The sequence below is a fragment of the Bradyrhizobium sp. BR13661 genome (assembly GCF_029892425.1).
GTDB lineage: Bacteria > Pseudomonadota > Alphaproteobacteria > Rhizobiales > Xanthobacteraceae > Bradyrhizobium.
Window position 1 is genome coordinate 57,493 of sequence record NZ_JARXWB010000027.1, and the last position, 53,595, is coordinate 111,087.

General features: G+C 63.4%; 45 protein-coding genes and 1 tRNA gene (1 of these 46 only partly in view). 26 read left to right on the forward strand and 20 right to left on the reverse strand.

Features of this window, described 5'->3' with window-relative positions:
• The 5 genes from M2427_RS32280 to M2427_RS32300 all read right to left on the reverse strand — a co-directional run.
• Window positions 1–541, reverse strand: the 5' portion of a protein-coding gene (locus tag M2427_RS32280) for an outer membrane beta-barrel protein (protein ID WP_280710851.1). It extends 122 nt beyond the left edge of the window; the window shows 541 of its 663 coding nt (coding positions 1–541); the start codon lies at window positions 539–541; its stop codon lies off the left edge, out of view.
• 649 nt (window positions 542–1,190) lie between these two features.
• A complete protein-coding gene (locus M2427_RS32285) occupies window positions 1,191–1,415 on the reverse strand; it encodes a hypothetical protein (RefSeq protein ID WP_280710852.1) in 225 nt (74 codons plus the stop codon).
• Window positions 1,415–2,140: a response regulator transcription factor gene (locus M2427_RS32290; RefSeq protein WP_280710853.1), complete on the reverse strand. Its 726-nt coding sequence runs from the start codon at window positions 2,138–2,140 to the stop codon at window positions 1,415–1,417. The genes M2427_RS32285 and M2427_RS32290 overlap by 1 nt, the downstream gene beginning before the upstream one ends.
• A complete protein-coding gene (locus M2427_RS32295) occupies window positions 2,133–3,839 on the reverse strand; it encodes a DUF4118 domain-containing protein (RefSeq protein WP_280710854.1) in 1,707 nt (568 codons plus the stop codon). The genes M2427_RS32290 and M2427_RS32295 overlap by 8 nt, the downstream gene beginning before the upstream one ends.
• 289 nt (window positions 3,840–4,128) lie before the next feature.
• Window positions 4,129–4,743 carry a hypothetical protein gene (locus tag M2427_RS32300; RefSeq protein ID WP_280710855.1) on the reverse strand — a complete coding sequence of 205 codons (615 nt, stop codon included), beginning with the start codon at window positions 4,741–4,743 and terminating at the stop codon, window positions 4,129–4,131.
• A 432-nt stretch (window positions 4,744–5,175) separates the two neighbouring features.
• Here M2427_RS32300 and M2427_RS32305 point away from each other — a divergent pair, with 432 nt between their 5' ends.
• The 11 genes from M2427_RS32305 to M2427_RS32355 all read left to right on the forward strand — a co-directional run bounded on the left by M2427_RS32305 (window position 5,176) and on the right by M2427_RS32355 (window position 17,463).
• The gene (locus M2427_RS32305) at window positions 5,176–6,801 is read left to right on the forward strand and encodes an outer membrane beta-barrel protein (RefSeq protein ID WP_280710856.1); all 1,626 of its coding nucleotides are present in this window, start codon (window positions 5,176–5,178) and stop codon (window positions 6,799–6,801) included.
• A 79-nt stretch (window positions 6,802–6,880) separates the two neighbouring features.
• Window positions 6,881–7,609 (forward strand): outer membrane beta-barrel protein, encoded by a 729-nt coding sequence (locus M2427_RS32310; protein WP_280710857.1) that lies wholly within the window; start codon window positions 6,881–6,883, stop codon window positions 7,607–7,609.
• Between the two features lie 66 nt (window positions 7,610–7,675).
• Window positions 7,676–7,813 (forward strand): hypothetical protein, encoded by a 138-nt coding sequence (locus M2427_RS32315; protein ID WP_280710858.1) that lies wholly within the window; start codon window positions 7,676–7,678, stop codon window positions 7,811–7,813.
• The gene (locus tag M2427_RS32320) at window positions 7,810–8,058 is read left to right on the forward strand and encodes a hypothetical protein (protein WP_280710859.1); all 249 of its coding nucleotides are present in this window, start codon (window positions 7,810–7,812) and stop codon (window positions 8,056–8,058) included. Before M2427_RS32315 ends, M2427_RS32320 begins: the two co-directional genes overlap by 4 nt.
• A 67-nt stretch (window positions 8,059–8,125) precedes the next feature.
• The gene (locus M2427_RS32325) at window positions 8,126–9,358 is read left to right on the forward strand and encodes an efflux RND transporter periplasmic adaptor subunit (RefSeq protein ID WP_280710860.1); all 1,233 of its coding nucleotides are present in this window, start codon (window positions 8,126–8,128) and stop codon (window positions 9,356–9,358) included.
• Between the two features lie 21 nt (window positions 9,359–9,379).
• Complete coding sequence (locus M2427_RS32330; protein WP_280710861.1) at window positions 9,380–12,538, forward strand: CusA/CzcA family heavy metal efflux RND transporter; 3,159 nt, start codon at window positions 9,380–9,382, stop codon at window positions 12,536–12,538.
• A 62-nt stretch (window positions 12,539–12,600) separates the two neighbouring features.
• Window positions 12,601–13,950 carry a TolC family outer membrane protein gene (locus M2427_RS32335; RefSeq protein ID WP_280710894.1) on the forward strand — a complete coding sequence of 450 codons (1,350 nt, stop codon included), beginning with the start codon at window positions 12,601–12,603 and terminating at the stop codon, window positions 13,948–13,950.
• A gap of 21 nt (window positions 13,951–13,971) precedes the next feature.
• Window positions 13,972–14,226 (forward strand): hypothetical protein, encoded by a 255-nt coding sequence (locus tag M2427_RS32340; protein WP_280710862.1) that lies wholly within the window; start codon window positions 13,972–13,974, stop codon window positions 14,224–14,226.
• Between the two features lie 47 nt (window positions 14,227–14,273).
• Entirely contained in the window at window positions 14,274–15,035 is a 762-nt protein-coding gene (locus M2427_RS32345) for an enoyl-CoA hydratase-related protein (RefSeq protein ID WP_280710863.1), read from the forward strand.
• Between the two features lie 203 nt (window positions 15,036–15,238).
• Window positions 15,239–17,056 (forward strand): potassium transporter Kup, encoded by a 1,818-nt coding sequence (locus M2427_RS32350; RefSeq protein WP_280710864.1) that lies wholly within the window; start codon window positions 15,239–15,241, stop codon window positions 17,054–17,056.
• A gap of 182 nt (window positions 17,057–17,238) precedes the next feature.
• Window positions 17,239–17,463, forward strand: a complete 225-nt coding sequence (locus M2427_RS32355) for a hypothetical protein (RefSeq protein ID WP_280710865.1) — start codon at window positions 17,239–17,241, stop codon at window positions 17,461–17,463.
• Window positions 17,464–17,509: 46 nt separating this feature from the next.
• Here M2427_RS32355 and M2427_RS32360 read toward each other — a convergent pair whose 3' ends face one another.
• From M2427_RS32360 to M2427_RS32385, 6 genes are all read right to left on the reverse strand, one after another.
• Window positions 17,510–18,508, reverse strand: coding sequence for a DUF2927 domain-containing protein (locus tag M2427_RS32360; RefSeq protein WP_280710866.1), 999 nt, complete (start codon window positions 18,506–18,508; stop codon window positions 17,510–17,512).
• A gap of 301 nt (window positions 18,509–18,809) precedes the next feature.
• Window positions 18,810–19,238 (reverse strand): hypothetical protein, encoded by a 429-nt coding sequence (locus M2427_RS32365; RefSeq protein WP_280710867.1) that lies wholly within the window; start codon window positions 19,236–19,238, stop codon window positions 18,810–18,812.
• 155 nt (window positions 19,239–19,393) lie between these two features.
• Window positions 19,394–19,789: a hypothetical protein gene (locus M2427_RS32370; protein ID WP_280710868.1), complete on the reverse strand. Its 396-nt coding sequence runs from the start codon at window positions 19,787–19,789 to the stop codon at window positions 19,394–19,396.
• Window positions 19,790–20,088: 299 nt separating this feature from the next.
• Window positions 20,089–20,164, reverse strand: a tRNA-Lys gene (locus M2427_RS32375).
• Between the two features lie 314 nt (window positions 20,165–20,478).
• On the reverse strand, window positions 20,479–23,145 hold the full coding sequence (locus tag M2427_RS32380) for a glycosyltransferase (RefSeq protein WP_280710869.1): 2,667 nt from the start codon (window positions 23,143–23,145) through the stop codon (window positions 20,479–20,481).
• A 216-nt stretch (window positions 23,146–23,361) separates the two neighbouring features.
• On the reverse strand, window positions 23,362–23,958 hold the full coding sequence (locus M2427_RS32385) for a beta-1-3, beta-1-6-glucan biosynthesis protein (RefSeq protein WP_280710870.1): 597 nt from the start codon (window positions 23,956–23,958) through the stop codon (window positions 23,362–23,364).
• A 333-nt stretch (window positions 23,959–24,291) separates the two neighbouring features.
• Between M2427_RS32385 and M2427_RS32390 the strand changes: the two genes are divergently transcribed.
• Window positions 24,292–25,848 carry a beta-(1-6) glucans synthase gene (locus M2427_RS32390; protein WP_280710871.1) on the forward strand — a complete coding sequence of 519 codons (1,557 nt, stop codon included), beginning with the start codon at window positions 24,292–24,294 and terminating at the stop codon, window positions 25,846–25,848.
• Here the strand turns inward: M2427_RS32390 and M2427_RS32395 are convergent.
• Both M2427_RS32395 and M2427_RS32400 read right to left on the reverse strand, forming a co-directional pair.
• Window positions 25,808–26,188, reverse strand: a complete 381-nt coding sequence (locus M2427_RS32395; RefSeq protein ID WP_128951719.1) for a hypothetical protein — start codon at window positions 26,186–26,188, stop codon at window positions 25,808–25,810. The two genes, M2427_RS32390 and M2427_RS32395, sit on opposite strands and share 41 nt — an antisense overlap.
• A gap of 406 nt (window positions 26,189–26,594) precedes the next feature.
• Complete coding sequence (locus M2427_RS32400) at window positions 26,595–27,980, reverse strand: hypothetical protein (protein ID WP_280710872.1); 1,386 nt, start codon at window positions 27,978–27,980, stop codon at window positions 26,595–26,597.
• Window positions 27,981–28,144: 164 nt separating this feature from the next.
• Between M2427_RS32400 and glmU the strand changes: the two genes are divergently transcribed.
• Together glmU and M2427_RS32410 are read left to right on the forward strand one after the other, a co-directional pair.
• Entirely contained in the window at window positions 28,145–29,500 is a 1,356-nt protein-coding gene (gene glmU / locus M2427_RS32405; RefSeq protein ID WP_280710873.1) for a bifunctional UDP-N-acetylglucosamine diphosphorylase/glucosamine-1-phosphate N-acetyltransferase GlmU, read from the forward strand.
• A gap of 47 nt (window positions 29,501–29,547) precedes the next feature.
• On the forward strand, window positions 29,548–29,742 hold the full coding sequence (locus tag M2427_RS32410; RefSeq protein ID WP_280710874.1) for a hypothetical protein: 195 nt from the start codon (window positions 29,548–29,550) through the stop codon (window positions 29,740–29,742).
• Window positions 29,743–29,752: 10 nt separating this feature from the next.
• Here M2427_RS32410 and M2427_RS32415 read toward each other — a convergent pair whose 3' ends face one another.
• A complete protein-coding gene (locus M2427_RS32415) occupies window positions 29,753–29,971 on the reverse strand; it encodes a hypothetical protein (RefSeq protein ID WP_280710875.1) in 219 nt (72 codons plus the stop codon).
• Window positions 29,972–30,192: 221 nt separating this feature from the next.
• Between M2427_RS32415 and glmS the strand changes: the two genes are divergently transcribed.
• The 4 genes from glmS (at window position 30,193) to panE (ending at window position 34,819) form a co-directional block, all read left to right on the forward strand.
• Window positions 30,193–32,019 (forward strand): glutamine--fructose-6-phosphate transaminase (isomerizing), encoded by a 1,827-nt coding sequence (gene glmS, locus M2427_RS32420; RefSeq protein WP_280710876.1) that lies wholly within the window; start codon window positions 30,193–30,195, stop codon window positions 32,017–32,019.
• A 79-nt stretch (window positions 32,020–32,098) separates the two neighbouring features.
• A complete protein-coding gene (locus M2427_RS32425; RefSeq protein ID WP_280710877.1) occupies window positions 32,099–32,869 on the forward strand; it encodes a DUF502 domain-containing protein in 771 nt (256 codons plus the stop codon).
• 105 nt (window positions 32,870–32,974) lie between these two features.
• Entirely contained in the window at window positions 32,975–33,829 is an 855-nt protein-coding gene (locus M2427_RS32430; RefSeq protein ID WP_280710878.1) for an NAD(P)-dependent oxidoreductase, read from the forward strand.
• A gap of 60 nt (window positions 33,830–33,889) precedes the next feature.
• Window positions 33,890–34,819: a 2-dehydropantoate 2-reductase gene (panE, locus tag M2427_RS32435; protein WP_280710879.1), complete on the forward strand. Its 930-nt coding sequence runs from the start codon at window positions 33,890–33,892 to the stop codon at window positions 34,817–34,819.
• On the opposite strand, the gene recG is transcribed toward panE, so the two are convergent.
• Window positions 34,816–36,924 (reverse strand): ATP-dependent DNA helicase RecG, encoded by a 2,109-nt coding sequence (gene recG / locus M2427_RS32440; protein WP_280710880.1) that lies wholly within the window; start codon window positions 36,922–36,924, stop codon window positions 34,816–34,818. The two genes, panE and recG, sit on opposite strands and share 4 nt — an antisense overlap.
• 185 nt (window positions 36,925–37,109) lie before the next feature.
• Between recG and M2427_RS32445 the strand changes: the two genes are divergently transcribed.
• The 3 genes from M2427_RS32445 (at window position 37,110) to M2427_RS32455 (ending at window position 42,319) form a co-directional block, all read left to right on the forward strand.
• Window positions 37,110–37,400: a succinate dehydrogenase assembly factor 2 gene (locus tag M2427_RS32445; RefSeq protein WP_280710881.1), complete on the forward strand. Its 291-nt coding sequence runs from the start codon at window positions 37,110–37,112 to the stop codon at window positions 37,398–37,400.
• Window positions 37,397–40,915, forward strand: a complete 3,519-nt coding sequence (gene mfd / locus M2427_RS32450) for a transcription-repair coupling factor (RefSeq protein ID WP_280710882.1) — start codon at window positions 37,397–37,399, stop codon at window positions 40,913–40,915. Before M2427_RS32445 ends, mfd begins: the two co-directional genes overlap by 4 nt.
• Window positions 40,916–41,194: 279 nt before the next feature.
• Window positions 41,195–42,319 carry an acyl-CoA desaturase gene (locus M2427_RS32455; RefSeq protein ID WP_280710895.1) on the forward strand — a complete coding sequence of 375 codons (1,125 nt, stop codon included), beginning with the start codon at window positions 41,195–41,197 and terminating at the stop codon, window positions 42,317–42,319.
• Between the two features lie 39 nt (window positions 42,320–42,358).
• Here the strand turns inward: M2427_RS32455 and M2427_RS32460 are convergent, their stop codons facing one another.
• The 3 genes from M2427_RS32460 to M2427_RS32470 all read right to left on the reverse strand — a co-directional run bounded on the left by M2427_RS32460 (window position 42,359) and on the right by M2427_RS32470 (window position 47,039).
• Window positions 42,359–43,582, reverse strand: coding sequence for a GGDEF domain-containing protein (locus tag M2427_RS32460; RefSeq protein WP_280710883.1), 1,224 nt, complete (start codon window positions 43,580–43,582; stop codon window positions 42,359–42,361).
• A gap of 84 nt (window positions 43,583–43,666) precedes the next feature.
• Window positions 43,667–45,169, reverse strand: a complete 1,503-nt coding sequence (locus M2427_RS32465; RefSeq protein WP_280710884.1) for a class I adenylate-forming enzyme family protein — start codon at window positions 45,167–45,169, stop codon at window positions 43,667–43,669.
• Window positions 45,170–45,173: 4 nt separating this feature from the next.
• Entirely contained in the window at window positions 45,174–47,039 is a 1,866-nt protein-coding gene (locus M2427_RS32470) for an extracellular solute-binding protein (protein WP_280710885.1), read from the reverse strand.
• A gap of 259 nt (window positions 47,040–47,298) precedes the next feature.
• On the opposite strand from M2427_RS32470, the gene M2427_RS32475 reads away from it, so the two are divergent.
• On the forward strand, window positions 47,299–48,117 hold the full coding sequence (locus tag M2427_RS32475; RefSeq protein WP_280710886.1) for an invasion associated locus B family protein: 819 nt from the start codon (window positions 47,299–47,301) through the stop codon (window positions 48,115–48,117).
• Window positions 48,118–48,218: 101 nt separating this feature from the next.
• On the opposite strand, the gene hspQ is transcribed toward M2427_RS32475, so the two are convergent.
• Entirely contained in the window at window positions 48,219–48,551 is a 333-nt protein-coding gene (gene hspQ, locus M2427_RS32480) for a heat shock protein HspQ (RefSeq protein WP_018317973.1), read from the reverse strand.
• A gap of 107 nt (window positions 48,552–48,658) precedes the next feature.
• Between hspQ and M2427_RS32485 the strand changes: the two genes are divergently transcribed.
• Window positions 48,659–49,612: an AEC family transporter gene (locus tag M2427_RS32485; RefSeq protein ID WP_280710887.1), complete on the forward strand. Its 954-nt coding sequence runs from the start codon at window positions 48,659–48,661 to the stop codon at window positions 49,610–49,612.
• Window positions 49,613–49,630: 18 nt separating this feature from the next.
• Here the strand turns inward: M2427_RS32485 and M2427_RS32490 are convergent, their stop codons facing one another.
• A complete protein-coding gene (locus tag M2427_RS32490) occupies window positions 49,631–50,815 on the reverse strand; it encodes a UbiH/UbiF family hydroxylase (protein ID WP_280710888.1) in 1,185 nt (394 codons plus the stop codon).
• 128 nt (window positions 50,816–50,943) lie between these two features.
• On the opposite strand from M2427_RS32490, the gene pcsA reads away from it, so the two are divergent.
• The 3 genes from pcsA (at window position 50,944) to M2427_RS32505 (ending at window position 53,444) form a co-directional block, all read left to right on the forward strand.
• Window positions 50,944–51,669: a phosphatidylcholine synthase gene (pcsA, locus tag M2427_RS32495; RefSeq protein ID WP_280710889.1), complete on the forward strand. Its 726-nt coding sequence runs from the start codon at window positions 50,944–50,946 to the stop codon at window positions 51,667–51,669.
• Window positions 51,666–52,394 carry a TerC family protein gene (locus tag M2427_RS32500; RefSeq protein ID WP_280710890.1) on the forward strand — a complete coding sequence of 243 codons (729 nt, stop codon included), beginning with the start codon at window positions 51,666–51,668 and terminating at the stop codon, window positions 52,392–52,394. The genes pcsA and M2427_RS32500 overlap by 4 nt, the downstream gene beginning before the upstream one ends.
• 75 nt (window positions 52,395–52,469) lie before the next feature.
• Window positions 52,470–53,444, forward strand: coding sequence for a quinone oxidoreductase (locus M2427_RS32505; RefSeq protein WP_280710891.1), 975 nt, complete (start codon window positions 52,470–52,472; stop codon window positions 53,442–53,444).
• Window positions 53,445–53,595: the final 151 nt, after the last annotated feature.

Below are 53,595 nucleotides of genomic sequence, written 5' to 3' on the forward strand. Positions count from 1 at the left end.
GCTGAGCGTTGTCATCGTGGAACCACATGTAATTGTACTCGGCGAACACCGACCAGTTCGGCGCGAACATCCATTCGGCGCCGATGCCGGCGGTCATGCCCGGCTGGTAGAAGCTCGCGGATTCAATCAGGGCGCCGGCCGGCGAATAGACGCTATTGCGATTTTTGATCCAGGCCGCACCGCCCTTGAGGTAGCCGAGGAATTGGGGCGTCCAGAGATAGCCGATGCGGCCGGTCGCCGTGTAGATCTCCTTCAGACTGTTGGTCTCGGAGAAGGTCGGGAAGTCCGTCAGTGCGTGGCGGCCGTTGATGCTGCCGAAATCGAAGCTGCCGCCGACGCCGAAGACGAGGCTGCCGGTCTGGAAATCGCATCCGACCTGGCCGCCGCCGATCACTCCGCTATCTTTCTCGCGGCCATAGTTGTTCGGCACAGCTGCGCCGGTGATGTCAAACACGCGGGCCGTGTCGATGCGCGTCCAGCCGCCGCCGACGTTGGCGCCAAGATAGCAGCCGGTCCAGTTGTAGAGCGAAACGGTGGGCATCGGCCGAGCCTTTACCGGCAAATCGGCGGCGCTCGCGATACTCGTCGCACCGATCCCAATCAGCGCCCCCGCAACAATAGCAGTCTTCAGTCGTCCGAACATTCAAGCCCCCTGCATGGCCACGCGGCCACTTCATCTTTCTGTCGTGATCTTAAGTTCGGCGAAAAGATTCCGCGACGCAGAAAGGGCTGCAAAACCGCACAGAGAGCGCTTTTCGAACGTTCGTTGCAGGCTCGCGACATCGTAAGCGAGCGAAAAGAGTTAAGAAAAAATATCTTTGGGATGGCCGATGCGACGTCTGCGAATCTTGCAGCTCAGAGCCGTCCGCGAGATGCGCTTACTGCAAAGATCGATGTTATCGCGGTCTTTGTTGCACGAAAGGCATTTAGCCCCTGTCGCGCGTCCGCCATGCGGCGATGATGAAAATTCCGACAACGGCTGCACCGGCCAGCATCCAATACTGACCATCGAAACCAAAAATGCTAAATTTCTGAATGAGGAAGTCCACCGCGCCCGCACCTTTCTTGTGCAAAGTACGCGGTTTTCAGGAAGAAATATATTATTTTTGTACTCTGTGGATTGTGGACGTGAAACGTCAGGCGACGCCGTCGCAACGGCCACCGTAGCCCAGCGAGAGTGTTGCCGATTATCAGTAGGAGCGAGAGGCGCGCTCGATCATCAATCCGTTGAGGAAATCCTCAAGTGCCAGCCGGCCGGCGTCATGCGCGGCGCGGTGCGAGGGGAAGCCGACTTCGCGAAGCTTTATTCCCATCGGGCGTCGTTTGCGGCGAATCTCCCAGGACCATCCGTCGGGCTCGTTTCCTGACCAGGACACGACGACGTAGAACGATCTGCGCGGAGACGGTCGCAACATCAGCTCACCCCGTCTGTCGCGGTCTCGGCGTCCAGGCGGTTCTGAAGCCTGTAACCGACGCCCGATTCGGTGACCAGCAGGCGAGGGTGGTTCGGATCGGTCTCGATCTTCTGCCGGAGCTTGCGGACGAGAATGCGCAGGTACTGGATGTTGTCGCGCTGGTTGCCGGTCCAGATTTCCTTCAGGAGCTGATCGTGGGTGACGACAAGGCCCACATGCATCGCCAAGACGTGCAGGAGCCGATACTCCTTGCGCGTTAACCGTACCTGTGACTTGTTTAGCGATACCGTACGGGTCACGAGGTCGACCGAGAGCGGACCGGCGACAACGACCGGATTTTCCGTCGCTGACTTGAAATAGCGCCGCAAGGCGGCCTCGCTGCGCGCGAGCAGCTCGGCCATACCGAACGGCTTGACCACATAGTCGTCGGCGCCGGCCTGAAGCAGGCGCACCTTGTCATCCTCGCCGGACGCCACCGAGAGGATGATGATCGGTACGTTCGACCAAGCCCGGATGCGCTCCAGCACGTCAGCGCCGTGAAGGTCTGGCAGGTTGAGGTCAAGAATAATCAAATCCGGCGGACTGAAGGTCGCGATCTTAAGAGCCTCAGTGGCGTTCTCTGCTTCGAGGACGACGAAACTGTTGAGCTCAAAGCCCGCGCGGAGGAATCGCCTGATCTTCGGCTCGTCGTCGATCAGGAGAACGATGTTGGCAGGCTTACTCATCGTTGAGAGCCGTCGGTTCGGAGGTGAATGATGCGGGGGCAGGCAAAGCAATGGAAACCGTCGTGCCTTGTCCGACCCCTCGGCTTTGAACCGAGACATTGCCGCCATTGGCGTGAATGAAGGTCGACGCAATCCAGAAGCCCAGGCCTGAGCCCGGGACAGATGCCTGGTGCCGTGCACTTCGGAATGATCGGTGGCCGAGCTTCTGTTGCTCGTCGGGTGTGATGCCGACGCCTTGGTCGGAGACCTGCACCACCACATGCCCCGGTTCGGATCGAACTTCGATTGAAATCGTCGTGCCCGAGGGCGAGTATTTTGCGGCGTTCTCGAGGATCTGGCCGCAGGCTTCCTCGACCAGGCCGGAGTCGACGTGGACCAGCGGTAGTTCGTCAGCAAAGCCCGTCTCGATCCGGTGCGCCCCGAGCCGGCGCCCCCGCCGATTGATAGCGCTGTTGATGATGTCCCTTGGATCGGCCCATTCCAGGCGCGGGCTGAGGCCCCCCGCGCTGACGCGCGTCGCGCTGAGCAGGTTCTGGATATAGCCGTCGAGCTGCGCCGTCTCCTCGGAGATGACATCGACGAGGGCACGCATCCGTGCGTCCTCGCGCACCGCCGGAACGGACTCGAGCACGCTGGCAGAGCCCTTGATTGCGGCAAGCGGCGAGCAGAGCTCGTGCGAAAGCGTGCCGTGGAATGCGTCCCGCAACAGCTGCGCCTGCAAGTGGAGCCTGGCGCTTTCCATGGCTTTGCCGATATCGAGCCGCTGCAGCGTCAATGAAGTTTCTTCGAGAATCGCCTCGATCCGCCGGGTCCTCGCCTCGATGGTTTGCTGCGAGCCAAGACCGATGTTGATGGCAATAACGCCGTGAACGGTGGTGGCGGCCGATATCGCCTGGAGCAGCCAGATCTCCCTGCGCCGCTCATCTAAGATCGTGCGCACCAGCGGACCGGTACCCGAGTTCATGGCAGCTGCGCTCGCCTGCACGTCCGGCGGCGCGAAACGCGCTTCCGACGGCTCAAAATGGCCATCGGCCGTTGCCACAAAGAAGGTCACGGGATGCCCGAACGCGCGCTCGAGGTGCCCTTGAATCGCCGAGATCAGATCGGCGATCGTGAAGCAGGTCGCAAGGCGCCGCGAGAAATCATAGAGCGCGTGCATCTCCTTCTCGCGCCGGCGCAGCGTCTCGGTTTCCTTGTGCAGTCGCGATGCGAGATTGCTGCTGACGAGGGACACGATGAGAAACAATAGCAGGTCGACGGCTTCCGACGGGTCTTCGACGCGAAAGCTGTAGATCGGTGCAAAGAAGAAGAAATCTGCCGCCGCCATTCCTGCGACCGAGGCCAGCATCGCGGGCCAGATTCCCCATCGGGTGGCGGCGAAGACAACCGGAACGAGATAGGCAAGCGGTACCAGCATCGTGGCCACGTCGATGGGGACCGCGAACAGTGCGGCCGTGATCAGCACGATGCTCAGAATCGACAGCAGCAGCGGGGCCAGAAACGGGGAGATCATGGCAAACGGAGTAAAGATCTCCGGGCTTGTGCTCTCGCTCGGAGCCGACTCAGTTGTGGTGGGCCATCGCCTCGGCATTGAGGACGGACGGCCTATCGGCAGATGAAAGATCAAAGTACGTACGTGCCCCTGCAGGAGGACATCGACGAGCCAAAACGCTACCTCGCGGCGAACGCGCCAGCTCACCCCAAGCAGGGATTTGATCGGACGTTGAGAGACGGAGCTCCTCGGATTGGCTGCCCCTGAGGAAATAGCGCTCCCAAACTCGTTAGACGTCGCGATGCAAACTTCCGCCTTTGATGTCGTCAACTACCCAGCAAGGCGACGATGTTCCAAATCGACGTAGAAAATCTATGTTGTTGGTGGATACGAGAAATAAAAAAGAAATAGTCAAAGCACTCCGTGAAATTACGGAGTTGTCTGCAATCCCGCGCGTGTCGGTAGCAGTAGGCAGCATTCCTATAAGGGAAGTTGATCAACCTCTCGCGGGTGTCGCCGGTCGCAACGACGAAGCGCCTTCGTTCGCCTCTCGTATCAAGCTCGCATATTGGAGGGCGCGCTTTTCGCTCGACAATTCCGGAGCCTCGCCGGGATGGAGTTTGCCGGATATGCGGCCATGCGGGGGCGCCAGAGCCGCAACCGCCGCTGCGCTGATCTGTTTCGGCGGATAGAGGTAGAAATCCATCAGCGGCATATGTGATCCATGAGCGTTGCGCCGCAGGATGTCTCGCGCAACTTCGGCCTCGAAGGGATAGATCGCGCTCCAGCCGGCGAAGCTGCTGGCGAGGATCTCCAGGGACACGATCGTCGCCGCGATCTCAACGAATCCATGGTTGGCTTTCTTGGCGCTTCGCGTTGTCGATGCCTTGCGCAAGAGGTGTCGAAGCTCACTGTGCCGTTCGATAAGCGGACCGAGACGAAACTTCCAGAGCATGTTCGGCAGCGAAGCGAAGCCGTGTACGTCGTGATAGGACTCGATCAGGCTGCGACACTGCCGGGTCAGGTTCTTCGGCAGGAAGGTGAGATCGTCTTCGACGCCTTCGTGAGCAGTCCGCTCCGTGACGCGCGAAGCGCGAGTCGCGGCTTTCATGGTCGAGCCTCGCAAAGCAGAATTGCTCATGCGGTGAGCTTAGCGAGTCGGCGCATATATCTTCGATCGACAAACGCGATCGTTTACGTAGCAAAAAAATAGTCGAAACGTGCGCGAGGCGCGATCGAAGGCGTGGATGTTACGGGAAGTATGACGAAAATGACACAGCGCGCGGTAAACGTTTGCATCGCGACATGGCTTGATCGCAAAATCGCAATTTTTCGCTGATGCTTTGAGCAAATGGACCATGCAAATGATGATTAAGAATGCAATCGACGCACGCGAGCGCGATTACGCTATTTTATTTTAATGAAGGCGCCCGCTAAACCGTATCGCTTTTTATCAGGCTGATCACGAAGGATTGCACCCGAAGCTTAACCAAACCGAAAGAGCGCCTCGAAGGCGTCGGTCACAGCAGCTTGGGGCAATATGATGAGAAAGTATCTTTTGGCGGGCGTGTCGTTGGTCGCGATGGGAATGGGTGGCGCCGCTCATGCCGGTGACACCTTGCCGCCGGTGGGCAAGACGTTCTGCGATCCCTACAAGAACTATGGGTGCCTTGATTCCTATCTCGGTTCTGATTTCCTGACCCGCTTCATCAACTACTATCGGCTCGAGTGGGGCAAGGATTCCGCTCCGGCCGACCCTAAGGCACCGCCGTCACGTCGTGCCGAGTGGCCGGCAACGCCACAGACGATTCCGCCGATGCCATTCAGCGAGTGGCCCTATGGCGGTGCGACCAGCATCGGCGTGACGCGGCCGAGCTCAGTCGATAGCCCGTTGATGAATGCGCTCAGCAATACCAAGCTCGGTGAAGCCATGAGCGACTCGCACATCCAGGTCTACGGTTGGATCAATGCGGGTGGTAACCTCAGCACGAACACCGTGCGCGGCGGTAACGCCCCGGCAGCGTACGACTATAATCCGAACACGGTGCAGCTCGACCAGGCCGTGCTCTATATCGAGCGCCTGCCTGACACGGTACAGAAGGACCACATCGACTGGGGATTCCGTGTCGCACCGATCTACGGCGAGAATTACCGCTATACGACCGCCTTTGGCCTGTGGAGCAATCAACTCCTGAACCAAAACAAAAACTACGGCTACGACGTACCGATGGCCTATGGCGAGGTCTTCATTCCCTGGCTCGCCGACGGTCTGCTCGTCCGCTTCGGCCGCTTCATCTCGATTCCGGACATCGAAGCGCAGCTCGCGCCGAACAACTACATGTATACGCACTCGATGACGTATACGTTCGACAACTACACCAACACCGGCATCCAGACCACGCTCGCGGTCAACAAGAACTGGATGGTGCAGTTGGGTCTCTCGGTCGGCAGCGATACGATGCCTTGGCATCTGGGCGCAAAGATCGCCAATCCGTCGCCGAATCCGCTCTTCCCGAACAGTACCATGCTGAAGGACCCGGGCGCGATTCCGAGCGTCACGGCCGGCGTGCGTTGGACCAGCGATTCCGGCAACGACAGCATCTATGTGGTGGCCGATGCCTGGAATAGCGGCACGTGGGGCTACAACAACCTGCAATGGGTCGGTCTCACCGCGTACCACAAGTTCAACGACCAGTGGCACATCTCGTTCGAGACCTACAATCTGCACCAGAACAACGTGCTCAACGCGAACAACCCGGCGGCGATGGCCGCCTATCTCGCCGGAGGCACGCCGTTCTCGCCACAGTACATGTTGACCAACGCTCCAGGGCTCGCGCAGTGCTCAAACGCGGCGGTGTGGTCGTGCACGGCTTCGGTGCAGACCTATCTCGCGTACCTCAACTACAAGCCGACGTCGCTGGACAACATCTCGTATCGTATCGAGTACTACGACGACAAGGAAGGTCAGCGCACCGGCACCAAGACCGCATACTTCGAGACGGGTATCGGCTGGCAGCACTGGTTCTCGCCGCAGATCGAGATCAGGCCTGAATTTACGTACTACAAGTCGCTCAATGCCAACGCGTTCAACGGAAATGCGAACTTCGGCATTGCCCCCAACAAGAACTTCGCCCTCGTCGGCTCGGCGGACATCATCATTCACTTCTAACGGGGGACAAACCCGGCGGCTCAAGCGCAAGCAGAGCCGCCGGGAGCTTCGGAACAAATTCGACAGGGGGTTTTCTACAATGAAGCGGATTCTTCTCACCACGGCGTCGCTCTGCGCGCTCGGTCTCGCATCGCCGGCGCTGGCAGCGGATCTTCCGATCTATGGCAAGGCGCCCGCAGTCGTGGCACCAGCCTATGACTGGTCCGGTTTCTATGTTGGCGTGTTCGGTGGCGGCGGCTACGGCAATCACAATTTGAACAATGCGACCGGTCCCGGTCCGGCGCCGTTGGCCAACTTCACCGCAAACTACTCATCCCAGGGCGGCCTCGGCGGCGGCGAGATCGGTTACAACTGGCAGAGCGGCAACATCGTCGTCGGCGTCGAAGCCACCGCCTTCGGGGCGGACATCAAGGGCAGCGACAATTTCGCGCTTGGCTGGGATGATGCCACCAAGCTTGGTTGGGGCGGCACGCTCCGTGCGCGCGGCGGTATCGCGGTCGATCGCCTGTTGCTGTTCTTCACTGGCGGCTGGGGCTATGGCGAGCTCACCCACACCAACACAAATCCGGGCGTCGGCGTCGATACATTCAAGGCGACGCGCAGTGGCCTCGTCGCCGGCGGCGGCATCGCCTATGCCATCACCGAGAACCTGATCGGCAAGCTCGAATACACCTACCTCGATCTCGGCACATTCCGCCGCGACGCGCCGACGAATGGTGCACTGGCCTACAACGTGGCCAACACATATTCGGTCGTCACGCTCGGCCTCGACTTCAAGTTCGGCGGCCCCGTGGTGGCGAAGTACTGACGCTGGGTGTTTGGGGGCAGGGGGACGGCAATGACCGACAAGCGACTTGGTCGGAAGATTGCAACGATGATCGCTCTCGCAGGGCTTGGCGTAAGCCTGGCGGCCTGCGTGAGCGATCTCGGTGCAGCGACTGGAGACAACTCGACCACGCATCAGATGCGCTACTACGGTGGTCCGAAATCGCCGATGTGGCCGAGCCAATGATCCTCGTCGACGAAGAGCTTTCGGTCAGCGGTCGTGCGATGCGCATTGTGATGGTTCTGTCCGTAGGCGTGATGCTGATGGCGAGCTCTGTCAGTTCTGTGCAAGCAAGGCATGCTACGTGCTGGCACGCTCATCGCTCCATAACATTATCGCGTCAGCTCGTTGATGATACGTCGGGAAAGTTCGGACCGATGCGCTACTACGGCGGCCCGAAATCGCCGATGTGGCGGGCTCCGGCGAATTGACCTCGAGAGGCATCGGCAACTCCTCTCGAATGACGGGGGTGCGTAAGCCAATGTGCAAGATCGCGCGATGAAGATCAGTCAGGTGCTTACACGACGACGCATCGTCGTCGCGGCCAGCGTTGCCATTGTCGCCGTCCTTGGCGCCATCGGCGGCATCCGGATGCTGGCGCCGCACGCCAAGTCCACGGAGGCGTCGAGCCAGGCAAAGGCAAAATTGCCGCGCTACGTTCCGAGCGCCACAGAGCTCGCGACGCTGTCGATCGAGCCGGTATCTGAGCGGGTATTCCGCTCCGAGCATCTCACCGAAGGCAAGATCGCAGTCGACGAGGACTCGTCCACCCCAATCTTCTCGCCCTATGCTGGACGCGTCGTGAAACTCCTGGCCAAGCCGAGCGATGTGGTCGAGCGCGGACAGCCATTGTTCGTGGTCGAGGCCACCGACACGGTGCAGGCCCTGAACGATTTCGTCGTGGCATTGAGCGCGCTGAACACGACACGCTCCAAGCTGAAGCTGGCCGAAATCGTCGAGAAGCGTGCCAACGATCTCTACGCCGGCAAGGCCGTGCCGCTGAAGGACTGGCAACAGTCCCAGGCCGATCTAACCGCGGCCCAGAACGACATGCGTTCGGCGGAGACCGCGGTGGAGGCGACCCACAACCGACTGCGCATCCTCGGACGGACAGAGGAGCAGATCACGAAATTCCAGGAGACGCGGCAGATCAGCGCCGACACGCCGATCTATGCGCCGATCGGCGGCACGGTCGTGCAGCGCAAGGTCGGCCCCGGCCAATTCATCAACGCGGGGGCGAGCGATCCGGTGTTCGTGATCGGCAATCTCTCGACGGTGTGGCTGACCGCATTCGTACGGGAAAGCGAAACCGCCGACATCGCCGTGGGTCAAGACATCCAATTCTCGGTGCTGGCGCTGCCCGGACGCGAGTTCAAGGCCAAGCTCGATTACGTCGCAGCTGCGATCGACGCGTCTATGCGGCGGCTGCTGGTGCGCGCCACGATCGACAACAAGGAAGGGCTGCTCAAGCCCGAAATGTTCGCGAACGTCACGATCTATGCCGGCTCGAATCGGCCTTCCGTAGGCGTGCCGAAGCGGGCGCTGATCTACGAGGGCGAGCGGGTCCGGGTCTGGGTCGCTCATGACGACAACTCGATCGAGCTGCGCGAAATCGAGATCGGACGGACCAACGGCGATCTCGTCGAGGTCCGCAGCAATTTGAGGCCAGGCGAGAAGATCGTCACGCGCGGGAGCCTGTTCATCGATCGGGCGGCCACATCCGGCAGCTAATGAGTAAGGAGTCCGGATCGCATGGACCGTCTCGTCGCCTTTGCAGTCAACCGTCGCTTCATGATGGTGGGGCTTTTCGTGGCCATGATGGTCGGTGGGCTGGTCGCATTCCAGCAATTGAACATTGAGGCCTATCCCGATCCGACCCCGCCGATGGTCGACATCGTGACGCAGTCGCCCGGCCTGTCGGCCGAAGAGATCGAGCGCTACATCACGATCCCCCTGGAGACCCAGGTCGCCGGCATCAAGAACATGAAGGTGATCCGGACGATCTCGCTCTATGGTCTTTCCGACGTCAAGCTGCAGTTCTCCTTCGACTACACCTATGAGCAGGCGCTGCAGCAGGTCCTGAACCGCCTGTCGCAGCTCCCACCGCTGCTCAACAATGCGCAGCCGCAGATCTCGCCGCTCAGTCCAATTGGTGAAATCTATCGCTACCGGCTGGTTGGACCGCCCAATTACTCCGTCCTTGATCTGAAGACGCTGCAGGACTGGGTCCTGCAGCGCCGTTTCCGCACCGTTCCCGGCGTCATCGACGTCACCGGCTGGGGCGGTAAGACCAAGACCTTCGAGGTGCAGGTCGACTTCAACAAGTTGGTTGCCAATGGGCTGACCTTGCCGCAGCTCCAGCAGGCCATCAACAACGCCAACGTCAACGTCGGCGGTAACACCGTGAACATCGGTCCACAATCCGCGGTGGTCCGCGGCGTCGGCCTGATTCGCTCGATCGACGGTCTTGCCAACACGATGGTGTCATCCAACAACGGCACGCCAGTGCTGGTGCGGGACGTCGCGACCGTTACTGTCGGCGAGCAGCCGCGGTTGGGAATCGCCGGCGAGGACCAGGACGACGACATCGTGCAGGGCATCGTCCTGATGCGCCGGGGCGAGCAGAGCTCGCCGACCATTACCCGCGTCGAGCAACTCGTTAATTCCATCAACAACTCGACGATCCTGCCGCCAGGCGTGCGGATCGAACGCATTTACGACCGCAAGGACCTGATCGAGACCACGACACATACCGTGCTGGAAAACATGGTGGTCGGCATCGGCTTGATCGTGCTGCTGCAATGGATCTTCCTCGGCGACCTGCGCAGCGCCTTCATCGTCGGCGCGACGATTCCGTTCGCGTTGTTCTTTGCGGTCAGCATCCTCGTGCTGCGCGGCGAATCCGCCAATCTGCTGTCGGTAGGCGCAATCGATTTCGGACTGATCGTGGATGCGACGGTCATCATGGTGGAGGCGATTTTCCGCCGCTTGTCGCACACCGAACGGCTGACGGACAGCGAACAGGCGGCGATCTCGGCCCACACCATCATGGGCATGAAACATCATGCCATCCTGACGGCGGCCGCTGACGTCTCGCGCTCCATCTTCTTTGCGGCCGCCATCATCATCGCGGCCTTCCTGCCGCTGTTCACCCTCTCGGGCGTGGAAGGCAACATCTTTGGCCCGATGGCGCGGACGTATGCCTATGCGCTGGCAGGCGGACTGCTGGCCACGTTCACCGTGACGCCGGCGCTCAGCGCGATCATCCTGCCGGCCCATGTCGAGGAGACCGAAACCTTTCTGATGCGCTGGATGCATCGGCTGTATATGCCGGTGCTGGCGCGTTCGCTGGCCCATCGTCGCGTCGTGCTCGCGGGAGGCGCTGGACTGATCCTCGTCACGGCGATTTGCGTGCGGCTGCTCGGGCTCGAGTTCCTGCCCAAGTTAGAGGAAGGCAATCTCTGGATCCGCGCCACACTGCCGCCGACCATCTCGCTGCAGGAGGGCAACTCCTACGTCAATGAGATGCGCAAGCTGATCGCGGAGCGGCCGGAGGTGGAGTCGGTCGTCTCGCAACACGGCCGGCCTGATGACGGCACGGACGCGGCCGGTTTCTTCAATGCCGAGTTCTTCGCGCCGCTCAAACCGGCCAAGGAATGGCCCGATCACGAAGACAAGGACGAACTGACTGCGAAGCTGCTGGCGCAGTTGCAGGAGAAATTCCCCGGCGTCGAATTCAACTTCTCGCAATACCTGCAGGACAACGTCTCCGAAGCCGTTTCGGGCGTGAAGGGTGAGAACTCGATCAAGCTCTACGGCAACGACCTGCAGGCGCTCACCGACACGGCTAACAAGATCAAGGCACAGCTGGCGACGGTACAGGGGATCACGGATCTCGCGGTCTTCACCTCGCTGGGCCAGCCGACCATCCAGATCGACGTGGATCGCGAGCGCGCCGCGCGCTATGGCCTGTCGCCGGGTGATATCAACACCACGATCAAGACCGCAATCGGCGGCGACAGCGCGGGCGACCTCTATGAACCGAGCAGTGACCGGCATTTCCCGATCATTGTCCGGCTTGCGCCGCAATACCGGCGCAGCGCGGAAGCGATCCAGAACCTGAGGATTGGCGCTCAGGGCCCCAATGGCATCACCCAGGTGCCGCTCAGCGAAGTCGCGACGGTGAAGGTCGTCTCCGGCGCAGCCTACATCTACCGCGAACAGCAGGAGCGCTACCTGCCAATCAAGTTCTCGGTGCGCGAGCGCGATCTCGGCAGCGCGATCCAGGAAGCGCAGGAGAAGGTCGCGGCCAATGTACCGTTGCCGGGCGGTTCGCACCTGGAATGGGTCGGCGAGTTCGGCAACCTGCAGGACGCGATCAAGCGGCTGTCGATCGTGGTCCCGATCAGTCTTGCGCTGATCGCGATGCTGATCTGGTTCAATTTCGGTTCGGTCATCGACACTGTGCTGACCATGAGCGTGATCCCGATGGCGGTGCTCGGCGGCATCCTCGGCCTTCTTCTGACTGGAATTCCCTTCAGCGTATCCGCCGCGATTGGCTTCATTGCGCTGTTCGGTATCTCAGTGATGGACGGCATCATCATCCTGTCGCAGTACAACGCGCTGATCGATGAGGGTATGGAGCGGGGCGCCGCCATCCTGCGCACCGGCGAGTTGCAGTTGCGTCCGGTGCTGATGACCTGCGTCGTGGCCGGCATCGGCCTGTTGCCTGCGGCGCTGTCCAGCGGCATCGGCTCACAGGTGCAGAAGCCGCTCGCGATCGTCGTCGTGGCCGGCATGACGCTCGCGCCGGTCGTCATCCTCGTCACACTGCCGGCACTGATTTCGATGTTTTCGCGGCGAACGCGGCCCGGATTGGCGGCGCAGCACCAGTTGGCTCCCGCGGAATGAGGTCGGTTGTGCGTCAACGTGTTTCGAATGCCACCTTCCGCCTGGCGCTCATTGCCGTCCTGATGGTCGGGGAAGCGGTTGCCGCAGTCGGGCCGGCGCAGGCCGAAACCCTCGCCGATGCGCTGGTCAGGGCCTATCAGGCAAGTCCACAGCTCAATGCCGACCGGGCGCGGCAGCGCGGCACCGACGAGAACGTGCCGCAGGCGCTCGCCGGCTACCGGCCGCAGGTCCTGGCCAGCCTCAGCGCCGGCTTGCAAGCCGTGCGGAATACGCTGCCGGACAACACCATCCAGGGCACGACCCTGCGCCCCTGGACCATCGGCGTGACAGTCAACCAGGTCTTGTTCAATGGCTTCAAGACCGCCAACAGCGTGAGGGTCGCCGAGTTTCAGGTGCTCTCGGGCCGCGAAGCGCTGCGCAATACCGGGCAGGGCGTGCTGCTTGACGCGGTTACGGCCTATATGAACGTGATGGCCAACCAGGCGTTGGTCGAGGCCCAGCGCACCAATGTGAGCGTGCTGCGGGAAATCCAGGCGACTACCAAGAGGCGGCTCGACGCCGGCGACGTCACGCCGACCGATACGGCCCAGGCCGAGGCTCGGTTAAGCCGTGGCCTGGCCGACCTCAACGCCGCTGAGGTCACGCTTGCCATCAGCAAGGCGACCTATGTCCAGGTGATCGGTGGGCCACCAGGCCAGCTTGCGCCGGCAACGCCGGTCGATCGCTTCTCGCCGCCGACCATGCCGTCCTCGATCGAGACCGCCAATCACGAGCATCCGGCGGTGCTGGGTGCGGGCTATGACGTCGACGTCGCCCAGACCACGATCAAGGTGGCGGAAGGCAGTTTGCTGCCGCAGGTGGCGGTGCAGGCCAGCGCAAGTCGCTCGCAGCAGTCCGATACCACGCTCGGCACGACAGGGACTGACCAGGCCTCGATCGTCGGTCAGATCAATGTGCCGATCTACGACGGCGGTACGGCCGCCTCGCAGACACGCCAGGCAAAGGAGATTGCCTCGCAAAGCCGCTTGGTGCTCGAGCAGGTCAGGAACCAGTCGCGCACTGCGGTGGTCAGTGCCTGGGTGTCCAATGAAGGCAGCAAGGTCGCGCTGACTGCGGCGGAGTCGGAGGTGAAGGCGGCGGATGTCGCGCTGCAAGGTGTTCGCCGTGAGGCAGCCGGCGGCCAGCGCACCACGATCGATGTCCTCAATGCCCAGCAGGATCTGACCAATGCCCGCTCACGGCAGATCGCCGCGCAGCGTGACCGCGTGATCGCCTCCTACACGCTGTTGAGCGCCGTCGGTCGGCTGGACGTGCGCACGCTGAGCCTGAGTACACCGGACTATTTGCCCGAGGTTCACTACCACCAGGTGCGCGACGCTTGGCACGGTATTCGTACCCCGTCGGGACAATAGGCTTCGCAAGGGAGGGTGGGGATGATCAGACTCGAACGCACATTCCGCGCAGTGCTCGCCGCCCTGGTGGCGGTATCGGTGTCAACCGTGGCCGAGGCTCAAGGATTCAGTCGCAGCCACGGCAATGCCGGTCCGCCGGTCGAAAACCGGCCCAAAGTCGACGAGAAGGCGTACAAAGCCGCTCTGGACAGGATTCCGGTGTCGACCGAAAAGTACGATCCCTGGGGTGGAGCCCGCACCAACGATGCGACAAAGCCACCCAAGAAGTCGAACTAGGCCGCAGCAAACCGCAGAGTCATGGGCAGAATTGCGAGGAGATCGTCATGACCGAGCACATCATCGTCACCGACGAAGGCGCCACCCGCACCATCACCATGCGCCGGCCGCAGAAGAAGAACACGCTTACGCAGGAGATGTACCTGGCGATGAGCGAAGCCATCGATTCCGCGCAGTCCGACCCTGCCATCCGCTGCCTGATTCTGACGGGTCGCTCGGGCGTCTTCACTGCCGGCAACGACATCGGTGATTTCCTGAAAGCGGCGACCGAGGCGGACGACGGCGCCCGTCCCCGCAATTCGGTGATCTTCCTGCAGTCGCTCATCAACAACAAGAAGCCGATCATCGCGGCCGTTGACGGCATAGCGATCGGCATCGGCACGACGATGGTGGTGCATTGCGACTACGTGATCGCGAGCACGACCACGACGTTCTCGTCTCCCTTCATCCAGTATGGTCTGGTCCCGGATGGTGCTACCAGTCTCCTGGTGCCGCGCATGGTCGGGCATCAGCGTGCCTTTGCCATGCTGGTGATGGGGCGCGAGATGAGCGCGGAAGACGCGCGGGAGGCGGGCTTCGTCAACCAAGTCGTGGCGCCCGGCCATGCCGTGGTGGAGGCCCAGAAGGTGGCGCGCGAGATCTGCGCGCTGCCCGCCGAGGCCGTTGCCATCGCGCGCGAGCTTCTGAAATTGCCGACCGAGGACCTTGTCCGCCGGGTCGGCCAGGAAGACCACTTCTTCAAGGAGCGGATGCAATCGCCGGAGGCGCTCGCAGCCTTCCAGGCGTTCTTCGCGCGCAAGCGGACGTAGTCGATGCCTCCTTGGCGGCGATGCCAGCCCCGCATAGGAGTATGGAATAGGCCGAGACTGCGTGTCATGGAAATCCTATAAGTACGCTAGACCGCGGTGTTCGACGCTCGCCACGCGGAACTCGGATAGATTGCTTGCAAGATACCACGGCGACATTGGAGTCCTCGGAGGCGGGAGCTCATTCGGGCCACTTGGGACCCCTGATGCTGGGCGCGCTCGGCGTCGTCTATGGCGACATCGGCACCAGCCCGCTCTACACCATGAAGACCGCGCTTGAATGGTCTGGCGGTGCGACGCCCGAGGCCGCCCTCGGCATGCTGTCGCTGATTGTCTGGACGCTCCTGATCACGACATCGCTCAAATATGTGGCCGTGGTGATGCGCACCGACAATGACGGGGAGGGTGGCATCCTCGCGCTGATGTCGCTGCTCGGAATCAAGCATGGCGAGCGGGTCGGCGTCATCGCCATCGGCTTGCTGGGGGCGGCGCTGCTCTATGGCGACGGCGCCATCACGCCGGCCATCTCGGTCTTGAGCGCGCTCGAGGGTCTCAAGGTCGCCGCGCCCGAGATTGCTCCCTATGTCGTCGTCCTGTCGACAATCATCCTGATCGGCCTGTTCGCTCTGCAGCCGCAAGGCACCGACAAGATCGGAAAGCTGTTCGGTCCCGTCATGATCATCTGGTTCGTGACGATCGGCGTTCTCGGGCTGGCGGGAATATGGAGCGATCCCGGCGTGCTCGTGGCGCTCGATCCCCGCTATGGGCTCAGCTATCTCCTTCACCACGGTTTGGCCGGCTTCCTGGTGCTCGGCGCGATCTTCCTGTGCGCGACCGGTGCCGAGGCGCTTTATGCGGACATGGGGCATTTCGGGCCGCTGCCGATCCGCCTGGCCTGGTACGGGCTGGTCTTGCCCTGCCTGCTGCTCAACTATGCCGGCCAGACCGCGATGGTGATCGATGGCAGCGTCGCCCTGGGCGACAGCCCGTTCTATGCGCTCAGCCCGGCGTCGCTGCAATTGCCGCTGGTCGGGCTTGCCGCGCTCGCGACCATCATCGCCAGCCAGTCGATCATCAGCGGTGCGTTCTCGATGACCCGGCAGGCGATCCAGCTCGGTCTCTGTCCGCGCCTGCACATCGTCCAGACCTCGGCGGCCGGCTACGGGCAGATCTATATCGGCTTCGTCAACTGGATGCTGATGCTGCTCACCCTCGGCCTGACCCTGGGCTTCCGCTCGTCGGACAACCTCGCCGCTGCTTTCGGCATTGCCGTCTCGCTCACGATGCTGTTGACCTCCATGCTGATGTTTCTTGCGATGCGAGAGATCTGGGGCTGGAGCCTCGCGCTGAGCCTGGCCGCGGCCGGCCTGTTCATCGTGGTCGATCTCAGCTTCGTCAGTGCCAACCTGATGAAGGTATTGGAGGGCGGTTGGTTTCCGCTGGTCGTTGCGGCGCTGATCTTCTTCCTGCTGTTCACCTGGCTGAAGGGGCGCGACGCGCTGCTGCACAAGCTCGAGCGCGATACGCTTCCTTTGGCCGACTTCATCAGGAGCGTCGGGAGCAAGTCACGCGTCTCCGGGACCGCGGTCTACATGACCAGCCGGCTCGACGTCGTCCCGGTGCCGCTGCTGCACAATCTCAAGCACAACAAGGTGCTGCACCAGCGCATCGTGCTCCTGCACGTCGTGACCGCAAATGTTCCGCGCGTGCCGGCGGACCGGCGGCTCGAGGTCTCCGATCTCGGCAGCCAATTCTACGCCATTGTCGTGCGCTACGGCTTTATGGAGCAGCCGGATATTCCGCGGGCGTTGGAGGCCTGCAAGGACAACGGGCTGCACTTCGACATGATGGACACGTCGTTCTTCGTCGGACGGGTCAAGATCATGACCGAGAAGAGTTCGCGGATGAGCGCGCTGCAGGGCCACGTCTTCGAGATCATGCACCGCAACGCGCTGGCTGCGACCGAGTTCTTCCGCATCCCGCCCAACCGCGTCGTCGAGCTCGGTGGGCAGGTGGAGATCTAGTCTGCCCTCGTTTTGATCGTTGGATCGCCATGCACATTGTTTCGGCATTTGCTAATTATTCTTGCGAATGCTGAAGATTGGGATCAGCATTGGAACCCGAGGGACAACACGACGCCGGAGAGAGTCGTCGAAATGCCCGAACCTCATCGGTTGCAGTTGTCTCGCTTCAGATGGAGGGTGCCATGTCCAGGACTTTCGTTCTCGTTGGTACAACGCTCGCGATCGCTATTTCGCCGCTCTTGCTGGCTCAGCCAGCGTCGGCCGGAGCATCGGCCAGCGCACCGTCGAAATATGGCCAGAGCCACCAGGTCGTGGCGGCGCATCAGGTGCGACACTCGGTGAAGACCGATTACCCGATCACGGAGTATTCATCCTCCTCCGCGAAGACGACGTCGCCACGGAAGTAGTCTCGGCCGAGCGTCCGATTGATCGATTTGAGGTGATCGCTGGCCGTCAGTCGGCGTGCGTGCGCGCGGGTAGGTTGGCCTGATCGAGCGGGTTGTTCCGGCGGACGAGGTCACGTGCCGTCGGCAGCACGATGGGAAGGAGGTCTTCGATCTCCTTTCTGGTCATGCCGGGCCGGATGTGCGGATCGTAGAGGACGTTGAGCAGCAGCTGGTCGTAGATATCGAAGAAGCCCATCTGGACGTCGTCATTGAACATGGTCCAGGGCACGGATGCGTCGTCGTTGATCGCTCCCAATCCCTGCAGCAATTCCTCATATGCGCAATCGTAGAAGGCGAAATCGCCGGCGTCGACAGGCAGGATCACCTCGGCCCGCCGAATGCGATAGGTGCCGTCCTTGGCGATGCCCGACAGGCATTGCGGATTGAGGGAATGCTCGATCTGTCGGGCCCTCTCATTGCCAAAGCGGGCGCGAATGGTGGGCAGCAGGTCTCGTGCGCTCACCAGCGTCACGACGAAGTTGGCCCCCTTGCGATCACCGGTTACTGCGATATCGAGATTATCAATGCGGTGGCGGATATCGGCGACGATGCCGCCGAGGGCAGCGGCGCGCTCGGGTGCGACTTTGCCGTCGATGAAAATCCGCACCGGCTCTTCGAACTTGCGAATGCGGTTGGCGCGCACGCCAATCTGTAGCTCGGCGTTGAGCGCGATCTTGAAAAACCCATCGCGGATTTCAGCGTCGCTGAATGTCCGCCGCTGTTCGGTGCGGCGGCTCGAAATGTCCGGATTTTCCGCGAATACCGGAATTGCGAAGGCAGTGAGTGACACCGCAGCACCAAGGCCTATCGCCAAAAGCCGGATCATCGTTCGTAGACGCCTCATGAAATCGCGCCCGTTCCTCAAGCAAGACTCGTACCGATCGTCTCGGCCGTGTCCGCGCGCGACGGCGCGAGCTTTGGTCCAAGTATCTCCGAGAGGCGGGTAGGAATTCGAGGGGAGGCGGTCAACGATTGCATAGGCGCAGCATAAATCCGGCGCGGCCAAGGTCGGATCAAACGTGATGGATATGATTTTGATATGGATGCTTCAATGAAACGATATGGATTTGCTATGTCCGGCCGGGCAAATGATCCGCGACGCCCGTCGAACGATTTAGCAGGAACGGAACTTTGTCGCGCGAAAGACCCATCCTCATGGTGTGCCTGACCGTCGGTTTGTTCGTGACGGTCGAACCTCCCGCGCTCGCGCAATCCGCCTCGCCGCCGGCGCAGGATGGCCTGCTGAGAAGCGGGCCGCCGACATGGGACGCCAATCGCGACGGCATTGGCTCCAGTCGAACCTGTCGTTAGTATTCGTCGGCAAGATCGACTGGCGGTTTGCGTCGAGCGCGCTTCCGGCTTGGCTGCCCTTTCGCGGTCCTCACCACGAGAGCAATCCCTTCCTCGATTGCACGTGTCGAGTACTTACCTCCGAAAGGTTCGCGTTCCTTCAACACTTGATGGGCCGCTGTGCGCAGCGCCCCTCGTACAATTGTTTCTATGCCTGCCGCATACTGAAATTCGAGATAGTCGATATTGGATTTGGTAGACGGTAGTTGGGCTTCAATGAGGCTGAGCGCTTGCCTTTCATCCTCGTGAGTAAGCAAGCAGTCGCTCAAAGCCACCAGCGCTTTCTGCGCGTCGACGAACTCGAGAGTGGCCTGCATAATTGGTGCAGCCGACGGACTACCGGCAACCGTCCTCAAAATTGCTGCTGCAAGATTGGCGAGTTTCATCGCGACTCGCTGTTTGGCCTGATTGATTTCGATGTCGCGGTCAGCGTTCGTGCTCGCCAGCCAACCTTAGGGCGGGTGGTTTCTCTCCTAGTTCACGGTTGGACACGCCAAGCTTCCAGATGTGCTCATTTGATTGCGGACTAAACGCTTGGCTCTTATCGATCTGCGCTTGCGTTGAGCTCTTCGGGCGTAGGCAATTCGAACCGGGCACTTTCGAAGCCGACAATTTCGGCAACCCACGCAATCCGGACGTCGTGGATCGGATCCCTGCCGCGATTGTGAAAAACGTGGCAGGCCAAGATGTAGAGAAGTTCGCGACCGAAGTCCTCATCGGGCAGAGGTCCCCGACAGATGTGGGCCAGGGCCAACTCGAGTTCGCGAAAGCGGACATTGCTGCGCACCCAACGTCGTTGCGATGGACTGCCGACTCGATAGAGAAGCCTGATAATCCGCTTCGCGTGTTTGACAGCGGCAGGATCGCTGTTGTCGATTTTTACGAAGCGGGACCTGTTGTGCTTATAGGCGCTGGATTGTATATCTTGCGAAGTCACTGCGGCACTCCTAATGCCCAGTTGATCGGCGAGTCGGAGTAGTGTCCGCTCGGATGAAATGGATCTGGACCCCGCTGGTTGCCGCCATCGGGGTCTTTTCCTTGTCAGGGTGGTCGTGGTGATCGCGCGGCTTTTCCACCTTGGGGGTGAGTGCCGTTCGCTGCGCTAAATCGAGCCGGCACCGCCAACAGGGAACGGACGCCGAACCGAGTTTGTAGACATCCGGAGAAATTTGTAGACGAACACGCTCGCACTCCGATGCGAGCGATGAGGAATTGCTTGTCTTGCAGAGGCTTAAGTGGTGAGCGCGCTGGGGCTCGAACCCAGGACCCCGTGATTAAAAGTCACGTGCTCTACCGGCTGAGCTACGCGCTCCCATGGCCGCTGATGGCTTCAGATATTGCCATCGTCTTCGGACATTCGAGAAGCATGTCTTGCCGCTGCGCACAGACTTGCGTCGCGGGGAAAACCGGCTGTTTCCGGATCATGCTTTCGGCCCGCGCTGTGTAGGGGGATGGGGCGCTGAGGTCAATAGCGGGCGTGGCTGCCAAAACACGCGGCAGGGGTAGGGATTATCTTGCTGTTTCCGGCGCTTACGCTGGGGTTTTGAACTGAATTGGCGGATCGTCATCCACGCCCAAGGGCCCCGTGTCTTTTAATCACGGGGTCTCAGGCGGCCGGCTCGGCCGTCAGTTCGCCTCCTGACGCACCTCGCTCGGCACCGGCTGCGCATTGCCTGGTGTCGGCAGGGCGACGGGGCGCAGGCCGATCAGCTCGGCGGTGCGGATCGCGCTGTCACGCCAGAACTGGAACGAGTTGATGCGGCTGAGCTCGAGGATCGCGATCGCAACTGCCGCCAGGAACGGCAGGCTCTGCAGCACCAGCACGCCTGCGAAGATGTAGATCTCGGTGATCTGGCGGAAAGAGTTGGACGCGATCAGCACGCCGGCGCCGACCAGGAGCAGGGTGCCGATCACGGCTTCCCAGAACGCCTGGAACTCGATCGACATCCTGGAGAGACCGCCCTTGGAAGTGCGCGCGAACGCGATGTGCTCGGTGATGAGGCCTTGGGCGACCGCGCGCGACACCGTCCATTGCACGCTCATCGCCGCGATCATGGCGCCCAGCATCTGGCCGGGCTTGATCGCGACGCGGGCGCGGTACATCGACAGGAAGTGCGCGAGCGAGACGATGAAGGCGCCGATGATCGGCAGCGTCAGGATCTTGTCGGGGATGGCGATGTCGGCGAAGGCGACGATCGGCACCCAGACGAGGTTGAGCAGCGCCACGACCACGCCGAGGCTTTCGGCACCCAACCAGTTGAGCCAGCCGAGGCCGTATTCGCGCTTCTGGTCGGGCGTCAGCCGGCTCTTGCCGGGCAGGAATTGGCGCCAATGCTTCTTCACGATCTGCAGGCCGCCATAGGCCCAGCGGTGGCGCTGCTTCTTGAACGCCTCGTAGGTGTCCGGCAGCAGCCCTTTGCCGTAGCGGGTGTTGGTGTAGTGGGTGGTCCAGCCGAGCTCCTGGATCGCAAGGCCGAGGTCACTGTCCTCGCAGATCGTGTCGGATGACCAGCCGCCGGCCATGTCCATCGCGGCGCGGCGGATCAGGCACATGGTGCCGTGCACGATCACGGCATTGAGCTCGTTGCGCTGGACCATGCCGATGTCGAAGAAGCCGGCATATTCGCCGTTCATGATGTAGTGCATGATCGACAAATCGCCGTCGCGATGCTCCTGCGGCGCCTGCACGAGGCCAACGCGCGGGTCGGCGAAAGCCGGCACGAGGTCCTTCAGCCAGTCGGGCTCGACGACGTAGTCTGCATCGAGGATGCCGATGATCTCGGCATCCACGGCCGTGCGGTCCATGGCGATGCGCAGTGCGCCGGCCTTGAAACCCTTTACCTTCTCGGCGTTGATGAACTTGAAGCGTTCACCGAGTGCGCGGCAATGATCCTGGATCGGCTGCCAGAACGCGGGATCCGGCGTGTTGTTGATGATGACCACGCATTCGTAGTTCGGATAGTCGAGCCGCGACAGTGCATCGAGCGTCTGCTTCAGCATGTCGACCGGCTCGAAATAGGCGGGAATGTGGATCGAGACCTTTGGGTAGTAATTCTCGGGCACATCCGCGATCGGCTTGCCCTTGGTGAGCAGCCGCTGCGGCGGCCGGCCGAAGGCGACGGCCGCGATCTCGTCGATGCGGGCCATCGCAATGAGGACCAGAGGAACAAGGAGAATCATGCCGAGCGTCAGCGCGAAGGCCGAGCCGAAGATGAAATAGTGCCCGTTCCAGAACGCGAACACGGTCGCAGCCCAGGCACCGACGCCGTTAGCGGTGGCCGACAGCAGGAACGCCTGTTTCGCGGTGGGTTGCTGCAGCCGCAGGATCGGCAGCGACAAGAGGATGCCGACCAGCAGCGCGATCGTCATCAGCTTCCAATAGTCGGGGTTTTCGACCGGGCCGGTCCAGGCGAATTTCGGCTCGCGGCTGGCGTTGAGGATGCCCCAGTACGGACCGACGCCGCCTTCAAAATACTTCCAGGGCTGATCGATCGCTTCGACGATGTTGTATTCCATGCCGAGCGCTTCGGCGCGGCTGACGAAGTTGCGCAAGGTCAGCGCCTGCTGGAACGGACCGGGGTCGGCGTTGCGAAGATTGTAGCCGGCGCTCGGCCAGCCGAATTCGGCGATGACGATGCGCTTGCCCGGGAACTGGTTGCGCAACAGGTTGTAGCGGTCCACGGCCTGGTCGACGGCCTGGTCCGAACGGAAGTTTTCCCAATAGGGAAGAACGTGGGCGGCGAGGAAATCGACATTGGAGCCGAGGTCGGGATTGTCGCGCCAGATGTTCCAGATTTCGCCGGTGGTGACGGGCACGCGGACCGCGCTCTTCACCTTCTTGATCATCTCGATGAGGTCTTCGACCTTTTGCTCACCGCGGTAGATCACCTCGTTGCCGACGACGACGCCGTTGACGTTGCTGTTCTTGCGGGCGAGCTCGATCGCGGCCTTGATCTCGCGCTCGTTACGGTCAGGGTCCTTGTCGATCCAGGCGCCGACCGTGACCTTCAGGCCGAACTCGGCGGCGATCGGTGGCACCAGTTCCACACCGCCCGTCGACGAATAGAGGCGGATCGCGCGCGTCATCGTCGACAGCGTCTTCAGGTCCGAGCGGATTTTCTCGATGCTCGGGATGTTGTCGATGTCGGGATGGGCCGAGCCTTCGAACGGCGCGTAGGAGACGCTCGGCAACAGGCCCTTGAAATCAGGCGCGGGTTCCTTGTCGCGCAGGACTCCCCAGATGCCGGCGTGGAGCACGGACACGAGCAACAGAACGGCGGCGACAACGCGCATCGCGGCTAAACCAAAAGGGGCTGAAATGGCAGGGCTGCGGATCCGACCCCGAGATCCGACCGAGTCCGCGGCAAGTGGAGCATACCTCTGCCGCGCGGTTTCTCAACTGTCATGGCCTCATGTCCTTACGAGGGCATGGCCTTTTTGTTGGGAGCGCGGCAGTGCCAACCCCAGCTATCGCCGATCGTTCCTGAACGGCAGGTGAAACGATCGCGGTTATTTCTGGGGCGCGGGCGACGGGCTTGCCGCAGGCGCGGGGCTCGCGGCCGGCTGGGGTGGCTGCGAATTGCCGGTCGTGGGGGCCGGAGGCTGAGAGGCCGCGGCCGCCGCCTGTTGCGGCTGGGCGGCCGGATTGATCCAGCAGGCATGGACGCGACTGTCCAGGGTCTCGGCGACCTTGGGATCGATCTGGGCGCCGAAGCGGGTCAGGCAGCGGAACGCGGCCTGGATGTGGCCGCCGGGGCAGCCGAAGCGGTCATAGAGGTCGAGATGGCGGAAAGCGGTATCGAGGTCATCCCGCCACATCAGCCGCACCACGCGCCGACCGAGCCAGACGCATTCGGGGTTACCTGCCGGGCCGTTGATGACCTGGGCGGCTTCGGCGAATTCGTCGGTGCGGCGCTGGTTCTGGGCGGCGTCTTTGGCGGCGGCGTCGGCGGGCTGGGCGGCGGCCTTGCCCTGGTCCGGGGTTGGCGTGCCGCTCTGGGCGGAGGCGCCACCCAGGCTGGTCAGGAGGACAAGGGAGGAAACGGCCAACGAGGCGGCGAACTGCCGCAGGACCGCATTTCGTAACTCGAACACCCGTCGCCGCATGAATTCCCCAATGTCTCAGCCATCCGACCGCGGAGGAGGATCTCGCGGACGCCGGTCGTGATGGCGTCCAAATGGGTCTCCAATGCGGCGGAAATATCCCGCGGAATCCCATGACCTGTATTTGGATTTTTGTCCAGCAAAGTCACGATCCTAAGGCCCGGTCGAACGGCCGCAGCCCAATTCGTCGGGGAGAGGGCGTAGCCTGCCAGCGTCACCCCCCTTGGCAGATGGCGTGCGAGCAGGTAATCGACGGACCCTTCGCGGAGGACGGAACCGATTTCACTTCGTACGCCACTGGCGCTCCTGCTCGTCTCCCTGGGTGCGATTGCTGCCGTGTGGTGGTGGCTTGCCACGCCGATCACGCTCGCGCGCGCCCCCATCGATCCCAATGACAAGGTCCAGTGCGTCTCCTACGCGCCGTTCCAGGGAGACCAGACGCCGCTGATCGAGAGTACCCAGATCGAGGCCGAGCAGATCGAGCGTGACCTGAGGCAGCTCAAGGAGATCACCGACTGCGTGCGCACCTATTCGGTCGAGAACGGTCTCGTCCTTGTGCCCGGGATCGCAGACAAGGTCGGATTGAAGGTGATCCAGGGCATCTGGCTCGGCAGCAACCGTGCCAAGAACTTTGCGCAGGTGGCGACCGCGATCCGCCTCACCAAGGAATTCCCCCGCACCATTTCCGCGCTCGTCGTCGGCAACGAGGTGTTGCTGCGCGGCGAGATGACGACGCAGGACCTCATCGCGATCATCCGCTCGGTGAAGGCACAGGTCACCGTGCCCGTGACCTATGCCGACGTCTGGGAGTACTGGCTGAAGAACCGCGAGGTCTATGAGGCCGTCGACTTCGTCACCATTCACATTCTGCCTTACTGGGAGGATGTCCCGGTCAAGGCGAAATTCGCCTCCGGCCATGTCGAGGCGATTCGCGAGCGGATGGCGGTGGCGTTCCCCGACAAGGAGATCCTGATCGGCGAGACCGGCTGGCCGAGCGAAGGCCGCATGCGCGAGGGCGCGCTGCCGTCACGCGCCAACCAGGCGCGCGTCGTCTCGGAAATCCTGGCACTCGCAACGGCGAAGAAGTTTCGGGTCAACCTGATCGAGGCCTATGACCAGCCGTGGAAGCGGCGGCTGGAAGGCACTGTCGGCGGCTATTGGGGCCTGCTCGATTCCGTGCGGCGCCAGCTGAAATATCCGCCGGGTCAGCCGATCAGCAATTTTCCCTACTGGAAATGGTACATGGGATCCGGCATGGGCCTCAGCGTGCTGGTGTTCGCGGTCGCCCTCGTCACGCTGCGGCGCCGGCCCTGGACGCCGCGCTTTTCAGCCTGGCTCGGCGTCGGCATCTCCGCGACATCGGCGGGCATTCTGCTCGGGATCGCCGCCGACAAGATGTATTACGAGAGCTACGGCTGGGGCGGCTGGCTGCAATGGGGCGCGCTGCTGCTTGCCGGCATTTTCTCGCCGATCTTCTGCGCGCAGGCGCTCGTCATCGGTCGAAACCTGCCGAGCTTCCTCGATCTGCTTGGTCCCCGCGAGGGACGCAAATGGTCGAAGCTCTCGGCGGTGCTCGGCCTGACCCTTGCGGTGACGGCGGTGATCGCGGCCGAGACCGCGCTCGGCTTCGTGTTCGATCCTCGCTACCGCGACTTCCCCTATGCCTCGCTGACGATGGCGGTGGTGCCGTTCGCACTGTTGATGCTGAACCGGCCGCAGATCGGCGTGCGCCCGATCGCCGAAGCGGTGTTCGCAGGCCTGCTGGCGCTGTCCGCAGTCTATGTAATCCTGAACGAAGGCCGCGAGAACTGGCAGGCGATGTGGACCTGCGTGATCTATCTCTTGTTCGCGCTCACGCTGTGGCGGGCGCGGGCCGAGCAAAGCCGAGGATGAGCAGGCCGATCGCAAGGCCCGCCAGCACGATGTTGTAGAGCACGATGCCAAGGCCGGCTGCGACCACGCCGAGCGTGAGCAGCACGATCGAGGGCCGCATCAGGTTCAGCGTCGCGATCACCAGCGCGACGATGCCGAACACCGAGTTCTTGAACAGCGACGTCGACACCGAGCGCGCCTTGCAGATCATGGTCTGCAGGCCGGCGTCGCATGCAAGTGCCACCGTCGAGAACTCGATCGCGAGATAGCGCACATAGAGCGCCCAGCCGACGGTGACGAAACCGACGACGATGAGAAACTGGACTTGATAGGGCGTGAGGCGAAACGGCTTCTTTGTCATGCGGCGCAATATGGTCGGGATGGCCGAGGGGAGCAACAGGGCTGCACGGATTTTTGCACTGCGGCGGCCGCTGCTCCGTCCGCTGCATTGTTTTTTGGCAGGACGAAGCGCCGAAGCCGTAGCGATACGGAATTGCGAAAATGTCGACCTTGCCTCAGATTCGACTTGAAGCGCGGGCGTGATTGCTGGTCCGATCAGCAGATCACGTCGTTCAAGAACGCGACTGCGAGGACACGAGCGGGGACGGCAATGACTGAGGCGTTGCAGATCAATTTTGCGCTTTGGGGCATGATCATTTGCGCGGCAATCAAGATCAGCCATATGGTGGCGGCGTTCTAGCGGCACGGCTTGGCATCCGACGAGGTGTCGCGACGCTTCGCCGATTCAATCGAAAGCTCTGACAGTCCTACCGTCTGAAGAACGACGATATCGTCGATCCCGCGGACGCCGTCTCCGGCTTGGCGGCGGGCGCGGCCGGCTGCGGCGCGGGGGCGGGCTCCTCGCGCTTTGACGAGCGCTTGGAAGAGCTGCGATGGCGCTTGTCCGGCTTGGCTGCGGGCGTCAGCGCCGGGGCGGTCTCGGCTTGCGGCACCGAGTCCTGGTTCTTCTCGGCGCTCTTGTCCTGACTCTTATCTTGGACCTTATCCGAACCGCGCATCGACAGGCGCTGGCCGTCGAACACGGTTGTCTCGCAATGGCGGTCATTCTCGGCAAGGCCTGCGCAGAGTTTGGCTGCGGCCGCCGCATTGATCAGAGGGCCGGCGCCGAGGCGCAGCTGCATGCCGAGGCCGTTATTGCCTTCCTTGATCATGATGATCGGCCGAAGCGCGGCGATCTCCGGATTGGATTTGGACAGGCCGCGCCAGAGTGCGCGCAGGCCGTCGACCGAATTCGCACTGCCGAGGTCGATGGCAAAGCGCGTCTGCTGGACCGTGATCGCAGCGGACTCAGGCTCTGTTGTCTCCTGCGGCTTGGCCGGTGCGGCGGCGATTTCGGTCGGGGCGGGGGCCGGCTCGGGCTTTTTCTCGGCGGTCTCAGGTTGAACCAGTTTTGGCGCCGCCGGATCAGGCGGCGCCATGATCGACTTGGAAGGGACGAGCGGAGCGGTCGGCAGCGCCGAAGGCGCGGGCGATGACTGCGGCATGAGCGAGGCGGCAGCCGCCGTCTGCGGTGGCGGGCTCGACTGATCCTTCGCCGCCTCCTTCGAACTGTCCTTGTTCAAGGTGTCTTTGTTCGAGGTGTCCTTGTTCGAGCTTTCTTTGGGCTCCCTGCCGGGGCTCGCGCGCGGCCTGTCGACCAGCGAGGCCGCAGTCGAGGAGACGGGTGCGACTTCAGGTGCCGGCTGCGCGGCGGCGACGGGCGCTTCCTGCGGCTTCGAGCTTGGTGCCTGCTGCGATGTCGCGTTCTGCTTGGCGATGGCGCCAGTGACGGAATCAAGCCCTTGCTCGATCACGCTCACGCGCGAATAAAGCCGGTCGCGATCGGTGTTCAGGGTCTCGATGGCGGAGGCGAGGCGGCGGGCTTCGAGCTGGCTCTCCTTGGTCAACACCTGCAGCCGGTCGGACTGGCGTACGAGGTCGGCGGAGGCGAGCTGGTCGCGCCGCCAGCCGAGCTGGGCCTGATTGGCCATGACGGCGACCACGACGGCGCCGACGGCAGCTGCGCCCCATGAGCCCAGCCGCCACAGCATGCGGCGATCGAAGGTGCTTTCCTCGGCCAAAAGTCCGGAGAACAGCCCGCCGGTCTCCTTGTCGCCGAAGGCATCCGCCAGTGGGTCCGAATCCTTTGCCATGAACGTTAAGTGCCCAGCCCTGTCTGGCGTCCCCGAATCAATCAAGGAACATTAACAGGAAAACCCACTCGCACTTGAATTCCGGGCGTTTGCGGGGGTAGCAAGGCGACGGCTTGTCGCCCGTCGATGTGACGATCGATTCGGCCATATTTGACAGGATTGCGATGACCGCCCGCTCAAGCCTCACGATCGTGCTCGCCGCCGGCGAAGGCACGCGCATGCGATCCAGCCTGCCGAAAGTGTTGCATCCCGTCGCACATCAGACGCTGCTTGCCCATGTGCTCGGCGCCGCGCCGAGTGGAACCGGAACCGCGCTTGCGGTCGTGATCGGTCCCGATCACCAGGCGGTCGCCGACGAGGCAAAACGGATCCGCCCCGACGCGCTCATCTTCGTGCAACGCGAACGGCTTGGCACGGCGCATGCCGTGCTTGCGGCGCGGGAGGCCATCGCTCGCGGTGCGGACGATGTTCTGATTGCGTTCGGGGACACGCCGCTGATCTCGGCCGAGACCTTTGCACGATTGCGCGCGCCCCTCGCGAACGGCGCAGCGATCGCCGCGCTCGGCTTCCGCGCGGCGGATCCCACCGGCTACGGCCGCTTCATCGTCGAGGGCGATCGCCTGGTCGCGATCCGTGAGCACGCCGATGCCAGCACTGACGAGCGCAAGATCGACCTGTGCAATGCCGGCGTGATGGCGATCGATGGGCGCCGCGCGCTCGCGATCCTCGACAGAATAGGCAATGCAAATTCCAAGGGCGAGTTTTATCTGACCGACGCGGTCGGCGTGACCAGCGACAATAGATGGGAGTCCGTGGTGATCGAGACCAGCGAGGACGAAGTGCGCGGCATCAATACCAAGGCCCAGCTCGCGGAAGCAGAAGCCGTCATGCAGGCGCGGCTTCGCAAGGCCGCAATGGAGGCCGGCGTCACGCTGATCGCTCCGGAAACCGTCTTTCTCGCCGCCGACACCGTGTTCGGCAGGGACGTCACCATCGAGCCGTTCGTGGTGATCGGCCCCGGCGTGTCGATCGCCGACGGCACCGTGATCCATTCCTTCTCGCACATCGTCGAGACCACGCTCGGCAAGAAGGTTTCGATCGGCCCCTATGCGCGACTGCGGCCAGGCACCTCGCTCGGCGACGGCGCGCGGATCGGCAATTTCGTGGAGACCAAGGCCGCGACGCTGGAGGCCGGCGTCAAGGTCAACCATCTCTCCTACATTGGCGATGCCACCGTCGGAGCCAATTCCAACATCGGCGCCGGCACCATCACCTGCAACTACGATGGCTTCAAGAAGCACAAGACTGTGATCGGGCAGGGCGCCTTCGTCGGTACCAACTCCTCATTGGTGGCGCCCGTGAAGATCGGCAACGGCGCCTATATCGGCTCGGGCTCGGTGATCACACGCGACGTGCCTGACGATGCGATGGCACTCGAGCGCAATCAGCAGACCATCCGGGAAGGCGGCGCGGCGCGCTATCGCGAGATGAAGACGGGCGGCAAGAAGACGGAGAAATGAGCGGCCGGGTGCCGACGCATGATCGGTGCTGGTAGGACTGCGCGCTCATGGATGAGGACGAAGAGGCCTGGTTTATATTCACGTTCTTCGTTGAGAACGTGATCAAGCCACCGGGACACTGGGTGCTGGACCAATGTGGCGTCCGCCAGCCGCATGAGCATGAGACCGCGTCACTCTTCACCGGACTGGCATTCTGGGCGTTTGTCGTTTTCCTCGCGTTTGCCCTTGTGCTGAGGTGGTAGAGCTCTCGCGCTATTCGTCGTCGGCGAATTCGGAAAAGATGGCGCGCGTCAGGCGCCAGCCGCGCGGCTTGGCGCGCTTGATCGGTTCGCCTTCCGGATGCTTCACGAAGACGGGCTTGCTCTCCTTGCCGCGCTGGGGCGGCGGCCAATGCGCGAGGTGCGTGCCGGAAGTTTCGCTGGCGCGCAGATGCAGCGACGACATAGCCTTGCGGTCGGACGTGGCTTTCATGGCCTTGATCTCCTGGACGCGAATCGTTGGCCAAACTTGTTGACAGCGAGTTAATACACACGGTTAAAGGCCGGTCATATCGACGCAGGCGAAGCTCAGGTCGCGGTCAACGCTGTCTCAATCCGCAATAATTATTGAGTATATGGTTCCCTGGGAATTTCGCTAAAAGCCGAGCGCGTCGTTTAGGCGATTTTTCGACGATTTGGGGGATATTGATCCGCATGTGCGGGATTGTCGGCATTCTCGGGCGCGAGCCGGTTGCAGAGCAATTGGTGGATTCGCTCAAACGTCTTGAATATCGCGGCTACGATTCCGCGGGCGTCGCCACGCTTGAAGGCAAGCATCTCGAGCGCCGCCGCGCCGAGGGCAAGCTGAAGAACCTGGAGAAGCGGCTGGAAGCCGAGCCGCTGAAGGGCACCACCGGCATCGGCCACACCCGCTGGGCCACGCACGGCAGGCCGACCGTCAACAACGCCCATCCGCATGCGACCGACCGCGTTGCGGTGGTCCATAACGGCATCATCGAGAACTTCCGCGAGCTGCGCGAAGAGCTCGAGAAGAAGGGCGCGGTGTTCCACACCGAGACCGACACCGAGATCGTGTTGCATCTGGTCGACGATCTCCTGACGCGCGGCAACAAGCCGGTGGAAGCGGTGAAGCTGGCGCTGGGACGACTGCGCGGCGCCTTCGCGCTCGGCTTCATCTTCGCCGGCGACAACAACCTCATGATCGGTGCCCGCAACGGCCCGCCGCTTGCGATCGGCTATGGCGACGGCGAGATGTATCTCGGCTCGGACGCAATCGCGCTCGGCCCTTTCACCGACACGATCAGCTATCTCGAGGACGGCGACTGGGTCGTGCTGACCCGCGAGAGCGCCACGATCTTCGACAAGGACGGCAAGGCCGTTGCGCGCGACAAGATCAAGCACGCCGCCTCGACCTCGCTGGTCGACAAGGCCAATTACCGCCACTTCATGGCGAAGGAGATCCACGAACAGCCGGAAGTGGTCGGCCACACGCTGGCGCGCTATGTCGACATGGCGACCGAGCGTGTGTCGCTGCCGGTCAAGCTGCCGTTCGACTTCAAGGACATCCAGCGCATCAACATCACGGCCTGCGGCACCGCGAGCTATGCCGGCATCGTTGCAAAGTACTGGTTCGAGCGCTTTGCGCGCCTGCCGGTCGAGGTCGATGTCGCCTCCGAGTTCCGCTACCGCGAAGCGCCGCTCCGCAAGGGCGATCTTGCGATCTTCATCTCGCAATCCGGCGAGACCGCCGACACGCTCGCGGCGCTGCGCTACGCCAAGGCGGAGGGCGCGCACACGATCGCGGTGGTCAACGTGCCGACGTCGACGATCGCGCGCGAAAGCGAGACGGTGTTGCAGACGCTGGCCGGTCCCGAGATCGGCGTTGCCTCGACCAAGGCTTTCACGTGTCAGCTCATGGTGCTGGCTAACCTGGCAATTGCGGCCGGCAAGGCCCGCGGCGAATTGTCCGCGGAGGACGAGACCAAGCTCGTTCATGGTCTCGTCGAGGTCCCGCGGTTGATGGCCGATGCGCTCACCACCGAGCTGCAGATCGAAAAGCTCGCGCACAGGATCGCAAAATCCCGCGACGTGCTCTATCTCGGCCGCGGCACCAGCTACCCGCTGGCGCTCGAAGGCGCGTTGAAGCTGAAGGAAATCTCCTACATCCACGCCGAGGGCTATGCTGCCGGCGAGCTGAAGCACGGGCCGATCGCGTTGATCGACGAGACGATGCCCGTCGTGGTGATCGCGCCCCACGACCGCGTGTTCGAGAAGACCGTCTCCAACATGCAGGAGGTCGCCGCCCGCGGCGGCAACATCATCCTGATGACCGACGCCAAGGGGGCGGCCGAGGCGACGGTGAATTCGCTCGTCACCATCGTGATGCCTGATATGGCCGCGGCGTTCACGCCGATGGTCTACGCCGTCCCTGTCCAGCTGCTCGCCTATCATACGGCTGTGGTGATGGGTACTGACGTCGATCAGCCGCGTAATCTCGCGAAATCCGTGACCGTGGAATAGGCACAACGGATCAGGTCGCGCTCTTCCAAAACCTGCTAGAAGCCCCTAGCTTGGACGAAGCGACTGACCTGGAACCCGAATGACCGCCCGCGACGACGCGCCTGCGCCTCTTGATCCCGCCCCGGAACCGCATACCGGCCTGATGGGCCGTTTTCGCAACTATTTCCTGACTGGACTGATCGTCACCGGCCCGATTGCGATCACGCTGTATCTGGTCTGGTGGTTCGTCACCTGGGTCGACGGCGTGGTGCGGCCATTCGTTCCGCTGGCCTATCGGCCGGAAACCTATCTGCCCTACGGCGTTCCCGGCTGGGGACTGATTGTCGCTTTCTTCACGCTGACGCTGGTCGGCTTCCTCGCCGCGAACCTGATCGGCCGCACGCTGGTTGATGTCGGCGAGACCTTCCTCGGCCGGATTCCGGCCGTGCGCGCGATTTATCGCGGCCTCAAGCAGGTGTTCGAGACGCTGTTCTCGGGCAAAGGCTCGAGCTTCCGGAAAGTGGGTCTCGTGGAGTTTCCCTCGCCGGGCATGTGGTCGATCGTGCTGATCTCGCAATCGCCGAACGAGGAGGTCTCGCGCAGCCTGCCGGGGCAGGAGGAACATGTCTCGGTGTTTCTCCCGTGCTCGCCGAACCCGACCACCGGCTTCTTTTTCTACGTGCCCAAGAGCAAGATCATCGAGGTCGACCTCAGCGCGGAGGATGCCGCGACGCTGATCATGTCCGCTGGCGTGGTGCAGCCGGGCTCAGCGCCGGATCCGAAGAAGGCCGCCGCGCTTGCCGGCATGGCCAATGCCGCGCGCATTGCCAACGCCTCGACGCTCCAGCCCGAGGCTGCGAAGGCAGAGTAGGGCTACTCCCGTGCGGGATAGCCTGAGGTCACGCAGGCCTCCGCATCCTCTGATATTGTCCTGATCGAACCGAGTGCAGCTCGGAATTCGAACTGGAGTGCCCCGATGTCACAGACCATTGCTATCCTCGCGCCCGGTGCGATGGGCAGCGCGGTGGCGCGCCGCCTGAGCGAAAACGGTGCACGCGTGCTGACGTCGTTGAAAGGGCGAAGCGAGGCGACGCTGAAGCGCGCAGCGGATGCCGGCATGGTCGGTGCCGAGGACGAGGCGATCGCGGAGGCCGACATCATCCTCTCGATCGTGCCGCCGGGCGAGGCCGTGGCGCTGGCCGAGCGGCTCGCTGCCTTGATCGTGAAGCGCGCAAAGAAGCCAGTCGTGGTCGATTGCAACGCCGTCAATGTCGACACGGTGAAGCGGATCGAGGACATCATCGGATCGGCGCAAGCGCCCTTCGTCGACGGCGGCATCATCGGCTTTCCGCCGCAGCCGGGCGGCAAGAGCCCGGCCTTCTACGTGTCCGGCGAGCACGCCAGGGATGTTGCGGTGCTGAAGGATTTCGGGCTCGACCTGCGCATCGTCGAAGGTCCGGTGGGTGCCGCCTCTGCGCTAAAAATGTCCTATGCCGGCATCGTCAAGGGGCTCGCCGGGATCGGGTCAGCCATGGTCGTTGCTGCAACGAAGGCGGGCGCTGCGGACGCGCTCCGCGACGAGCTCGCGCTCAGCCAGCCCGCGATCCTGGCGCGGCTCGAGGTCGCGCTGCCCGACATGATCCCGAAGGCCTATCGCTGGGTCGCGGAGATGCAGGAGATTTCGGGTTTTCTTGGACCGGACCATCCGGCGAGCCAGATCTACGAAGGTTTTGCCAAATGGTTCGAGCATCTGGCCGCTGACGCGAAAGGCGAGGCGGTCGATGCGTCGCTGCTGAAGGCGTTCGCCGCCGGTGCCGCGAAGAAGGCCTGATCTTCACTTGTTTGGCGGCCAAAGCTTTGGCCAGTCCGGGAACATGGCGCAGGAGTTCAGATGAGAGTGCTGGTGATCGGCGCAGGAGCGCTCGGAGGCTATTACGGAGCTTGCCTGGTCCGAGCGGGCGCCGACGTGACCTTTCTGGTGCGGGCCGGGCGTGCTGAGCAATTGCGGCGAGATGGATTGCGGGTCAAAAGCCCGCACGGCGACTTCACCGTGCAGCCGAAGATCCTGATGGCGAACGAGCTGAGCGAGCCCTTCGACGTCGTGCTCGTCGGTGTGAAGGCCTATTCGCTCGACGATGCCATGAGCCAGTTTGCCCCGGCCGTTGGCCCGAGCACGATGCTTTTGCCGATCCTGAACGGGCTGAAGCACATCGACGCCCTGACAGCGCGGTTCGGTGCTGAGCCCGTTCTCGGTGGGCTCGCCAATGTCAGTGCCGGGCTCGATGTGGATGGCCGTGTCGTTCAGTTCATGGCCAATCAGACCATCGTCTTTGGTGAAACCGAGGGTTCGCTGAGTGAGCGCACGCTGGCCCTGGAGAAGCTGTTCCAGGTCCCTGGGATCGACGTGCGTGCCAGCGAAGCGATCATGCAGGACATGTGGGAGAAGTTCGTCCAGCTCTCGACGCTTGCCGGAATTACCTGCCTGATGCGCGCCAGCATCGGCGACATCCTGGCTGTGCCGAACGGCGAGCAATCGATCTTCCGCCTGTTCGCGGAATGCTGCACTGTTGCCACCGCCTCGGGTTTTGAGCCGCGCGCCCCGTTCATCGAGTTTGACCGAAAGCTGTTCACGACCCTGGACTCGCCGCTCAAGGCCTCGATGCTGCGCGACATCGAGCGCGGCTCGATCACCGAGTCTGAGCATATCCTGGGCGATATGGCCAACCGGGCCCGCAAGCTGAATATCGATACGCCGCTGCTGGATCTGGCACGCGCGCATGTCGCAGCCTACGAAGTCGGGCGGAGGCGTGCGGCGAGCTAGCCCGCTCCGATCAGCGGGATCGCCTCGTCCCGCTCGTAGAGATACAGCAGGCAGCGCAGCGCTTCGCCGCGCTCGCCCTTCAGCTTCGGATCGTCCTTCATGATGCGTAGCGCCTCGTCGCGGGCCTGCGTGATGAGCTGGCCGTGGACCTCCGAGCGCGCGATGCGATAGCCGGGCAGGCCGCTCTGGCGCACGCCCAGCACGTCGCCTTCGCCGCGCAGCTTCAAATCCTCTTCGGCGATACGAAAGCCGTCGGTGGTCTCGCGGATCACCTTCAGCCGCGCCTTCGACATCTCGCCGAGCGGCTCCGAATAGAGCAAAATGCAGGTCGAGGCTTCCGAGCCGCGCCCGATACGACCGCGGAGCTGGTGCAGCTGGGCGAGACCAAAGCGCTCGGCGTTCTCGATCACCATGATGGTCGCGGCCGGCACGTCGACGCCGACCTCGACCACAGTGGTTGCGACCAGGAGGCCGATCTCGTGGGCGGCGAACTGGCCCATGACCCGGTCCTTTTCGGTGCCCTTCATCTGGCCGTGGACGAGGCCGACGCGATCGCCAAAACGCTTCTGCAGGCTCTCGAAGCGCTTGGTCGCGTTGGTGAGATGCTCGGTGCCTTCGGCTTCGGATTCCTCGACCAGCGGGCAGATCCAGTAGACCAGCTTGCCGGATTCCAACGCGCGGCCGACGCCGTCCATGACCTCGCCGAGCCGGCTCATGGCAACAGTGCGGGTGTCGATCGGCTGGCGGCCAGCCGGCTTTTCGCGCAGCTCGCTGATGTCCATGTCGCCGAAATAGGTCAGCACCAGCGTGCGCGGGATCGGCGTCGCGCTCAGCACGAGCACGTCGACGGCTTCGCCCTTCGAGGTCAATGCCAGCCGTTCACGCACACCGAAGCGGTGCTGTTCGTCGACGATGGCAAGCGCGAGATCATGGAAGATCACGTCGTCCTGGATCAGCGCATGCGTGCCGACGAGGAGATCGATCTCGCCCTCGGCAAGCTGGCTGATGATCTCGCGCCGCTCCTTACCCTTTTCGCGGCCGGTGAGGATCGCGACCCGCATGCCGGCGCGCTCGGCGAGTGGCGCGATGGTCTTGATGTGCTGGCGCGCCAGAATCTCGGTCGGCGCCATCAGCGCGGCCTGCTTGCCGACCTCGGCGACGGCGGCAGCAGCCAGCAGCGCCACCACGGTCTTGCCGGAGCCGACGTCGCCCTGGAGCAGGCGCAGCATGCGCACCGGCTGCTTCAGGTCTTCTGCAATGGCCGCCGCGGCATTGCGCTGGGAGGGCGTGAGCGCATAGGGCAGGGCATCGATGATCTTGTTGCGCAAATGCCCGTCGCCGGCATTGCGCACGCCGGCAGGCCGCCGGAGCTGCGCGCGGATCAGCGCCAGCGCGAGCTGGCCCGCGAGCAGTTCGTCGAAGGCGAGACGCGACCAGTAACGCCGATCGGGCAGGATGTCCGTGAGCTCGACCGGCTGGTGCACGCGGTGAAGCGCTTCTGCGACCGGCGGGAAATCGCAGCGGCGCAGCACGTCCGGGCTGATCCATTCCGGCAAGGCCGGCAATTTCTGCAACGCCTGTGCGATCGCGCGACGCAGCGAGCCGAGCGCGAGGCCCTCGGTGAGCGGATAGACCGGATCGATCCCTGAGAGCTTCGAGATCGCCTCCTCGTCGAGCACGCGGTCGGGATGCACGATCTGCGGGATGCCGTCATACATCTGCAGCGTGCCGGAGACGTAGCGTTTCTCGCCCATCGGCAGCAGCTTTTCGACATAGCCCGGCTTGGCGCGAAAGAACGTCAGGACGACGTCGCCGGTATCGTCGCTGGCATAGACCAGATACGGCGCGCGCGAATTGCGCGGCGGGGGCGGGCGGTGGCGGTCGACGGTGACCTCCAGCGTCACCATGGTTCCCTGGACCGCGTCGCGGATCTTCGGCCGCGCACGGCGGTCGATCACCTGGCTCGGCAGATGCAGCAGCAGGTCCACCAGCCGCGGCGTCTCGCTGCGGCTGAGCAGATATTGCAGCAGCTTGTCCTGCTTCGGGCCGACGCCGGGCAGGCTGGTCACGGGAGCAAATAGCGGATTGAGCAGGCTGGGGCGCATGGATGCGAATCTAGGATCGTTTCGGCCCGTCTTGCCCGGCTTTGTCGAGGGCATCCACGGCTTTTTTTGTGAGCCTTCGCAGCCATCAAGCCATGCCAAATCGAGGGCTGACACGGCAGGTTCGAGTGGCTATATCACGGCGGCCCGGCACGTCCGGGCTTTCGGCGTTTGACTGGATTTGAGACATGACGGGAACGACACGATCGAGCAAGGGACTGGACGACCGCCGCAAGCGGCTCCTGTTCCGCTGCTGGCACCGCGGCACGCGCGAGATGGACCTGATCCTCGGCCGCTTCGCGGATGCCGAGATCGGCACTCTCTCTGACGCCGAGCTGACCGAGCTCGAGGCGCTGCTCGAGGTCAACGATCCCGATCTCTATGCCGCCATCACCGGTGACAAGCTGCTGCCAGCCGATGTCACCGGCGCGCTGTTTGCCCGGATCAAGGCCTATCCGATCGCGGACGGCAACGTATGAAGCAGGGGATGAAATCTCCGGCCGAGCTGCTTTCGCCCGGCCGTGCGCTGACGCTTGCCAATGTCGCCGAGGGCGCCGAGGGCCTCGTCGTCTCGGATCTGGCGCGTGCTATCGCGGCGCGGCCGAAAAAGCCGGCTGTCAGCCTGGCCGTGGTGTGCCGCGACGGCGGGCGGATGCAGCAGCTCGAACGCGCGCTGCAATTCTTCGCGCCCGATCTGCCGGTGCTGACGTTTCCGGCCTGGGACTGCCAGCCCTATGACCGCGTCTCACCGCATGGCGGCATTCTGGCGCAACGCCTGACCACGCTGGCCCGGCTCGGAGCGCTCACCGGCAGCGACAAGCCGCTGATCGTGCTGACCACGGTGAACGCCGTCGTGCAGCGCGTGCCGGCGCGCGAGTTGGTCGCGGCGCAGGCGCTGTCGGTCGCGCCCGGCAATGTCGTGCCGATGGACACCATCGTCGCCTGGCTCGAGCATAACGGCTACAACCGCTCTTCCACGGTGCGCGAGCCCGGCGAGTACGCCGTGCGCGGCGGCATCCTCGACCTGTTTCCGGCCGGCCTCGAACAGCCCGTGCGCTTCGACTTCTTCGGCGACAGCCTGGAATCGATCCGCTCCTTCGACGCCGAGACCCAGCGCACGCTGCTCGACATGCGCTCGCTCGATCTGGTGCCGATCTCGGAATTCCAGCTCGTCACAGACACCATCCGACGCTTTCGCATGGGCTATGTCGCCGAGTTCGGCGCGCCCGAGCGCGACGATGCGCTCTACGAGGCGGTCAGCGAAGGCCGCCGCCATCCCGGCATGGAGCACTGGCTGCCGCTGTTCCAGGACCGGATGGACACGCTGTTCGATTATCTGCAAGGCGCCGCCGTCGCGATCGAGCCGCAGGCCGAGGACGCCGTCCGCGAACGCTTCAAGCAGATCCAGGATTATTACGAGGCCCGCCGCGATGCGATGGAGCATCCCGGTGGCGGCGCCATTTACAAGCCGTTGCCACCGGACCGGCTCTATCTGACAGAGGACGAGTGGAGCAAGCGCGAACGCGACATGTCGCTGATCCGGCTGACGGCGTTCTCCGTGCCGACCGACGGCACCAGCGTTGTCGACGCTGGCGCCCGTAAGGGCCGCGATTTCGCGCCTGAACGCAACGACAGCACGGTCAATGTGTTCGAATCCGTCGTCAGCCACGTCATGGCGCTGCAGGCGAGCCGCAAGAAGGTCGTGATCGCGCTGTGGAGCGAGGGCTCGCGCGACCGCATGACGTCCATGCTGCGCGATCACAAGCTGACCCACACCACCAGCGTCAATGCCTGGCGGACGGTGCAGGCGACCCCGCGCAACGAGACCATGCTCGCCGTGCTTGGTCTCGAGAGCGGTTTCGAGACCGACGAGATCGCTGTCATCAGCGAGCAGGACATTCTGGGCGATCGCCTGGTTCGCCCGCGCAAGGCGAGCCGCAAGCTCGACAATTTCATCTCGGAGGTGACGAGCCTCACGGCGGGCGACATCGTCGTTCACGTCGATCACGGCATCGGCCGCTTCATCGGCCTGCAGACGCTGGACGTCGCCGGCGCGCCGCATGACTGTCTCGAGCTGCATTACGCCGCCGAGACAAAATTGTTCCTGCCGGTCGAAAATATCGAGCTGTTGTCGCGCTACGGCTCCGACCAGACCACGGTCGAGCTCGATCGTCTCGGCGGCTCCGGCTGGCAGACCCGCAAGGCCAAGCTGAAGAACCGCATCCGCGAGATTGCGGGCGAGCTGATCAAGATCGCCGCCGCGCGCCATTTGCACGAGGCGCCCAAGCTGCCGGTACAGCCAGGCCTTTACGATGAGTTTTGCGCACGCTTCCCCTATGACGAGACCGAGGACCAGCTCGGCGCCATCGAGTCCACGCTGAAGGACCTCGAGCTCGGCCGTCCCATGGACCGGCTGATCTGCGGCGACGTCGGCTTCGGCAAGACCGAGGTGGCGCTGCGTGCGGCCTTCGCCGTTGCGCTCGAAGGCAAGCAGGTTGCGGTCGTGGTGCCGACCACGCTTCTAGCGCGTCAGCATGCCAAAACCTTCACCGAGCGCTTCAAGGGCTTTCCTGTGAACGTGGCGCAGGCCTCGCGCCTGGTCGCGACCAAGGAGCTGAACCTGGTCAAGAAGGGCCTCGCCGACGGTTCGGTCGATATCGTCGTCGGCACCCACGCGCTGCTCGGCAAGGCCATCAAGTTCCGCGATCTCGGCCTCGTTATCGTCGACGAGGAGCAGCATTTCGGCGTCACCCACAAGGAGCGGCTGAAGGCGCTGCGCTCCGAGGTGCACGTGCTGACGCTGTCGGCAACCCCGATCCCGCGCACGCTGCAGCTGGCGCTGACCGGCGTCCGCGAGCTCTCGATCATTGCCTCTCCCCCGGTCGACCGCCTTGCGGTGCGCACCTTCGTCGCCCCGCATGATCCCTTGATGATCCGCGAGGCGCTGCTGCGCGAGCGCTATCGCGGCGGCCAGGCGTTCTACGTGGTGCCGCGCATCGACGACCTCGCCGAGGTCAAGGATTTCCTCGACAAGAATGTGCCGGAGATGAAGATCGCCGTCGCGCACGGCCAGATGCCGCCCGCCGTGATCGAGGACATCATGACCGCGTTCTACGACGGCAAATTCGACATCCTGCTGTCGACCACGATCGTGGAATCCGGCCTCGACATTCCCAACGCCAACACGCTGATCGTGCACCGCGCCGACATGTTCGGCCTTGCCCAGCTCTACCAGCTGCGCGGGCGTGTCGGCCGTTCCAAGCTGCGGGCCTATGCGCTGTTCACGCTGCCGGCACAGCAGAAGATCACGGCGCAGGCCGAACGGCGCCTCACCGTGCTGCAATCGCTGGAGACGCTGGGCGCAGGCTTCCAGCTCGCTTCGCACGACCTTGATATCAGAGGCGCCGGCAATCTGCTCGGCGAGGAGCAGTCGGGCCACATCAAGGAAGTCGGCTTCGAGCTCTACCAGTCGATGCTGGAAGAGGCGATCGTCAACCTCAAGGCCGGCGTGTCCGAGCCCGCCGCCGACCGCTGGTCGCCGACCATCACCATCGGCATGCCCGTGCTCATTCCTGATGATTACGTCGGCGATCTTTCGGTGCGGCTGTCGCTGTACCGGCGTCTCGCCGATCTCGACAGCGAAGAGGAGATCGAGAACTTTGGCGCCGAGATGCGCGATCGTTTCGGCGTGCTGCCCGACGAGGTGCGCTATCTCTTCAAGGTTGCTGCCATCAAGGCGTTCTGCCGCCAGGCCAATGTCGAGAAGATCGATGCCGGTCCGAAGGGCGCCGTCATCACCTTCCGCGACAATTCTTTCGCCTATCCCGATCGCCTGGTGTCGTTCATCAAGAGCTACGGCCAGGCCGCCAAGGTGCGGCCCGACATGAAGGTGGTGTTCCTGCAGGACTGGGAGACGCCGGAAGAGCGCCTTGTTGGCACCACGGAGATCATGCGGCAATTGGCGCAGCTCGCTCAGAAAAAAAAGGCGGCGTAGTCCGTAGTATTGCGGAGGCGGCGCAGCGCGATACCGCTTTGCCCTGCCACAGTCTGAAAAGCGACATGCGGACACTTGCGGAATGACCAACCAGCCGCCAGATTCCGAATTTGCTAACTGAGTCCTGCGTACCGTATCCGTCGATCCGCGACTGGTTTACCGGCCGCGGGTTTTTTATACCGGTTGCGGGGTGGCCCGCACGTCGAAACAGCTGAGGTCGTGCGCGTGTCCATCAATACCGGTTCGGGCCAGAAGTCAGAGCGCGACCACGACGATGTCATGTATCCGCAGGTCCTGCCGTTCGTCTTGATCCACGTGGGATGCGTTGCTGCGGTCTGGTCTGGCGTCACGTGGCAGGCGGTTGCGACGTGCGCCGCGTTGTATTGGTTGCGCATGTTCGGGATCACCGGCGGATATCATCGGTACTTCTCGCATCGATCCTACGCAACGAGCCGGGTGTTCCAGTTCATCCTGGCCTTCCTTGCCCAGAGCAGCGCTCAGAAGAGCGTTCTTTGGTGGGCTGCCAAGCACCGCCACCATCATCTTCACTCGGACACAGTGCAGGATGTGCATTCACCCCGGCACAAGGGTTTCGTGTACAGCCATGTCGGCTGGATCTTTTACCGGCAGCACGATGCGACCGACCTGGTGAAAGTCGCTGATCTGGCGTCTTATCCCGAGTTGATGTGGCTGCACCGGCTGGAGCTGTTGCCGCCGATCGTGCTCGCGGGTCTATGCTTCCTGGTTGCGGGCTGGTCGGGGCTCGTGGTCGGATTTCTCTGGAGCACCGTTCTTCTCTATCACGCCACGTTCTGCATCAACTCGCTCGCCCATGGTCACGGGCGCAAGCGCTATGTGACCGGTGATGACTCCCGCAACAACTGGCTGCTGGCCCTGCTGACGATGGGCGAGGGATGGCACAACAACCATCACGCCTACCAGGCGAGCGTGCGACAGGGCTTCCACTGGTACGAGATTGATCTCACTTATTACGTTCTGGTGGCCTTGTCCTGGTTCGGGATTGTGCGGGATCTGAAGATGCCGCCCGAGCAGGTTCTGCGCAATGAGCATCGGCTGGGATCACGCGTGGTCAAGCAGGCGGCCGAGCAGCTCGCCGCTCGCTTCAATCCCGAGCACATCGCGCATGCGATCAGGGCGTCGATCCACGAGACCGAATTGTCGGTGCGGGACACGCTCCATCAGTTGCAGCACCGGGCAGATCTTCGCCTGTCCAGCATGCCGACCCGCGATCAGTTGTTGGCCGAAGCGCAGCGCATGTTCGCCAAGACCATATCCCTGGACGACATCGTCGACCGCGCCTACGAACTCTTGAATGACTCCGTCGGTTTTCTCCTGGCCGCGCCCGCTCTGGCGACCCACGCGAAATCCAAGGGTCGCGTTTAGCGCGCAGTTATTTCTCCCGGAGGCGTCGCGAACGGATGGCTAGGACGCTGCCCGCGAGGCATCCGCCGACAGCCGCCCCAGCAGCGACCGTGCCGTATCCGACGGCGACAGCGAATCCACTGATACCACGGGGTCGCTGCGCATCTCATGCTTGCCGTTCGAGGTGTGCCTCATCACTGCGGACAAACGCCGCGCGATCATATGCGCCGTTCGGAAATCCGTCTCGGCGAACACCACGATCACCGAGCCGTCCTTCTGCGCGGCGCCAAAGTCCATCTGCCGCATCAGGCGGCTGAGAATGCGCGCGGCATCGAGCTGCGCGCGGGGATTACCGGGGTCGAAGGCGAAGCGCGCGACCGACAGGCCGCCGCCGCGGGCGAGCGTCTGCTCCACGGCCTTGGAAAAATCGCGGGCGAAGGCTTCCACCGTGAGCAGGCCGCTGCGCGGATCGAGCCAGCCGCCGGCGTCGATCGAGCGCAGCGTGCGGCTGAGTTGCGCTTCCATCGCGTGCTGGCGGATCAAGGGTAGCGCGTTCGCCGCGACCTTGGCGGGCTCGCCTGCGATCAGCTCGAGATTGGGCAGGTCGTAGCTCTGGGTGAGCTGGTGCGCGGTGACGACCACGGGCAGGTTGCGGAAGCGGGTGTCCTCGGCGAGCACCGTAAGGAAGGCATCGGTGACGCGGGGTGTAAAACCGTCGGAGAGCACGACGCCGTCGATGTCGCGGGTGTTGAGATGTTTTGCCGCTGCCTCGATCGAAAGCGCGCCGACGACGCCGGTGCGCTCGCCGAGTTTGACGGACAGCGCAGGGTAGGCGGCGCCGCGACCGATCAGGAGCACGATGGCATCGCGCACCGGATCGCTCTCCGGCAGCGCGACCTTTACCTCCGGCAGACGGCGCAGCACGGTGGCATGCAGCGTGCGGACGCGGATGGCGGCGCGCAGGCGCGCGATCAGGCGTTCGGCGGAATCGCCGCGCATTGAGAACGGCAGTGCGTTGTGAGGCAGTGAGCTCTGCGCATCGAGCGCGACCAGCGGCAGGTAAAGCGGCTGATCGGCGATCTTCTTTGCGAGGAGCGGCATATGCTGCTCGTGTCCGCTGGACATCGCGGCAAGCACGGCCGCCGGCTGCACCTCTTCGACGGCGCGCGCGGCGCTCGCCCAATCGCTGTCGACGACCGGGAAGAGACGGGCCTCGTCAAACGCCGCGATGAAGGCGGGGCGTTCGGCATTGGATACAAACAGGATCGGGCCCGCCTGGGACATTCAACGACTCTGATCACGCAATCGATGCTCGCAATCTAGTCTCGCCGCCTTAATGCAGCGTCAATGCTTCAGGCAAAACTGTGCCTAGGCCGGCCCGCTGCGGTCCCGAAAAGCCTCGACCATCAGGGGGTTAAGGCCGAGTTCGCTGAGCGCCTCGCGGGCGCGGGCGTTGTCCTGGGCCCGGCCTGCCAGCCGATGGCCCGAGAGCCGGTCGGGCAAGGCGGTAAGCAGCGCGCCCTGGCCGAGCCGCCGCGCCCATTCCTGCAGGTCGTTGGAGAGGAAGCGGTAGCCACCCACGGCCATGATGCCTGATGGCGGTGCGGTGATACAGATGGCGCCGCTGGCGCGGTCGATCCGTGCGGCATAGCCGGTGTCGACATAGTCGCGCGGCGGCTGCGCCGTCAGCGTCTCGCCGACCGGCTGCGGCGGCGCGTAGGCTGCGATTGGCACCATCGGGCCGCGCAGGCCCAGCGTGCCCTTAGGGGTCAGCAGGATATCGCCTGCGATCGAGGAGCCGGATTGCTCGCGGGGCGCGCCGTGTGGCCCGGGCATCACCGCGACCGGAACGCCGTCCTCGCCGCGCCGGGCGCCGAACAGGCCGGCCTCGCCGAACAGATAGACGTCCGTCAACGGCGCATGCGGCGCGATCCAGGCTTCGCTCGCCGCCACCTGCTCCGGCGCACGCCAGAGCCCGATGACGTTGCGCAAGGTCGGCATCCGCGCCGCCAGACCGGAATCGCCGAGCCGCAGAGCAAGCTGCGCCGGTGCGATCAGCACGTCGCATGCGTGCTCGTTGATCTGCTGCTCCAGCACCTCGCTCTCGAACGGATGATGCAGCGCCAGCGTGCCGCCGCAGAGCAGCCACACCGCCAGCGAGGAAGCGAGGCCTGCGAACGACATCGGCGCGAACGCGGCCATCACGGTCGCGCCCTGCTGGATGTCGGCTTCCAGCGACATCGCCAGCCCGCCCGCGATCAGGCTGAAATGCGGCCGCGGCACTGGGCGAAAACCCTCGGCCGTGACGTCGAAGGAGATCATCGCCGCCTTGCGGCCGTCCTGGATCACGGCGCGCGTGGCGCCGGGTGGGCGCGCCAGCACCTCGTCGAGCGAGGCCATGCCCTCGGGCAGATCGGCCCCAAAGCCGAAGACATGGCGGATCGAGAACGCCTCGGCGGCTGCATGCATGGCAAGATCGGCATAGCTGACGCTGTCGACCTTGCTCATGGTGACGATCGCGCGCGCCGCGGTACGATTGAGCGCAGCCGCAAGTTCGGCCTGCCGCCACAGCAGCGGCAGCACCGCGACCACGAGGCCGGCGCGATGGGCGGCGAGTACCGTCAGCACGAACTCGACCGTCGCCGGCAGCTGGATCGCGATCACTGAATTGGCCGGCAGGCCCGATTCGACGAAATGCGCCGACAGTGCCTCGATGGCGGTGTCGACCTCGGCGTAAGTCATCCGCCGCGGCTGGTGGCCGGTGACGCGGGATTTGTTGAGGGGGTCGAGCAGGGCGGCTGCGTGCGGCTGCCGCATCAGCGTCCGCTGGAACAGCGTGTCGAGCGTCGGCGATACGGCTGGCTGGTTCACGGCGTCACTTCGCTGGACTGGCTTGAGGCTCACCCTTCGACCACCAGGTCTCCGGCAGGTAGCCGGACAGCGCGGTGGTCGATGGTCGTTCTATCCGATTCCACCGCGCGATCCATTGCTCGGATACGTTAAACAGGGGGATTGTGTAGAAGCCGGCGATCAGGGAACGGTCCAGCGCCCGCACAGCGGCGACGAAATCCGTATGATCACGGGCCTCCAGCAGCGCCTTGATCATGGCGTCGACCGCGGGGTCCTTGGCGCCCATGTAGTTGCGGGTGCCCGGACTATCCGCGGCCGCGCTCCCCCAATAGAAATACTGCTCGTTGCCGGGGGAGAGCGACTGGTCCCAGCGATTCTGGATCATGTCGAACTCGTAGGCCAGCCGACGCTGGTCGAACTGCACGGGATCGACGGAGCGCACGCTCGGCTCGATGCCGGCGCGTTTGAGGTCGCGCTGGAAGGCGAGCGCAATGCGCTCCTGGTCGCGGGTCGTCACCAGCATTTCGAAGGTGAAGGGCGCCTTGGTCACGCGGTTGCGCAGCACGGTGCCGTCGAGATCGTAGCCGGCATCCGACAACAGCTTCAGCGCCGCGCGCAGCGTGTTGCGATCACGCCCCGAGCCGTCGGTGACGGGCAGCCGGTAGCTGCCATCCATGATGTATTCAGGGATCTGGGCAGCAAACGGTTTGAGCAGCTCGCGCTCGCGCGCATCTGCGGGGCGCGCATAGGCCGACAGGTCGGAGCCCGCAAAGTAACCGGCGACGCGCGAATAGAGCGAGAAGAAATAGTTGCGGTTGACCAGCTCGAAGTCGAACAGCAGCGTCAGCGCCTGGCGCACGCGGATGTCGGCGAATACAGGACGCCTGGTGTTGAACACCAGGAATTCCGAAGGCTGGGGCGTGCCGGGCTTGAAAGTGTCGCGGATCACCTCGCCGCTTCTGGCGGCCGGAAAATCGTAGCCATCGTGCCAGCGCAACGGCTCGTTCTCGACGCGGAAATCATAGAGGCCGCGCTTGAAGGCTTCGAACTGGCCGTTGGCCTCGCGATAATAGTCCAGCCGGATCTCGTCGAAATTGAACAGCCCGCGATTAACAGGAAGATCGCGGCCCCAATAATCGGGATTGCGCGAGAGCGTCACGCTGGCACCGGGCTTCACCGCCGTGACGCGGTAGGGACCCGAGGCGATCGGCGCCGATAGCGTCGTCTCCTCGAAGGTCGCGACGTCGACCGCGTGCTTCGGCAGGATCGGCATCAGGCCGAGGATCAGCGGCAGCTCGCGGTCATTGGCGCCTGCGAGATCGAAGCGGACGGTGAGGGGATCGGGCGCTTCGGCCTTGGCGACCTTGGCGTAATATTGCCGGAGGTTGGGTCGGCCATGGTCTCGCAACAGCTGCCAGGAGAACAGCACGTCCTCGGCCTGGACGGGCTTGCCGTCGGAGAAGCGGGCGCGGGGATCGATGCGGAACGTGACGTAGCTCCGCTCCGCATCGGTCTCGACGGTCTTGGCGAGCAGCCCGTAGAGCGTAAACGGCTCGTCCTGGCCGCGTGCCAGCAGGCTCTCGACCACGTAGGCGCGGATTGGCTGCACGGCCAACCCCTTCACGATGAACGGATTGAGGCTGTCGAACGTGCCGAGGAGGCCCCAGGTCAGCCGGCCGCCCTTGGGGGCGTCCGGATTGGCGTAGGGCATGTGGGTGAAATCGGCCGGCATCGCCGGCTTGCCGTGCATCGCGATGGCATGCGCTTCCTCGGCTCGACTACCACTCGTCCACAGGCAGAGGGTGAAGGTCGTGAAGGCGAACGCGAGACTGCAAAGGCGGACAAGGCTGCTGACGCTTGGGCCCTCGCGCAGGCGCTGGAACATGAACATTCGGACACGTTGATTCGAGGGCCGCCTGGGTCCGAAGCCTATCACAGGGATTTCACCGGGCCCCCGCCTGGATGCAGTCAAAGACACTTGTCGGCATTGATCTTTTCGTCGGCCACGTTAAGAAGGCACGCAATCGCGCAACAGCGCCGAGCCCGTCACTTATCTGCCTCAATTGACGGGGAGAGAGCCGCACCCAAGGCGGCTTGTTCGGCGTGTCGGAGCGGTTCGGGCACTTCCCGTTCAGAAAGGGTTTTCTGCAATGAATTTCCGTTATTTGGCCGCGTCCGTCCGGCCGCGCGGGCGAGTTCTCGCCCTGTTGACGGCGACGGCATTGGCCATTCCGTTTGCCGCCGAAGCCCAGACTCCCGCACCGGCTCCGGGCGCCCCCAAGGCTGCCCCGAAGGCCGCGCCGAAGGCTGCTCCCAAGGCTCCGGCTCCGGCCGCGCCGGCTCCCCAGGCCCAGCAGGCTCCTCCGGCCCAGCAGGGTGCGCCGGCTGCGCCGGGCGCTCAGCCCGCGGATCAGCAGATCCAGCTGATCTACGCCCCCTGGACCAAGTTCTGCCTCAAGGGCCAGGACGCCAATGCCAAGCAGGTGTGCTTCACCGGCAAGGATGGTCGCATCGAATCAGGCCAGCCGGTCATCGCCGCTGTCATCATCGAGCCGGAAGGCGAGCCGAAGAAGATCCTGCGCGTGACGCTGCCGCTCGGCATGCAGCTCGTGCACGGCACCCGCATCATCGTCGACAACAACGCGCCGCTGCAGAGCCCGTATGTGATCTGCTTCCAGAACGGCTGCATGTCGGACTACGAGGCGACGGCCGAGCTCATCGCCAACCTGAAGAAGGGCCAGAACCTCGTGGTTCAGGCGATCAACGCCAACGGCCAGCCGCTGACCCTGCCGCTGCCGCTCGCCGGCGAATTCCAGAAGGCCTATGACGGTCCGCCGACCGATCCGAAGGTTTTCGAGGAAACCCAGAAGAAGCTGCAGGAAGAGCTGCAGAAGAAGGCCGACGAGCAGCGCAAGAAGCTGGAGCAGCAGGGTGGTGCGCCCGGCGCAGCTCCGGCCCCCCAGAAGTAATCGGGTTCAAATACCAACATGGAAAAGGCGCCCGATCGGGCGCCTTTTTTGCTGGCCGCTTGGTAGCGACGAAAAACGTGGAGCCGGAACGGATCGCCTAATTAGTTCAGCGAGGGATTGCGCGGGCGGTAACCGCCATCCTTGTTCTTGATGAAGATCTCGGCCACCTGGGAATGCCGGATCGGCTCGCCGGACTCGTCGGGCAAGAGGTTCTGCTCGGAGACATAGGCGACGTACTCGGACTCCGCGTTTTCCGCGAGCAGATGGTAGAACGGCTGATCCTTGTGGGGCCGCACCTCTTCGGGGATCGACAGCCACCACTCCTCGGTGTTGTTGAATTCCGGATCGATGTCGAAGATCACCCCCCGGAACGAGAAGATCCGGTGGCGCACGACCTGTCCGATCTGGAATTTGGCTGTCCGCGCTTTAATCATCCTTCGTCGATAGACCAGGATTGTGGCCGATGCTAGTGGCCTGAATTCGGAATTAACCTGCCGTTAAGGGGCGGATAGCCCCCAAGCCTTCAGAAAACGCTTTATCAATGGCCGATATCCTCAATCTGGCGCTACCTTATTTTGGCTTGATCTTCGTCGGATTCGCCTGCGGAAAGGCCAAGTCCCTGCCGGAATCGGGCCTCGCCTGGATGAACTTCTTCCTGCTCTACGTGTCGCTGCCGGCGCTGCTGTTTGCAATCATGTCGAAGACGCCGTTCTCGGAGCTGAACAACCCGCCATTCCTGGTCGCGACCACGCTGTCGACGATGGCGGCGTTCACGATCGCCCTGGTGGCCGGCAAGGTGCTTGGCGGGCTGACGCTGCGTGAAGCGACGCTCGCGGGCCTCTCCGGCGGCTATGGCAATATCGGCTATATGGGGCCGGGGCTGGCGCTCGCCGTGCTCGGGTCAAAGGCGGCAGCGCCGACCGCGCTGATCTTCTGCTGCGACAGCATCTTCCTGTTCACGATCGTGCCCCTCCTGATCGAGCTGTCAGACCGCGACCATCCCTCGATCGCGCACGCCTTCGGCGTGGTGCTGAAACAGATCGTGCTCAACCCGCTGATCATGTCGGCCTGCTTTGGCGCGGCCGTGGCCGCGCTGCATATCGAGCTGCCAGTCGCGCTCGACCGCACAATCACTTTCCTCCAGAACGCGGCGGCGCCGACCGCGCTGTTCGTGCTCGGCGTGACCGTGGCACTGCGCCCGTTTGATCGCGTACCCTGGGAAGTGCCTGGTGTGATCGCGGTGAAGCTGCTGATCCACCCGCTCGCGGCGTTTGCCCTGATGCTGGCGTTCGGTCCGTTCGCACAGCCCTGGGCCGCGACCGCCATCCTGATGGCCTCGCTGCCGCCGGCGCTCAACGTGTTCGTGATCGCGCGGCAAAACGATGCCTGGATCGAATCCGCATCCGTTGCCGTGCTGCTCGGCACGTTCGCGTCGGTGGTCACGCTGACCAGCGTGATGTGGCTGCTGCAGACGGGGCGGCTGGTGTTTCCGTAGAGGCTACCTGAGCCAAAATTATCTGCGCCACGTCGGCGTCAGGCCTTCGCGCATCGCGAAACGCCGGAGCGGACCAATGGCACCCAGCAGGTGCATGCCGATGGCGCGGACTGGCTGCAGCGGCAGGAAGTCGTTGAGCAGCGAGCGGTTGGCGATGTCGATCGCGAAGGTCCGGCTCAGAATGTCCGGACGCCGCGCCCGGTCATAGCGTTTGAGCACATCGTCCGCTCCGGGATCCTGGCCCGACGTAATGGCCTCGCCGGCGAGCCGGGCAATGTCCGCCGCATCCCGCAGGCCGAGGTTGAGGCCCTGGGCGCCGATCGGAGGCACCACATGGGCGGCTTCGCCGACCAGCGCGATCCGGTCGCGCGCAAAGGATTGCGGCCGTTCGATCGCCAGAGGGAACAGATTGCGACCGGGCTCGACCGTCATCCGGCCGAGGATGGAATGCGACTGCTTCTCGATGGCGGCGGAGAGTTCCTCGTCGCTTAAGGCCCGCAGCCGTTCGGCCTCGGCGGGGGCCGAAACCCAGACGATGCTGGAGCGGTTGCCGGGCAGGGGCACGAACACGCAGGGACCGTGGGCCGTATGGAACTCGGTGGAGACGTTCCGGTGCGGCCTGGTGTGGCTGACGTTGAAGGTCAGCGCCGTCTGCGTCAGGTCGCGCCGCGTCACCGCAATGCCGGCGGCCTCGCGGCACAGCGAATGCCGGCCGTCGGCCCCGACCACCAGTCGCGCGGTCAGGAATTGTCCGGAGGCCGTCCGGATCGCAACATCATCGGCCTCGATGACGACGTTCTCGGCCTCGTCGTCGAAACGGACAAGGTTGGCAAAATCAGCCGCGCGCGCTTCGAGCGCCAGCATCAGCGAGCGGTTGTCGATGTTGTAACCGAAGGCATCGAGCGCGATCTCGTGGCAGGAGAACCGGACCTCGGGACTGCGGAACAGCCGGCCGGTATCGTCGACAAGGCGCATGATTTCGAGTGCGGCCGCCTTGTCCCTGCAATGCGACCAGACGTCGAGGCTCTCCAGGAGATCGATGGAGGCTCCCAGCAGCGCGGTGGTCCTGTTATCGGCATAGGGCAGCCGCCGCGCCACCAGCGCGGTCCGCGCCCCTCGCTGTGCCAATGCGATTCCGGCGGCAAGGCCTGCCGGTCCACCGCCGATGATGGCTGCGTCAAAGATTGTGGTTGCGTCTGTCATGACAGGACATTTGACACGCCCCGCGGCAAATTCAAGCCCACCTATTTTGCCTGATTTTATGACTGATAGCGGGGCGCAATGCCGCGACGGCGGATGTGCAAACCGGTCCCATTCTGGTAGCAGGAGCCATGGATAGCCAAGAGGATTCCCTCAAGCCGAGACCCGCGATCCGTGCCGCGGCGTTTTCGGTTCACATCTTCACCGCCTTCGGCGCGGCAGTTGCGCTGCTGGCCATGATGGAGGCCGTGCGCGAGCACTGGGCGGCGATGTTCGGATGGCTGGGCGTTGCCTTGATCATCGACGCCATCGACGGGCCGATTGCGCGTCTGCTCGATGTCAAGACCGTGCAGCCGAACTGGTCGGGCGATGTGCTCGATCTCGTGGTCGACTTCGTCACCTATGTCTTTGTGCCGGCCTATGCGATCGTGGCGAGCGGGCTGCTGCTGCCGGTCGCAGCGCCCTTGCTCGGGATCGCCATCATCGTCACCAGCGCATTGTACTTCGCCGATCTGCGCATGAAAGCGGACGACAATCATTTTCGCGGCTTTCCGGCGCTGTGGAATGCGGCGGCGTTCTATCTGTTCCTGCTGCACTGGCCGCCGCTGTCGTCGACGCTGCTGGTCGCGGCGCTGGTGGTGCTGACCTTCGTTCCGTTCCATGTGCTGCACCCGGTACGCGTCGTGCGGCTGCGCTGGCTGACGATGTCGCTGATCGTCGTGTGGGGCGTGCTCGCCTTCTATGCGCTGGAGATGGATTTCCGTGCGGGCACCGGCGTCACCGTCGCGCTCTGCGCGATCGCGCTCTGGATCGCCTTCAGCGACGCATTGATCCGCCTGGCAAGGTCCTTCGCATGATGCATCTGTTGACCAGCCCCGAGGCCTGGGCTGCGCTGCTCACCTTGACCTCGCTCGAGATCGTGCTCGGCATCGACAACGTCATCTTCCTGTCGGTGATCGTCTCGCGGATCCCCGAACCGCAGGCCAGTCGCGCCCGTCAGATCGGGCTGGCGCTGGCGCTGGTCTTTCGCATCATCCTGCTCAGCGTGCTGGTCTGGCTGATCGGCCTGTCCGCGCCGGTGTTTTCGTTCGGTGGTTACGATTTCTCGTGGCGTGACCTCATCCTGATCGGCGGCGGCCTGTTCCTGATCGCCAAGGCGACGCATGAGATCCACGCCGAGGTCGAGCCCGATCACGACAAGGGCAAGCAGCAATCCGGCGGCAGTGCCTTCTTCTGGGTGATCGCCCAGATCATCGTCATCGACATCGTGTTCTCGCTGGACTCGATCATCACCGCGATCGGCATGGCGCAGGACCTCGAGATCATGATCGCGGCGGTCGTGATCGCCTGCGTGATCATGTACATTTCCTCCGGACCGGTTGCGCGATTCGTCGCGGAGCATCCGACCACCAAAATGCTGGCACTGGCATTTCTGGTGCTGATCGGCGTCGCCCTCGTTGCGGATGGATTCAAATTCCACATCCCGCGCGGCTACATCTATTTCGCAATTGCGTTCTCGGCAGCGGTGGAATTCTTCAACGTGCTGGCCAAGCGCAATCGCAAGAAGGCCGACAAGCGGTAATCGTTCCAACCTGGGTCGAGTTGACAAGGCAGGCGCGATGTCTTTCGCTGGCGGATGCGAAGAGGAGGTCAGGCAATGACCAAAGCCGTCCGTGTGCACAAGGTCGGAGGCCCCGAGGCCCTGGTCTATGAGAGCGTCGAGCTGCCGGCGCCCGGACCCGGCGAGGTGCGCATTCGCCAGCACGCGGTCGGCCTGAACTTCATCGACGTCTATTACCGCACCGGTCTCTACAAGGCGCCGGGTCTGCCGTTCATCGCGGGCAACGAGGCCTCGGGCGAGGTCGTCGCGGTCGGGCCGGGCGTGACCAATTTCCATCCCGGCGACCGCGTGGCCTATTATCACAACCTCGGCGCGTATGCGAGCGAGCGCAACATCCCCTGGGAGAAGCTGGTCAAGCTGCCCGACCACATCACCCACGAGCAGGGCGCGGTGCTGATGCTGAAGGGCCTGACGGTCTGGTATCTGCTGCACAAGACCTTCAAGGTCGAGCCGCATCATCGCGTGCTGATCCATGCGGCCGCCGGCGGCATCGGCCTCTTGGCCTGCCAATGGGCGAGGGCGCTAGGGGCCCACGTCATCGGCACCGTCGGCTCGCGGGAGAAGGCCGAGCTCGCGGAGGCCAATGGCTGCGACCACGTCATCCTCTACAACGAGGAAGACTTCGTCGCGCGCGTCAAGCAGATCAGCCGCAACGAGGGCTGCGACGTCGTCTATGACGGCGTCGGCAAATCGACCTTCCCAGGCTCGCTGTCGTGCCTGAAGCCGCGCGGCATGTTCGTTTCTTTCGGTAACGCGTCAGGGCCCGTGCCGCCGTTCTCGATCGCCGAGCTGAACAATCACGGCTCGCTATTTGCGACCCGGCCCAAGCTCAACGACTATGTCGGCACGCGCAAGGAGCTGCTCGAAGGCGCCGACACGCTGTTCTCCGCCGTCATCAACGGCAAGCTCCACGTGCCGATCAACCATGCCTATGCGCTCAAGGATGCCGCGAAGGCCCACATCGACCTCGAGAGCCGGAAGACGACAGGCGCGTCGATCTTGAAGCCGTAGATTTTTCGTCGTCGTCCTCTCCCGTGTCCCGGACAAGCGCAGCGAAGCGGAGCGCAGATCCGGCAACTGTTATGTCGATGGGGCGATCATATAAGGTTTTCGGTCGCGCATCATTGCGTTGAGCACGGTTAGAAGCTTCCTGGCGACGGCA

Coding starts and splice junctions, on each gene's coding strand:
- M2427_RS32285 (WP_280710852.1), bottom strand. CDS start 1,415: ATGTTGCGACCGTCTCCGCGCAGATCGTTCTACGTCGTCGTGTCCTGG.
- M2427_RS32290 (WP_280710853.1), bottom strand. CDS start 2,140: ATGAGTAAGCCTGCCAACATCGTTCTCCTGATCGACGACGAGCCGAAG.
- M2427_RS32300 (WP_280710855.1), bottom strand. CDS start 4,743: ATGAAAGCCGCGACTCGCGCTTCGCGCGTCACGGAGCGGACTGCTCAC.
- M2427_RS32305 (WP_280710856.1), top strand. CDS start 5,176: ATGAGAAAGTATCTTTTGGCGGGCGTGTCGTTGGTCGCGATGGGAATG.
- M2427_RS32310 (WP_280710857.1), top strand. CDS start 6,881: ATGAAGCGGATTCTTCTCACCACGGCGTCGCTCTGCGCGCTCGGTCTC.
- M2427_RS32315 (WP_280710858.1), top strand. CDS start 7,676: ATGATCGCTCTCGCAGGGCTTGGCGTAAGCCTGGCGGCCTGCGTGAGC.
- M2427_RS32320 (WP_280710859.1), top strand. CDS start 7,810: ATGATCCTCGTCGACGAAGAGCTTTCGGTCAGCGGTCGTGCGATGCGC.
- M2427_RS32325 (WP_280710860.1), top strand. CDS start 8,126: ATGAAGATCAGTCAGGTGCTTACACGACGACGCATCGTCGTCGCGGCC.
- M2427_RS32330 (WP_280710861.1), top strand. CDS start 9,380: ATGGACCGTCTCGTCGCCTTTGCAGTCAACCGTCGCTTCATGATGGTG.
- M2427_RS32335 (WP_280710894.1), top strand. CDS start 12,601: ATGGTCGGGGAAGCGGTTGCCGCAGTCGGGCCGGCGCAGGCCGAAACC.
- M2427_RS32340 (WP_280710862.1), top strand. CDS start 13,972: ATGATCAGACTCGAACGCACATTCCGCGCAGTGCTCGCCGCCCTGGTG.
- M2427_RS32345 (WP_280710863.1), top strand. CDS start 14,274: ATGACCGAGCACATCATCGTCACCGACGAAGGCGCCACCCGCACCATC.
- M2427_RS32350 (WP_280710864.1), top strand. CDS start 15,239: ATGCTGGGCGCGCTCGGCGTCGTCTATGGCGACATCGGCACCAGCCCG.
- M2427_RS32355 (WP_280710865.1), top strand. CDS start 17,239: ATGTCCAGGACTTTCGTTCTCGTTGGTACAACGCTCGCGATCGCTATT.
- M2427_RS32365 (WP_280710867.1), bottom strand. CDS start 19,238: ATGAAACTCGCCAATCTTGCAGCAGCAATTTTGAGGACGGTTGCCGGT.
- M2427_RS32380 (WP_280710869.1), bottom strand. CDS start 23,145: ATGCGCGTTGTCGCCGCCGTTCTGTTGCTCGTGTCCGTGCTCCACGCC.
- M2427_RS32385 (WP_280710870.1), bottom strand. CDS start 23,958: ATGCGGCGACGGGTGTTCGAGTTACGAAATGCGGTCCTGCGGCAGTTC.
- M2427_RS32395 (WP_128951719.1), bottom strand. CDS start 26,188: ATGACAAAGAAGCCGTTTCGCCTCACGCCCTATCAAGTCCAGTTTCTC.
- M2427_RS32400 (WP_280710872.1), bottom strand. CDS start 27,980: ATGGCAAAGGATTCGGACCCACTGGCGGATGCCTTCGGCGACAAGGAG.
- glmU (WP_280710873.1), top strand. CDS start 28,145: ATGACCGCCCGCTCAAGCCTCACGATCGTGCTCGCCGCCGGCGAAGGC.
- M2427_RS32410 (WP_280710874.1), top strand. CDS start 29,548: ATGGATGAGGACGAAGAGGCCTGGTTTATATTCACGTTCTTCGTTGAG.
- M2427_RS32415 (WP_280710875.1), bottom strand. CDS start 29,971: ATGAAAGCCACGTCCGACCGCAAGGCTATGTCGTCGCTGCATCTGCGC.
- glmS (WP_280710876.1), top strand. CDS start 30,193: ATGTGCGGGATTGTCGGCATTCTCGGGCGCGAGCCGGTTGCAGAGCAA.
- M2427_RS32425 (WP_280710877.1), top strand. CDS start 32,099: ATGACCGCCCGCGACGACGCGCCTGCGCCTCTTGATCCCGCCCCGGAA.
- M2427_RS32430 (WP_280710878.1), top strand. CDS start 32,975: ATGTCACAGACCATTGCTATCCTCGCGCCCGGTGCGATGGGCAGCGCG.
- panE (WP_280710879.1), top strand. CDS start 33,890: ATGAGAGTGCTGGTGATCGGCGCAGGAGCGCTCGGAGGCTATTACGGA.
- recG (WP_280710880.1), bottom strand. CDS start 36,924: ATGCGCCCCAGCCTGCTCAATCCGCTATTTGCTCCCGTGACCAGCCTG.
- M2427_RS32445 (WP_280710881.1), top strand. CDS start 37,110: ATGACGGGAACGACACGATCGAGCAAGGGACTGGACGACCGCCGCAAG.
- mfd (WP_280710882.1), top strand. CDS start 37,397: ATGAAGCAGGGGATGAAATCTCCGGCCGAGCTGCTTTCGCCCGGCCGT.
- M2427_RS32455 (WP_280710895.1), top strand. CDS start 41,195: ATGTATCCGCAGGTCCTGCCGTTCGTCTTGATCCACGTGGGATGCGTT.
- M2427_RS32460 (WP_280710883.1), bottom strand. CDS start 43,582: ATGTCCCAGGCGGGCCCGATCCTGTTTGTATCCAATGCCGAACGCCCC.
- M2427_RS32470 (WP_280710885.1), bottom strand. CDS start 47,039: ATGTTCATGTTCCAGCGCCTGCGCGAGGGCCCAAGCGTCAGCAGCCTT.
- M2427_RS32475 (WP_280710886.1), top strand. CDS start 47,299: ATGAATTTCCGTTATTTGGCCGCGTCCGTCCGGCCGCGCGGGCGAGTT.
- hspQ (WP_018317973.1), bottom strand. CDS start 48,551: ATGATTAAAGCGCGGACAGCCAAATTCCAGATCGGACAGGTCGTGCGC.
- M2427_RS32485 (WP_280710887.1), top strand. CDS start 48,659: ATGGCCGATATCCTCAATCTGGCGCTACCTTATTTTGGCTTGATCTTC.
- M2427_RS32490 (WP_280710888.1), bottom strand. CDS start 50,815: ATGACAGACGCAACCACAATCTTTGACGCAGCCATCATCGGCGGTGGA.
- pcsA (WP_280710889.1), top strand. CDS start 50,944: ATGGATAGCCAAGAGGATTCCCTCAAGCCGAGACCCGCGATCCGTGCC.
- M2427_RS32500 (WP_280710890.1), top strand. CDS start 51,666: ATGATGCATCTGTTGACCAGCCCCGAGGCCTGGGCTGCGCTGCTCACC.
- M2427_RS32505 (WP_280710891.1), top strand. CDS start 52,470: ATGACCAAAGCCGTCCGTGTGCACAAGGTCGGAGGCCCCGAGGCCCTG.